Origin of the sequence: Prevotella melaninogenica, from assembly GCF_018128065.1 — a bacterium.
GTDB lineage: Bacteria > Bacteroidota > Bacteroidia > Bacteroidales > Bacteroidaceae > Prevotella.
Genome location: NZ_CP072360.1, coordinates 1,751,957 through 1,809,627 on the forward strand (window position 1 = coordinate 1,751,957; position 57,671 = coordinate 1,809,627).

41 protein-coding genes and 3 pseudogenes (1 of these 44 cut by a window edge) are annotated in these 57,671 nt (G+C 41.3%); 7 read left to right on the plus strand and 37 right to left on the minus strand.

Annotation, left to right across the window (positions count from 1 at the left end; translation table 11 throughout):
- Positions 1 to 151: 151 nt before the first annotated feature.
- The 9 genes from cls to J5A56_RS12895 form a co-directional block, all read right to left on the minus strand.
- Entirely contained in the window at positions 152 to 1,573 is a 1,422-nt protein-coding gene (gene cls, locus J5A56_RS12865; RefSeq protein WP_021672682.1) for a cardiolipin synthase, read from the minus strand.
- 17 nt (positions 1,574 to 1,590) lie between these two features.
- Positions 1,591 to 2,166 carry a hypothetical protein gene (locus J5A56_RS13700; protein ID WP_249112125.1) on the minus strand — a complete coding sequence of 192 codons (576 nt, stop codon included), beginning with the start codon at positions 2,164 to 2,166 and terminating at the stop codon, positions 1,591 to 1,593.
- A complete protein-coding gene (locus tag J5A56_RS13705; protein ID WP_249112127.1) occupies positions 2,067 to 2,843 on the minus strand; it encodes a hypothetical protein in 777 nt (258 codons plus the stop codon). Before J5A56_RS13705 ends, J5A56_RS13700 begins: the two co-directional genes overlap by 100 nt.
- Positions 2,825 to 3,259: a hypothetical protein gene (locus J5A56_RS13710; protein ID WP_249112129.1), complete on the minus strand. Its 435-nt coding sequence runs from the start codon at positions 3,257 to 3,259 to the stop codon at positions 2,825 to 2,827. The genes J5A56_RS13705 and J5A56_RS13710 overlap by 19 nt, the downstream gene beginning before the upstream one ends.
- A gap of 5 nt (positions 3,260 to 3,264) precedes the next feature.
- Positions 3,265 to 5,199 (minus strand): DNA primase, encoded by a 1,935-nt coding sequence (gene dnaG, locus J5A56_RS12875; RefSeq protein ID WP_021672680.1) that lies wholly within the window; start codon positions 5,197 to 5,199, stop codon positions 3,265 to 3,267.
- Between the two features lie 403 nt (positions 5,200 to 5,602).
- Positions 5,603 to 6,808, minus strand: a complete 1,206-nt coding sequence (locus J5A56_RS12880) for a mechanosensitive ion channel family protein (RefSeq protein ID WP_021672678.1) — start codon at positions 6,806 to 6,808, stop codon at positions 5,603 to 5,605.
- An 88-nt stretch (positions 6,809 to 6,896) separates the two neighbouring features.
- Positions 6,897 to 8,225: a D-alanyl-D-alanine carboxypeptidase/D-alanyl-D-alanine endopeptidase gene (gene dacB, locus J5A56_RS12885; protein WP_021672677.1), complete on the minus strand. Its 1,329-nt coding sequence runs from the start codon at positions 8,223 to 8,225 to the stop codon at positions 6,897 to 6,899.
- Positions 8,222 to 8,629 (minus strand): hypothetical protein, encoded by a 408-nt coding sequence (locus J5A56_RS12890; RefSeq protein WP_036920238.1) that lies wholly within the window; start codon positions 8,627 to 8,629, stop codon positions 8,222 to 8,224. The genes dacB and J5A56_RS12890 overlap by 4 nt, the downstream gene beginning before the upstream one ends.
- A 142-nt stretch (positions 8,630 to 8,771) precedes the next feature.
- Positions 8,772 to 9,671 (minus strand): diaminopimelate dehydrogenase, encoded by a 900-nt coding sequence (locus tag J5A56_RS12895; RefSeq protein WP_021672675.1) that lies wholly within the window; start codon positions 9,669 to 9,671, stop codon positions 8,772 to 8,774.
- 454 nt (positions 9,672 to 10,125) lie between these two features.
- Between J5A56_RS12895 and ruvA the strand changes: the two genes are divergently transcribed.
- Together ruvA and sprA are read left to right on the plus strand one after the other, a co-directional pair.
- A complete protein-coding gene (gene ruvA / locus J5A56_RS12900) occupies positions 10,126 to 10,743 on the plus strand; it encodes a Holliday junction branch migration protein RuvA (protein WP_021672674.1) in 618 nt (205 codons plus the stop codon).
- Between the two features lie 165 nt (positions 10,744 to 10,908).
- Positions 10,909 to 18,471, plus strand: coding sequence for a cell surface protein SprA (sprA, locus tag J5A56_RS12905; RefSeq protein WP_036920254.1), 7,563 nt, complete (start codon positions 10,909 to 10,911; stop codon positions 18,469 to 18,471).
- Positions 18,472 to 18,648: 177 nt separating this feature from the next.
- Here the strand turns inward: sprA and cysK are convergent, their stop codons facing one another.
- Positions 18,649 to 19,620, minus strand: a complete 972-nt coding sequence (gene cysK / locus J5A56_RS12910; protein WP_211815605.1) for a cysteine synthase A — start codon at positions 19,618 to 19,620, stop codon at positions 18,649 to 18,651.
- A gap of 173 nt (positions 19,621 to 19,793) precedes the next feature.
- Between cysK and J5A56_RS12915 the strand changes: the two genes are divergently transcribed.
- The 3 genes from J5A56_RS12915 (at position 19,794) to J5A56_RS12925 (ending at position 23,076) form a co-directional block, all read left to right on the plus strand.
- Positions 19,794 to 20,612 (plus strand): AAA family ATPase, encoded by an 819-nt coding sequence (locus tag J5A56_RS12915; protein ID WP_021672670.1) that lies wholly within the window; start codon positions 19,794 to 19,796, stop codon positions 20,610 to 20,612.
- A 19-nt stretch (positions 20,613 to 20,631) separates the two neighbouring features.
- A complete protein-coding gene (locus J5A56_RS12920; protein ID WP_021672669.1) occupies positions 20,632 to 21,645 on the plus strand; it encodes a DUF4435 domain-containing protein in 1,014 nt (337 codons plus the stop codon).
- A 129-nt stretch (positions 21,646 to 21,774) separates the two neighbouring features.
- On the plus strand, positions 21,775 to 23,076 hold the full coding sequence (locus J5A56_RS12925) for an alpha-L-fucosidase (protein ID WP_021672668.1): 1,302 nt from the start codon (positions 21,775 to 21,777) through the stop codon (positions 23,074 to 23,076).
- Positions 23,077 to 23,480: 404 nt separating this feature from the next.
- Here the strand turns inward: J5A56_RS12925 and J5A56_RS13960 are convergent, their stop codons facing one another.
- From J5A56_RS13960 to J5A56_RS13800, 27 genes and pseudogenes are all read right to left on the minus strand, one after another.
- Positions 23,481 to 23,768, minus strand: a complete 288-nt coding sequence (locus J5A56_RS13960; RefSeq protein ID WP_432757723.1) for an AAA family ATPase — start codon at positions 23,766 to 23,768, stop codon at positions 23,481 to 23,483.
- 2 nt (positions 23,769 to 23,770) lie between these two features.
- Positions 23,771 to 25,492, minus strand: coding sequence for an AAA family ATPase (locus tag J5A56_RS12935; protein ID WP_211815563.1), 1,722 nt, complete (start codon positions 25,490 to 25,492; stop codon positions 23,771 to 23,773).
- Between the two features lie 116 nt (positions 25,493 to 25,608).
- Positions 25,609 to 26,570 (minus strand): annotated as a pseudogene (locus J5A56_RS12940) (Fic/DOC family protein).
- Positions 26,571 to 26,580: 10 nt separating this feature from the next.
- Entirely contained in the window at positions 26,581 to 27,657 is a 1,077-nt protein-coding gene (locus J5A56_RS12945; RefSeq protein WP_036920252.1) for a Fic family protein, read from the minus strand.
- A gap of 72 nt (positions 27,658 to 27,729) precedes the next feature.
- Positions 27,730 to 28,194 carry a hypothetical protein gene (locus tag J5A56_RS13715; protein ID WP_249112130.1) on the minus strand — a complete coding sequence of 155 codons (465 nt, stop codon included), beginning with the start codon at positions 28,192 to 28,194 and terminating at the stop codon, positions 27,730 to 27,732.
- A 20-nt stretch (positions 28,195 to 28,214) separates the two neighbouring features.
- Complete coding sequence (locus J5A56_RS13720; protein WP_249112132.1) at positions 28,215 to 28,751, minus strand: hypothetical protein; 537 nt, start codon at positions 28,749 to 28,751, stop codon at positions 28,215 to 28,217.
- Positions 28,748 to 32,023, minus strand: a complete 3,276-nt coding sequence (locus J5A56_RS12950; protein WP_249112133.1) for an AAA family ATPase — start codon at positions 32,021 to 32,023, stop codon at positions 28,748 to 28,750. The genes J5A56_RS13720 and J5A56_RS12950 overlap by 4 nt, the downstream gene beginning before the upstream one ends.
- Positions 32,020 to 32,250, minus strand: coding sequence for a helix-turn-helix domain-containing protein (locus tag J5A56_RS12955; protein WP_018910543.1), 231 nt, complete (start codon positions 32,248 to 32,250; stop codon positions 32,020 to 32,022). The genes J5A56_RS12950 and J5A56_RS12955 overlap by 4 nt, the downstream gene beginning before the upstream one ends.
- A 99-nt stretch (positions 32,251 to 32,349) precedes the next feature.
- Positions 32,350 to 33,012: pseudogene (locus tag J5A56_RS12960) on the minus strand (hypothetical protein).
- Between the two features lie 2 nt (positions 33,013 to 33,014).
- Positions 33,015 to 33,935 (minus strand): relaxase/mobilization nuclease domain-containing protein, encoded by a 921-nt coding sequence (locus J5A56_RS12965; protein ID WP_211815564.1) that lies wholly within the window; start codon positions 33,933 to 33,935, stop codon positions 33,015 to 33,017.
- Positions 33,932 to 34,285: a plasmid mobilization protein gene (locus tag J5A56_RS12970; protein WP_211815565.1), complete on the minus strand. Its 354-nt coding sequence runs from the start codon at positions 34,283 to 34,285 to the stop codon at positions 33,932 to 33,934. The genes J5A56_RS12965 and J5A56_RS12970 overlap by 4 nt, the downstream gene beginning before the upstream one ends.
- A 143-nt stretch (positions 34,286 to 34,428) precedes the next feature.
- Positions 34,429 to 35,016 (minus strand): annotated as a pseudogene (locus J5A56_RS12975) (toprim domain-containing protein); the annotation flags it as partial.
- Positions 35,017 to 35,294: 278 nt separating this feature from the next.
- Positions 35,295 to 36,974 (minus strand): IS66 family transposase, encoded by a 1,680-nt coding sequence (gene tnpC / locus J5A56_RS12980; RefSeq protein ID WP_249112090.1) that lies wholly within the window; start codon positions 36,972 to 36,974, stop codon positions 35,295 to 35,297.
- A gap of 63 nt (positions 36,975 to 37,037) precedes the next feature.
- Positions 37,038 to 37,382 carry an IS66 family insertion sequence element accessory protein TnpB gene (gene tnpB, locus J5A56_RS12985; protein ID WP_211807225.1) on the minus strand — a complete coding sequence of 115 codons (345 nt, stop codon included), beginning with the start codon at positions 37,380 to 37,382 and terminating at the stop codon, positions 37,038 to 37,040.
- Between the two features lie 208 nt (positions 37,383 to 37,590).
- Positions 37,591 to 38,337 carry an ion transporter gene (locus J5A56_RS12990; protein ID WP_036918637.1) on the minus strand — a complete coding sequence of 249 codons (747 nt, stop codon included), beginning with the start codon at positions 38,335 to 38,337 and terminating at the stop codon, positions 37,591 to 37,593.
- Between the two features lie 215 nt (positions 38,338 to 38,552).
- Positions 38,553 to 39,011: a DUF6078 family protein gene (locus J5A56_RS12995; protein WP_036918633.1), complete on the minus strand. Its 459-nt coding sequence runs from the start codon at positions 39,009 to 39,011 to the stop codon at positions 38,553 to 38,555.
- A gap of 78 nt (positions 39,012 to 39,089) precedes the next feature.
- Positions 39,090 to 39,548: a hypothetical protein gene (locus J5A56_RS13000; RefSeq protein WP_021670724.1), complete on the minus strand. Its 459-nt coding sequence runs from the start codon at positions 39,546 to 39,548 to the stop codon at positions 39,090 to 39,092.
- Positions 39,549 to 39,568: 20 nt separating this feature from the next.
- On the minus strand, positions 39,569 to 41,473 hold the full coding sequence (gene dnaK / locus J5A56_RS13005; protein ID WP_021670723.1) for a molecular chaperone DnaK: 1,905 nt from the start codon (positions 41,471 to 41,473) through the stop codon (positions 39,569 to 39,571).
- A gap of 239 nt (positions 41,474 to 41,712) precedes the next feature.
- The gene (locus J5A56_RS13010) at positions 41,713 to 42,330 is read right to left on the minus strand and encodes a DUF4840 domain-containing protein (protein WP_021670722.1); all 618 of its coding nucleotides are present in this window, start codon (positions 42,328 to 42,330) and stop codon (positions 41,713 to 41,715) included.
- A gap of 735 nt (positions 42,331 to 43,065) precedes the next feature.
- Positions 43,066 to 44,523 carry a TrkH family potassium uptake protein gene (locus J5A56_RS13015; protein WP_021671328.1) on the minus strand — a complete coding sequence of 486 codons (1,458 nt, stop codon included), beginning with the start codon at positions 44,521 to 44,523 and terminating at the stop codon, positions 43,066 to 43,068.
- 2 nt (positions 44,524 to 44,525) lie between these two features.
- On the minus strand, positions 44,526 to 45,866 hold the full coding sequence (gene trkA / locus J5A56_RS13020) for a Trk system potassium transporter TrkA (RefSeq protein ID WP_021671327.1): 1,341 nt from the start codon (positions 45,864 to 45,866) through the stop codon (positions 44,526 to 44,528).
- A gap of 71 nt (positions 45,867 to 45,937) precedes the next feature.
- Positions 45,938 to 47,860, minus strand: coding sequence for a 1-deoxy-D-xylulose-5-phosphate synthase (gene dxs, locus J5A56_RS13025; protein ID WP_021671326.1), 1,923 nt, complete (start codon positions 47,858 to 47,860; stop codon positions 45,938 to 45,940).
- A 336-nt stretch (positions 47,861 to 48,196) separates the two neighbouring features.
- Entirely contained in the window at positions 48,197 to 49,279 is a 1,083-nt protein-coding gene (locus J5A56_RS13030; protein WP_021671325.1) for an OmpA family protein, read from the minus strand.
- Between the two features lie 326 nt (positions 49,280 to 49,605).
- Positions 49,606 to 51,027 (minus strand): MATE family efflux transporter, encoded by a 1,422-nt coding sequence (locus tag J5A56_RS13035; protein WP_021671324.1) that lies wholly within the window; start codon positions 51,025 to 51,027, stop codon positions 49,606 to 49,608.
- Positions 51,028 to 51,263: 236 nt separating this feature from the next.
- Entirely contained in the window at positions 51,264 to 51,959 is a 696-nt protein-coding gene (locus J5A56_RS13040; RefSeq protein WP_021671323.1) for an FKBP-type peptidyl-prolyl cis-trans isomerase, read from the minus strand.
- A 112-nt stretch (positions 51,960 to 52,071) separates the two neighbouring features.
- A complete protein-coding gene (locus J5A56_RS13045; protein WP_021671322.1) occupies positions 52,072 to 53,619 on the minus strand; it encodes a glycine--tRNA ligase in 1,548 nt (515 codons plus the stop codon).
- Positions 53,620 to 53,787: 168 nt separating this feature from the next.
- On the minus strand, positions 53,788 to 53,913 hold the full coding sequence (locus J5A56_RS13800; RefSeq protein WP_021671321.1) for a hypothetical protein: 126 nt from the start codon (positions 53,911 to 53,913) through the stop codon (positions 53,788 to 53,790).
- Between the two features lie 198 nt (positions 53,914 to 54,111).
- On the opposite strand from J5A56_RS13800, the gene J5A56_RS13050 reads away from it, so the two are divergent.
- Together J5A56_RS13050 and J5A56_RS13055 are read left to right on the plus strand one after the other, a co-directional pair.
- Complete coding sequence (locus tag J5A56_RS13050; RefSeq protein WP_021671320.1) at positions 54,112 to 56,826, plus strand: DNA gyrase/topoisomerase IV subunit A; 2,715 nt, start codon at positions 54,112 to 54,114, stop codon at positions 56,824 to 56,826.
- A gap of 145 nt (positions 56,827 to 56,971) precedes the next feature.
- Positions 56,972 to 57,671, plus strand: partial view of an IS1182 family transposase gene (locus J5A56_RS13055; protein ID WP_021671872.1) — the start only. It continues 962 nt past the right edge of the window; 700 of the gene's 1,662 nt are visible here — the first part of the coding sequence; it begins with the start codon at positions 56,972 to 56,974; its stop codon lies beyond the right edge, outside the window.

The following is a 57,671-nucleotide window of genomic DNA, read 5'->3' on the forward strand; positions in this document are numbered from 1 at the left end:
GAGAACAAGAGACAGGGTATGAGAAAGACAGAGTAACAAAAGGACAAAAGACAGGGTATAAGAAAGACAAAGTAACAGGAAAACAAGAGAGGGGAATAAAGACACTGTTTCTAAAAAAGGAGAATTATAAGGCATAAACTCTTTCCCTCTTTTACAACAGTGGACTCAAGAGTCTTATTATTGACTCCCACAATCGCTGTAGGAAGGAACGGTGTGTAAGGTTTCGTACATTTTCTAAGGAGACACACGCTTCTTGGTCTTTTAAGAAAATATCCTTTACTTCTAATGCTATTTTCTTGTCATAGAAGAAAGCATTTGCTTCAAAGTCATTCTCAAAGCTACGGAAGTCAACATTAGTAGAACCAATCGTTGCTATACTATCATCGGCAACAAGAAGTTTTGAATGATTAAAACCAGCCTTATATAAATAAACTTTTACTCCCGCTTTTACCGTTGCTAAGACATAAGTGCGTGAAGCCCATTCCACAATCTTTGTGTCTGTCTCGTAAGGTATCATCAGTCTTACATCAACTCCCGACAAAGCAGCTGTACGCATAGCAAAGAGAATTGGGTCAGTAGGAAGGAAGTAAGGCGTTTCCATATAGACATATCGCTTTGCACTGGTAAGTACTCTTACGTATCCTTGCTCAATCTCTGGCCATAAACTTGTTGGACTACTGGTGACAATCTGAATAAGACTATCATTCTCCGCAACCTTGCTGGCAGGATAATAAACGTGGTCGGTTATCAACTCACGACTCACAAAGAACCAATCTACAAGAAAGGCACGTTGCAATCCATATACCGCTGCACCAGTTATCTTAACATGTGTATCACGCCAAGCAAGTTTCTTTATTCCCTTTATATAACGCTTGGCAACATTCATACCACCAATAAAACCTACCTCACCATCAATAACACATATCTTTCTATGATTACGATAGTTCACCTTACTGGTAAAGACTGGGAAGCGTACAGGCATAAAGGGATATACCTCTATTCCCTCAGCACGCATACGTTCAAAGAAACGATTCTTTGTTTTCCAAGAACCTACATCATCATAGATAACACGGACCTCAACTCCCTGTCGTGCCTTGTCTATCAACGTATCAGCTACAATTTGTCCCAAGGGGTCGCTGGCTATGATGAAAGTATCTAAATGGATGTGGTGTTCAGCCTTACCAATCTCCATCAGTAGAGATGGGAAGAACTCATATCCTGAAGTATAAATCTCTGTTTCGTTGTTCTTAAAAGGTAAGGCCCAGTTCTGATTCATAAAGAGTTTGATGAGTTCGCGATACTCAATAGGCAGATGGAGTCGCTTCTGTTCAACAAACTCCAACATGGAATGCTTTGTCAGCTGATCCATACTATACTGCCATATCTTACGCTCTTTCCGTGTGGTCTGACCAAAGAAGAAATAAAGAATAATGCCTAACATTGGGATAAACGTTAGCACCAACATCCACGCCATTGTCTTGGCTGGCTGTCGGTTATCCATCAATACGCGCACCATTACAATAATGATGACAACAACGTAGATTGCTAAGAATGCCCAATGAACATAAATCATCTATATTCTTCTTTTCATTAACTCTTTGAAATGTCTGCTCTGCTGATTCTTTCTTTTTCTCGCAACTGCTGTATATATGCCAATTCATCTAAGGCAAAGTCACCACTTTCTGGGTCATCAATCATCTGACGAAGTATTTCTTCCGCCTCATCAAGCCTCCGCAACTCTATCAAAACATAAGCTTTTCGTCGATAAAGGAAGTGCAAAAAAGGACGTAACGACTGCTCAACCTCACCTTCCTCATCATCAGAAATAGAAGTGTGCAAATCCTCCAGAATACCGTCAATGGTCATCAGCGAACGATAGTCACCCAAATAAATCATACAGTTCACATACTCCTCAGCATAGAGCGCACGATTAAGCCCGATTACAAACGTGAGGTAATAATAAGCTCGGTCATACTGGCGCAACTCGTTATAGCAGAAACCCAACATATAACATACCTCAAAGAAGAGGCTTCGTTCAGTCTTACTCTGTTTCTGTAAATATGAATTCAACAGCTGGTAAGCATTCTCCAAATAAGCAACAGCCTCATAGTAACGCTTCTGACGATAGAGTGTTCGACTACGATAAACAAAACGAGCTGCATCCATATTTCTACATTGGCTATCATCCGCTGCTCTTCCGTAAGCTGATTCTCCTCACCATTAGTCAGTTTACTCTTAGCTTCCTTCCACATATAGACGAACTCATCCTGCAACTGCTTTGTTGAACGAAGGTCGTATGCCAACAAGACTGAATGCGATTGCACCTGCACTTCCCTCGTATGAAGCGGTCTACCAGTACCAGACGGCAATGGCAACAATGTCGAAACAACCTGATAATAAAGCACATCATCACAACCATCAGCCTGCTGAATACTAAAAGTCATACGGCGACGTGTCGTAGGATGAGCTGGGAGGAAGAACACAAGATCAAGCATTGCCTTCTGTCGAACGAATGAACCATTTGCAATCAATGTATCAGAGAGATTGTAGGTAGCAATAGACTCACGGTCATTGATGACCATAACGGCATCTGTGATAACTGTCAACTCTGAGAAGACAACATCCACATAACCGAAGACCTTATCCATCCACTGCCTTAAGGTAGCAGCTTCTTTATCATTCTGTCGCCACTCAGCCCCCTTCTTCTGATGTCTTAGTTCCTGTTCACGAAGTAGGAAGATGTCACGTTCAACTTCTTTTGAAGCCCATTCCAAGTCAGTTGTAGACGAATTCTTAGCATCATTCTTTATGTCTGTCAGATTCCTTATAAAGAATTCTGCCATGCAAACATATCAACCATTGCCGAAGAAAGAATATCTTGGGCACGGTCTTCATCTAATAGAAGAGCCGTCAAGATATGCAAGTCTATGACATTTGTTTCCTCATTGATAGTATAGCTGAAGCGAGGTCCATCAGAGTTAAGGTTGAAATGGTTGCACACATGGCGCACAATATTTATATCTTTCATCTCAGCCTCAGCAAAGAAGAGAAACGACAACTCTACCTGTGGATGCTTACTGAAGATACGAATACCAAAATGTCCACTCTGAAATCCAAAGCGAACGATTGCAGCATCTTTCTCTTCTCGCCACTCTCCTATACAGTTGAGTTCCTTCAATGCCTTTGAAACTATCCTTTTATTCTCACCCATATCAAGGCTTGAGAGCCTAAGTGGAGGATTGAATAACTTTCTTATCAAATTCATCATACCAGAATATTAGTACCAGTTTTCTTTGCCAATTCATTACGAAGATTCTGTATCTTCATAATTTCTCCCATTATCTGTTGCATCTCTCCTGAATCTTTTGTTTGAAGAAGTTGCACATTTAATTCCTTCAAACGAGACGATACGTAGTCCAAACGAAAGTCAGCGACAAGGTGTAGAACACGATCACGCAAAGTCTGTTCCGTTTCTTTCACCTGCAGGCTTTCTGCAAGTTGGAAACGATCTACACTCAATCTCACTGCTACGGACGCAATGTTGATATCCACATGCTGTGTGAAATACTCCTCTGCCTTAAAGCCTTCTTCACCACAATGCTCTACAGCTTCCTGCAGTATCTTCTTATATAACTCATTAGAAAAGCCGAGATTATCACTTCCAAGGTCGTAAGCAATGTATTGTGCTACGGTAAGATTATATACCTGTCCGCTATTCTCGTCTTTCACATCACGGAAGATAATCTTCTCGCCATCTTTGACAACAGCTTGAATAAGCATCTGTTCTACCTTAGATACAGTTTGAGTAGATGCCATTGCTTGTGCCTCCTCCCGTTGTTCCTCAATGACAGCAGCCCGATGTTGCTGTTGTTCACGTGTCTGCTGCTCCCGATTGGAATAGATATTACGATTCATCTGTTCCATCAGCGTACGTTCCGATATGCCTGTACGGTTGGCACACTCTCGGATATAGGTATCACGGAGTATCGGGTCTTTGATAACAGAAATACTTTGCACTATTGAAGCAACTGCCTCTGAACGCTTGATAGGGTCAGTGACACCGTTCAAGAGTACATTAATCTTAAAGACAATGAAGTCTGTCTGATTGTCTTCAATATACTTTCTGAAATCTTCTGCATTGTAACTACGCGCGAACTCATCTGGATCTTTACCATCAGGAAGCAACAGTACCTTCACATTCATACCTTCTGCCAACAGCATATCCGTTCCTCGAAGAGCCGCATGCTGACCAGCCGCATCACCATCATAGAGCAAAACGATATTGGAAGTGAAACGATGCAGCAGTCTAATCTGATGTACTGAAAGTGCCGTACCACTATTGGCCACGACATTCTCAATACCACACTGATGCATAGAGACAACGTCTGTGTATCCCTCCACCATATAAACAAGGTCGTGCTTGGCAATTGCTTTCTTTGCTTGGAAGATACCATAGAGTTCTCGTTCCTTATGATAGATAACACTATCGGAGGAGTTGACATACTTCTGACTTACGCCCTTCGTCCGCTCATCCAACAATCGGCCACCAAAGGCTGTCACCTTACCGCTCACGCCAATCCACGGAAACATCACACGCCCATTGAAGCGATCAATGAGTTCTCCGTTTTCACGTTCAAAGCAAAGACCTGTCTTGACAAGAAACTCTCTCTGAAAACCAGCCTTTAATGCTGCATCAGCAAAGGCATGACGGTTCGACAAACAAAAACCTAAGTGGAACTTACGAATGATATCGTCTCGAAAGCCACGACTGCGGAAGTACTGCATACCGATAGCCATACCATCAACATCGTTGTGCAAGATGTCACTAAAGTACTTTGCAGCCCACTCATTAACCAAGAACATTGATTCTCGTTCATTCTCCTGCTGCTTCTCTTCATTCGTCAGCTCGCGTTCATGCACCTCAATATGATACTTATTCGCAAGCCACTTCAAGGCTTCAGGATAAGTCATCTGTTCATGCTCCATGATAAACTTCACCACATTTCCCGCTGCGCCACATGAAAAGCATTTGTAAACACCTTTCACCGGACTGACGGAGAACGATGGTGTACGATCATCATGGAAAGGGCACAAGCCTTTGTAGCTTGTTCCCGCCTTGCGTAAAGAAACGAAATCGCTAATTACCTCAACGATATTCGACGCATTCATAATCCTGTCTACGGTCGGTCTGTCAATCATTATGCTACAAAGATAACATAAACCGATGATATGACAAAGCAAGAACAAGAAAAAGATAGGTACATCCTGCAAGAAAACCTTGCTACAAATAGTTACTACTTATAGCAAAGTTATTCCAAGACCCACACACATCAAATGTGTCTTCAACCTGTAAAAATGTTTCTCGTCCTTATATCTACATGCAAACAAAAGGAAAGAACTCCCATTCGTGAACTATTTTTCTTTTGAAAAGAATGGCTTAGTAAGCAATATTAGACTATAAAGAGAGTGATTACTACCCGATACGTCTCTATTCTAACTCTTAATAGCATCGACAACAGTTCCTTCTTATAATGTGCTAAGCCTCCACACCATATGTGTTGACCATCCGCACCATTGGTGTTAAGGCTCTGCACACTGCCAGTTACTGCATAGGCATCTGTTCATAGACCTTCAATCCGAACTCATTGGCGTAGGCATAGACATGCTCGAGGATATCTGCCATGGCATGCTCGTAAGGAATCCAGTCTTTCTGACGAAGGAAGAAGTAAAGTTCCATAGGTACACCCGCCTGTGTCGCCTCAAGCTGGCGAACAAGTAACGACATCTTCTCATTGACATCCTCACGCTTTGCAAGATAGTTCTCCAGATAACGACGGAAGAGGGCGGAAGTAATTACTTCTCCCTTTAGGTCGTCAGCCGTTGCCAGACCTTTATTAATAAGCTGCTGCTTGAGCGTATCGTCAGCCACACGGATACTGCGCACATCAAGATAAATCATCCTCTTAACCCGCTGTCCGTCAACATCCTGTACGCCTTTCCAGTTTTGAAGCATTCCACTGACCAATGTTAGGGGTGGCACGGTGGTGATAGTATTGTCAGACTGGCGCACTTTTACCGTTGTCAGCGTGATATCGATTACCGTTCCATCAACAAAACCACCTGGCAGCGTGATATGATCGCCAATGTGAATCATGTCATTACTATTCAGACGAATTCCTGCAACAAGTCCGTCAATAGTGTCCTTAAAAACCAACATCAAGATAGCTGATGTAGCACCTAATCCTGCCAACAACGTCATCGGACTACGATTAATAAGGATTCCAACCACCACAATCACAGCAATAAAGATAGCAAGAATCTTCAACACACCACAGAAAGACTTAAGATAAAGGCTCGTCGAATCACCGGGTTTCGTGTTAAGATAGCGAAGACGGTCGATGAGTTTCGTCACAAGACGCGTCGTTGCTACGGTGAGATAGACGGCAGTTACTCGTATCAAAGCCACCTGAGCCATAGGGTACTGATAGAAGACAAGCGGCATCAACTGCCATATCACCAAGGCAGGGACAATGTGGCAGGCTGTGCGCAGCACTTGATGGTCAAGGACAACATCGTCCCATCGAGCTTGCGTGCGCTTTACCAGACGAAGTACAAGGGGGACGAATAAGTATTTACAGATTCGTTCGGCAATGAAAGCCAACAAGATTGCTACTAAAGTCAATAAGACATGACGCAATACAGGAACGGTATGACCATGTACACCGATTGACTCAATGATGTTCTCGACAAAGATTCTTATCTCTTCAAGGACATCTTTAAGGAGATGATGGGGAAGGTTTGGTATCATAATTCTTTAAAAAGAGGGATTGGGCTAATAAGGCTAATTGGGCTAATAAGGCTAATAGGGCTAATTGGACTAATTAGCCTAATAAGCCCTATTGACACAACGCCACACAAATCTTGTTTTGGAGATTACGCATAGGTCCATTGCTGAGTCCACCATTATTAATAATAGAGAAACAGAGCAGATGACCGTTGGAAGCAGTGAGATAACCCGCCAACGAACTAACACCCTTTACCGTACCCGTCTTTGCACGTACGTTGCCTGCTGCAGCCGTACCACGCATTCTTTTCTTCAATGTTCCGTCTACGCTCGCTATCGGCAGTGCCTCAAGATAGGCATCATAGATATCAGAACGCTGATAAGCATAACGCAACAGCTTTACTTCAAGTTCGGTACTCACATAATTGTATAAAGACAAGCCAGAACCATCAGCAACATTATAATCACGTGGATTCAGTCCGAGACGGCCGAAGAGTGCATTCTCATATTGTCGTGCCATCTTCGCACTTGCCCATCGTGTGCCACCATTAGCAGCCAATTGATAGAACATAGACTCAGCATAGAGGTTGTCACTCTGCTTCATCATACGATGGAGCACCTGACGGATAGAATGTGTGCACGTCGTTAACAACTGTGCATCAGTTGGTAGCTGACGTTCGCCAGTAGAACCATTCAGCGTCACACCCATCTCCTCCAACTGACGAGAGAAACGATAGATAAAGTCATCTTTCCTATCAATCAACAGAGGAGAGAGGTTCGGGTTCTTATCATCCCAACACCAACCCTCGCCCAAACGGTTACGATCCTTAAAAGAGAGGTCGGCATAGATATTCCCTTCTATTCCTTTGATACCTTGATCACGTACTGCACGTGCCAACACTATCATATCTGAAGAAGAGAACATCGGGTCCATTCCGCCCACGCAATAGAGGTCGCCACGTAAGACTTGTGTAGAGTCGTCAATCTCACCCATATAGTAGATGCGCGTCTTAAAGTCATAATCAGCCCCGAGCTTATCCAATGTTGCGATAGCCGTAAAACACTTCATCGTAGAAGCAGGGCGCAGATGAAGCCGTTCGCGAAACTGATAGACAGGGACATCATCCGTCAAATCCCATACCATCAGACTTGTTTGTACGGTCTCTAAAAGCGGACTTCGGAGTATTCCATCTAATCGAGCAGTGATATTCTCCTTCCAACTAAGGCGACTATCAGTAGCGAAAGCAGGAATAATGCTATCGGTATCTTCCTCTTCTTCGTTGTCATCATTGGCAACAGAGGCTACCTTTGTCTGAACAACTGTAACCGCTTTCGGATGTAAGATGTTAGCAACCTCCGTACTATCTAAATATACCTGTGCCTGTGTAGGAAGACTCAATATGACACCGAAGACCAGTGCCGATAAGTATTTTAATCTCATACTTCGTTATCTTTCTTTTCTATTCGCTTTTTCAATGCTGACAGGAAACTATCGACATTATCAGGTTGTACGCTGACAACACTACCATTCATCATTTCTATCAATGCATAATATCCCAACCGAAAAGCAAACGAACGCTTCTCAACAGTCTTCACATCACTGATAAGGACACGCTTTGTCTGTCCTACACGCCCTGTCTTCACCTCCAAAACACCATCATCAGTCAACACGTATTTAGTATGAATGGCACGATCAATAGCTCTGACAGTCACAATAATAAGTAAAAAACCGAGTATCACCATCAGCGTGTTCGTGCGATTCCACAGACAAAAGAAAGCACCAAGGGCAAAAACCACGATGGCACCCATGTCATTTACTGTTACTTTATGTTGGAAAGTTCTCATATTAGTTGCAAAAGTACAAAAAAAAGCCATTGCACATCTATATATTACACGAAAAGATAATGGCAACCAGCGAGTGGTTGCCATTATTAGGGGGGAGGTTATTGGGCTAATTAGGCTAATAGGGTTAATTAGGCTAATAGCCTTACACCAACTTCGCAATAATATCCTCGCGGCTACCTGGAAGCATATCAATGACTGGGATCTCAGGCATTGTATAGCAACCTGGAGCAAGGCGCATACTTGCACGTGCCACGTTAACAAGTACCTGTGCTGTGAGCGCAGGGTTATTGATAGACATATCGAAAGAGAAGTGCTGGTTGTGGGTCTTACCACTCACACCCTTACGTGTCATGTGAACGCCATGACCAACATCGTTCAAAGCAGCTACGCTTGGTACAGCAAACACGTGCAACTCGTCGTGTGCAAAGTAGTCATCAGCCTTGAGTTCCTTCTTTACATCCTCAAGGTCAGCACCCTCTTCCAACTCAACGTAGACCATACGACGGTGGATCCCCTCACCGAGAGGAATAGTCATTGACAATGCTTCCTTAACGCCCTTCTTGCTGCGAGCCACAACAGAGTGACCCATTGAACGACCCGGACCAAAGTTGGTATAAGAAAGACCCTCTGGTGCGAGGCTCTCCATCAAGATACGAACGATTGAGTCAGAACCCGGATCCCAACCAGCAGCAATAACACTAACGGTGTTAGTACGCTTATTATTCTCCATTTGCTTGGTGCGATAGTCAAGGATTGAACCGTGAATATCGAAAGAGTCTACTGTATTGATACCCATAGCTGTAATCTTCTCTGCAAACTCTGGGCAGCTACGCGTTGGTGCAGCAAGAATAGCTACATCAACATCCTTCAACTTTGTTATATCATCAACAACCTCGTATGGGGTCAGTTCCAATGGTTTATCCTTGTCACCCTGACGGCGAACAATACCTACAATCTCAAAATCCGGTGCTGCTTCAAGTGCCTGAACACTATAAGCGCCAATGTTACCATAGCCCACAACGGCTGCTCTAATCTTTTTCATATAACTTTAACTTTATATCGTTTAATACTCGTTATCTATTGCAAAAGTAACGTTTTCATTGCAGAAAGTATCGCTTTAGGGAGCATTTTTAACATAATTATGTAGTAGCCACAACCACAGCTGGTCCCTCCCCCTTACCCCTCCCCCAAAGGGAGGGGCGTAATCAGCGAGATACCCCTTTTGGTTAGTACACGAGTTTACAGATAGACAAGTTTATGTGTAAACAAGTTATTCTATTTGGGAGTTGACTCTTTTCTTGCAAGCAATCTACAAGCATATAGTACATTTCACTCCCCTCCCTTTGGGGGAGGGGTAAGGGGGAGGGGCCAGTTGTTGGGTCGTTTGGTTGTTTTGCTGCTTTTTATACATTATACGCAATAAACTTTTATTCGTTACGTTATTAATTCTGTATATACAAAACGCCTTGCCGCAACAAGGATTATTTTATTAGATTATGATTGAATACATCAGGGGCGAACTGGCTGACCTGACACCTGCTTTGGCTGTTGTCGAGGCACATGGCGTAGGCTATGCACTGAATATTTCGCTTAATACTTATAGTGCCATACAGGGTAAGAAAGACATAAAACTCTATGTGCACGAGGCTATTATGACAGGTGGACGCGATGATAACTATACGCTCTATGGCTTTGCCAATAAGCAGGAACGTTCGCTCTATCGATTATTGATTACCGTTTCGGGGGTCGGTGCGAATACCGCTCGTATGATTCTCTCATCGCTGACACCTGCAGAGCTATGCAATGTCATTGCCAATGGTGACGAGAAGATGCTGAAGACGGTGAAAGGAATCGGACTCCGTACAGCACAGCGCATTATCGTTGACCTGAAGGACAAGATTATGCAGAGTGGTATTGCAGACGAATTGCATGTTAGCAGTCAGCCTAATACACCAGCTGTCAACACTGCTATCAAAGATGAAGCAGTCAGTGCATTGACCATGCTTGGCTTCTCTCCTGCCCCATCAGCTAAGGTTGTTGTAAGTATTCTCACAGAACAGCCAGACCTGCCAGTAGAGCAGGTTGTGAAGATGGCGTTGAAGATGATTAAGTAAAAAGCCTCACCCCCATCCCCTCTCCGAATGGAGAGGGGCGTGATTACCGCCTACAACTGCACTTTGCTGTATGTTAAGGCTTATCATCGGTTATAACAATCCACCGACTCCAACACATCCCCTCCTTTGGAGGGGCTTGGGGAGGTATCCAATCAACCATTCTTCTTGAAAAGAAAGCATTACATATCTATCCTTATCATCATATTTCTTGGCAGTATCGGACTGTTAAGCTGGGGACGCTCAGCACTTAGTTTTGCACCTCTTGCGAAACTGGTCTACACGGTAGCACCACCAGATACGGTTAAGAAAGCGAAACCTATTGAAGTGGAGATTGACGAGGAAACTATCCCTGACTCTCTGCTACATCCTCGTTGGAAGGTGCAACGCACAACACCTGTTACCTACGACGACCTCAGAGAGAACTCTACCGACCTTATCCGACCTGAGAATATGCGACAGACTGTGGAGTATAACGATTCTCTCGATCGCTATATCATTGGTTATAAGATTGGCAAAACCTACGTGATGGCGCCTATTATGATGACACCAGAGGAGTATAGGAAATGGACAGAGAAGCGTAGCTTTGCTGATTACTATCGCTCAAAGAATCAAGAGATACTGAAGGAGAAAGGTAAGGATAAGTTTGATTTCACTGATATGCAGTTCTCACTGGGTCCTGCTGAAAAGATCTTCGGTCCCGGTGGTGTACGTATCAAGACACAGGGTTCGGCTGAACTGAAATTCGGTGCAAACATCAAGAACATTGACAACCCATCACTTCCTATCCGTAATCGTAAGACAACGGCAATGGATTTTGATGAGAAAATCAACGTCAATGTGAATGGTAAGGTGGGTGACAAGGTGAACATGAACCTTAACTACAACACCGATGCAACCTTCGACTTTGATGCACAGAACTTCAAACTAAGATATGAAGGTAAGGAAGATGAGATTATCAAACTCGTTGAGGGTGGTAATGTGACTTTTCCTTCTAACAACTCTCTCGTACAAGGAGCATCAGCACTCTTCGGTATACGTACTGACATGCAGTTTGGTAAACTGAAATTACAGACCGTATTATCACAGAAAAAGAGTTCTAACAAGAGCGTTAGCTCACGCGGTGGCAAACAGCTTACACCATTTGAAATTGATGCTGCCGACTATGAAGAGAACCGCCACTTCTTCCTTTCACAATACTTCCGTGACAACTATGATGTGGCTATGAAGTCACTGCCTAACCTCAAGACAGGTGTTACGATTAATCGTGTGGAAGTATGGGTGACGAATAAGACTGGTACGACCAGCAACACACGTAACATCGTGGCGTTGACCGACCTTGGCGAAAACAAGAAGATTAGCCGTACCGACTTGTGGGGAACGGGTACAGGAGCAGTCCCTACGAACAATGCCAATACAGAATACAGCACAATCACACAGACCTATCCTGCTGCTCGTGACATTGACCAAGTGACAGGTATCCTTGATGGTGCAGGACTTGTTGGTGGTAACGACTATGAGAAATTGGCTAATGCTCGACTGCTCAATAGTTCTGAATATACTGTCAACAATGCTTTGGGTTATATCTCATTGAAGAGTGGATTACAGACTGATCAAGTTTTAGCGATTGCCTATGAATACACCTACGGTGGTGTAACCTATCAAGTAGGTGAGTTTGCCAGCGACCGTACCAATATCAACGAGGCACTCTTCGTCAAATCATTGAAGAACACCAGCAATAATCCTAAGCAGGGAAACTGGGACTTGATGATGAAGAACGTCTATTACCTTGCTTCAAACATTGAGCGCGATAAGTTCCGCCTTGACGTGAAATACCAGAGCGATACAACTGGTGTTTACATTTCGTATATCCCTGAACCACAGGTAAAGACCCAAACACTCATCAAACTTCTCAATGCTGACCGATTGGATAATAATAACAATCCACATTCCAATGGTTATTTTGACTACGTGGAGGGTTATACCATCAGCAACGGACGTGTATTCTTTCCGATGGCCGAGCCTTTCGGTAACGGACTTCGCAAAGCCTTGATGGATAAAAGAGTTACGGCTGCCATTGCAGACAAGTATGTCTTCGAGCAACTCTACGACTCGACAAAGACTATCGCAAAGCAGATTGCCGAAAAGGATAAGTTCGTCCTTGTTGGTCAGTATCGTGGCTCGGCAGCAAATGTAATTTCCCTTGGTGCCTACAATGTTCCACAAGGATCGGTGGTAGTAACAGCGGGAGGTGTAACCTTGAATGAGGGTTCTGACTATAGCGTTGATTACAGTGCCGGCGAGGTGACTATCCTTAACCAGAGCATCATTGATGCAGGTACGGCTATCAACGTATCGTTGGAAAGCCAGAGTGCTTACCAACAGGAACGCAAGACGATGATAGGTGTAAACTGGGAATACGACTTCTCGAAGGATTTTCAGATTGGTGGTACATTCATGCACCTGTCTGAACAGCCATTGACAACAAAGGTGAATATGGGTTCTGAACCCCTCAACAACACCATTTGGGGACTGAACATCAACTGGAAGAAAGAGAGGCAGTGGCTTACAAATATGCTCAATAAGATTCCTTTCCTACACGTTACACAGCCTTCTTATATCACCTTCTCTGCTGAGTTTGCACAGTTATTGGCTGGCCAGAGCAAGGGAACACAGGACAACGCTTCTTATCTCGATGACTTTGAGGGAGCAAAGACAACCATCGACGTAAGTCAGCCTACCTCTTGGATTATCTCCAGTGTACCATCAGACTTCCCTGAGTATTCAGATAAAACAACCCTTCGTAGTGGCTTCAACCGAAGTCTTTTGGCATGGTACACTATCGACCCACTCTTCACTCGTCGCAGTAGTTCACTGACACCGGGACACATTAAGAGTGACCTTGAGCAGCTCTCTAACCATTATGTACGTGAGATTCCAGTTACTGAATTGTTCCCAAATCGTGATAGAAACTATAGCGGTTCTATCTCTACATTAAATATTCTGAACCTTGCCTACTATCCTTCTGAGCGTGGACCGTATAACTTCAATCCGAATATTGACGTTAACGGACACCTCACGAATCCTACTGGAACATGGGGAGGTATGATGCGTAAGTTGGACACTAACGACTTCCAAACTGCTAACATCGAATATATAGAGTTCTGGATGCTCGACCCATTCATCTACTCTAACCAACTACCGAATGCCAATCAGTATGGTGGTGATTTCTATATCAACCTTGGTGAGGTGTCAGAGGACGTTCTGAAAGACGGTAAGAAATTCTATGAGAGTGGTATGCCAGTAGATGGTAGCTCGTCATGGACAACAACACAATGGGGTAAAATCCCAACACAAAGTACGATTACATACGCCTTCGCAACTTCAAAGGGTAGTCGCGCAAAGCAGGATGTCGGCTTTAACGGTCTGACAGATGAAGAAGAACAACAGTTTGCTTCTTATCAGAACTTCCTTACAGCAGCTCGTGCCAATACTAATCAAGCTGTTTTTGACTCGATATGGGCAGACCCTGCCAATGATGACTACCACTACTTCCGTGGCTCTGATTGGGATGCAAAGAAGGCTTCTATCCTTGAACGATATAAGCGCATCAACAACCCACAGGGTAACTCACCAGACAATGACAACAACAACGAGCGTTACGATACCTCGTATAAAACAACGCCTGATGTAGAGGATATCAATCAGGACTACACGCTGAACGAATATGAGAAATACTACCAGTATCATATTAGTATTCGTCCACAAGACCTTGTCGTAGGTCAGAACTTCATTGTTGATAAGCGTGTAGCCTCAGCCCCACTGCGTAAGGGTGGCTCTGAACCTGTCACATGGTATCAGTTCCGTATTCCATTGGAAGAGTTCCAGAAGCGTGTGGGTAGCATCAGTGGCTTTACCAGCATCCGCTTCATGCGTATGTTCCTCACTGGTTTCGCAAAACCTATCGTACTCCGCTTTGGAACCTTCGACCTTGTAAGTGGTAAGTGGCGTCAGTATCAGCAGAACCTTACCAACTCTGCAAGTAATTCGGGTACAATGTCAGTGAGTGCTGTGAGCCTTGAAGAGAATAATGACAAGGTTCCTGTGAACTATGTATTGCCTCCAGGTATTCGTCGTGGACAAGACCCTAACCAGCCACAATTGGTTGAGGAGAACGAACAGGCACTCTCAATGGTTGTAAACAATCTTGGAACAGGTGAGTCAAAGGCTGTCTATAAGAATACAACTCTCGACCTTCGCCAGTACAAACGTTTGCAGATGTTCGTACACGCCAACGCCTTTGAGCAAAACACTACTAATCTTACGGATAACCAGTTGGCTGTGTTCATCCGCTTGGGTTCTGATTACAAGAACAACTACTACGAGTATGAAATTCCTTTGAAGCTGTCAGCTCCAGGCCATTATGACATGTACACTGGTCAGGAACGTCGTATCGTATGGCCAGAGGAGAACATGCTCGACATACCATTGAAGTTCCTCACCTCCGTGAAGAAGCAACGTAATCAGGCACGTGGTGCAGGAACAGCAAGCTATAATCGCGCTTTCTCTGTTTATGATACGGACCGTCCTGCTAACAAAGTTACTGTGATGGGTAACCCTACATTGGGTGAAGTAAAGACGATGATTATCGGTGTTCGCAACCTTTCCAGCAGTCAGAAGAGTGGTGAGGTATGGGTGAATGAGCTACGCTTACAGGAGTTTAATAACGAAGGTGGATGGGCAGCAAGAGGTCAGCTCAACCTGCAACTCTCCGATTTCGGTACTGTGGATGTTAATGCCAGCCATAGCACTGATGGCTTTGGTGGTTTGGAGCAGGGTGTTAACGAGCGACAGCAGGAGTCTAAAACAGATGTTTCTGTTACCACAAGCCTTGAGTTAGGAAAGTTCTTCCCTGATAAGGCAAAGGTTTCTGCACCGTTATATTACAGCGTTACCAAGAGTGAAAATCGTCCTAAGTACAATCCACTCGACACGGATATGGAATTAAAGGATGCCCTTGACGGTACTGCTAATCGTCAGGAGCGTGACTCTATCGAGTCGATTGCCGTTACGAAACGACTGACAACAAACTTCTCTTTGTCTAATGTGCGTGTCGGTATTCAGACAAAGAATCACCCTATGCCATACGACCCTGCTAACTTCTCATTCTCTTATAGCCATTCTCACTCTCACACATCAGGCGAGACAACGGTTTATGAGAATGAAGACAACTGGCGTGGTGCGCTGAACTATAACTGGACACCAGTCTATAAGCCTTGGGAACCTTTCAAGAAACTTATCAAGAGTAGATCGAAATGGTTTGAAATCCTCAAGCGTTTTGGCTTGAACTGGTTACCACAGAACGTTACCTTCAACACCGAAATGGTACGTAACTATTACGAGCTACAGGAGCGTGATATGGAGTCGACTGAGAATAGTCTGCTCCCACTCACCTTCAGCGAACAGTTCCTTTGGAACCGTGACTTTACTCTGCGTTGGGACTTGACACGCAACCTCCACATGAACTTCCAAAGTGCAACACATGCCGAAATAGAAGAACCTTACACACCTATCAATAAAGACCTCTATGCCGACCGCTATCAGGCATGGAAAGACTCAGTGTGGACAAGTATCAAGCACTTCGGTACACCACTCGACTACCAGCAGAACTTTACGCTTTCTTATCAGCTTCCGCTCAATCTCCTACCTATTTTCGACTGGGTGAACGCTGATGCAAACTATAACGCATCCTATACTTGGGTGCGTGGAACAAAGCTTGATGATGGTACCTCCCTTGGTAACACCATCACAAGTAATCGTGCTTTGAACATCAACAGCACCTTTAACTTTGAACGACTTTATAATCATATTCCTTTCCTCAAGAAGACCAATGAACGGTTTAACCGTGCTCGTCCGACTCGCCCTAAACTAACAGCAGAACAGAAGAAAACTGAGAGGGAAAAGAAAGAAAAAGAAAGAAAGGAGAAAGGGCAAGATGACGACAAGAAGAAAGCACTGCCTAAGAACCAGAAGAGCTTTGAAAAGGAAATCGTTATCAATGCCGATTCTGCTATCCTTGTCCCACATGGCAAGAATACAAAACGCCTTATCGTTTCGGCTAAGGACGAAAGAGGAAAGGCACTCAAAATTAAGTATCGTAAGATAGGTGATACACAGTTGAAAGTCTTCAACCGTACAGACTCTGCCATCCGCATGAAACTTACCGTAACGCCTAAGGAACCACTCGATAATAAGGGTTGGTATAAGACGGCACAATGTGTGGCACGTGCGCTGATGATGGTACGTTCGGCAAGTATTTCTTATCGTGACCAATATGCAATGGCACTGCCTGGCTTTATGCCAACGGTGGGTGATGCCTTTGGACAGACACGTGGAACAGGTGCTTTATCGCCTGGTCTTGACTTCGCATTCGGTCTTATTGATGATGACTATATCGGTAAGGCACGTGATAACAACTGGTTGCTTATGAACGATAGCGTGGCTACACCTGCTGTAACGAATCGCACAGAAGACTTACAGATTCGCATGACACTTGAACCATTCAAGGACTTTAAGATTGACCTTACTGCCAGTCGAATGCAAACAACCTCACGGAGCATCCAATATATGTACACGGGTACGCCTACAACACAGAGCGGTTCGCTCACCATGACAACCCTCTCGTTAGGTACAGCCTTCGAAAGTCAGGGAAATGCAAATAACGGCTACCATAGCCCAACGTTCAATCGTTTCGTGCAGTCACTCGATACCTATCGTAATCGTGTGGAGGCACAATATAACAATGCGACTTACCCTGCTTCCTTTGGTGGCGGACATTTCAGTCCGGCAGTAGGTACTGTTAATAAGTATAGTGCTGACGTTATGGTTCCTGCTTTCCTCAATGCTTACACCAGCATGAGCGGAAACGGGCTCAATATCTTCCCTACACTGCGCAGTATGTTGCCTAACTGGTCTATCCGTTATAGTGGTCTCTCTCGTTTGCCATTCTTTGAACAGTTCTTCAAGAGTGTCAATATCAATCATGCTTACCGCAGCATCTTTGCTATCGGCTCTTATCAGAGTTATAGCACATGGCAAGAATACATGAACGGACTCGGTTTCATTGCTGATGCTACTACAGGTGCTCCAATCCCAAGTTCGATGTATAACATCTCACAGGTGAGTATCAACGAGGCTTTCTCACCACTCCTCGGTGTTGACCTTACCTTACAGAACAACCTCACTGCACGCTTAGAATATCGCCAAACACGTGTTCTGTCGCTCTCTATGACGAGCGTACAGTTGAATGAAGCCTCATCAAAAGACTGGGTCATCGGTATCGGTTACAGAATCAACGACTTCAACCTCTTTAATAGTGGTACACGACGTGTGGTTAAGGGTAAAAAGAAGAAAACAACAGAAACCTCACAGCAGGACAATAGTTCTTCTCGTCAGAATAACGGATTGAACCGTGACCTCAACTTACGTCTTGACATGAGCTACCGCCAGCAAGCATCGCTCACACGTGATATTGCTTCACTCACATCGGCAGCTTCAAGCGGTAATACTGCGTTCAAGTTCTCTTTCTTAAGCGATTATACCTTGAGCCGTTTGGTTACAGCCAGCCTCTACTACGACTTACAGATCAATACTCCGCTCCTCTCGTCAGGCAGTTATCCAACAACTACCCACGACTTCGGTGTGAGCCTTAGACTTAGTCTGACAAGGTAAACGCATGTTGAAAAGTAAAAAGGTAAAAAGTAAAACGTTAATGCTCATAGTCCAAACCTCAAACGTCAAAACTCAAAGTTCAAAGTTCAAAGTTCAAAGTTCAAAGAAAAAAACAGACTGCCTTGTCTTGAAGGCAAAAGCAGTCTGTTGGGAAAGTATTTTAGAATTTGGAAAAGACTAAAGAGGATACTCGTCAAAGGCGTAAAGAACTGTTGAAAGATAACGCTCACCTGTATCAGGCAGCAACGTCACAATCGTTTTACCTACATTCTCTGGGCGCTTAGCAATCTCTGCAGCAGCAAAGGCAGCTGCTCCCGAAGATATTCCGACTAACAAGCCCTCCTGTCGTGCCAACTGACGACCAGTAAGGATTGCTTGATCATTCTCTACTTGGAACACTTCGTCAACATACTTATTATTATATGTGTTTGGTATGAAGCCTGCACCAATACCTTGAATCTTATGCGCTCCACTCTCTCCACCGCTCAAGACAGGCGATGAACTTGGCTCAACTGCAATAACCTTTACATTTGGATTCTGTTCCTTGAGATAACGACCAATACCGCTAACCGTACCACCAGTACCCACACCAGCCACAAAGATATCCACCTTACCATCTGTATCACGCCATATCTCTGGACCAGTAGTAAGATAATGGCGTTCTGGATTAGCCTGATTCTCGAACTGCTGAAGGATAACACTACCCGGAATCGTATCACGCAACTCCTCTGCTGCCTTGATAGCACCTTTCATACCATCCTTGCCATTTGTCAGTTTCACCGTGGCACCGTATGCCTTCACAAGATTACGACGCTCCACACTCATGGTCTCAGGCATAGTAAGAATAAGTTTATATCCCTTCACTGCTGATACCAATGCCAAACCAACGCCAGTGTTTCCACTGGTTGGTTCAATAATAGTATCTCCGGGCTTTAAGAACCCCTTAGCCTCAGCATCCTCTATCATAGCCAATGCTATACGATCCTTCACACTGCCACCGGGATTGAAATACTCTATCTTTGCGAGAACAGGTGTGTCAACTCCTTTCTCAGCAGAGAATTTATTAAGTGCTAACAGTGGCGTATTGCCTATAAGTTCTGTGAGTTTTTTACTATCTTTGCCATATTCTTTGGAGTTATGTTTCTTAATAATTCTTTGTTTACGGATGCAAAGGTACGGACATTTACTGATATGTGAAATACACTCTTTATGTTATTTAGCATACCACAAATATGGTATTTACATTAAAATAAGACTTTCCTATTGCCATTCACACAAAAAACCTTATATTTGCATTACTATTGTCATAAAAATCTACGATTATGCAGAAATACGCAGATTACATAGAAGAGATTGAGATTGACTCGCTTTGGAGTGGAAAGAAACACATCCGATGGACATTAGACCGACAGGTGAATATCCTGAGTGGTATTAATGGTGTTGGTAAGAGTACTATTCTTAATAAGGTGGTACGGAGTCTGTCGCAGGGAGGTGAGTTCCCCAGCCATTCGCTGAAAGGTGTCCGTCTAAAGGTAAGTCCTAATGATGCACGATGGATACGCTATGACATCATCCGTTCGTTCGACCGACCACTGATGAACTCGGATAGTATCAGCAAGATAAACATCGACCTTGTTACGGAACTTGACTGGCAGCTCTTCCAGCTTCAGCGCAAATATCTTGACTATCAGGTGAACATCGGCAACCGTATTATCGAGACATTACAAAGTGGTGAAGCAGATGCTACAGAGAAAGCACAACAGATATCACAACCTAAGAAACGTTTCCAAGATATATTGGACGACCTCTTTACCGAAACAGGTAAGAAGATTATCCGCTCTGAGAACGAGATAAAATTCTCTTCATTAGGTGAAGTCCTCGCCCCTTATCAGTTGTCAAGTGGCGAGAAGCAGATTTTGGTTATCCTACTAACCGTATTGGTTGAGGATAATGAGAGCTATGTTCTCTTCATGGATGAGCCAGAAGTGAGTCTGCACGTAGAATGGCAGAAACGATTGATTGACCTTATCTTAGAACTAAATCCGAATGTTCAGATTATCCTCACGACACACAGTCCGGCTGTCATTATGAACGGATGGATTGACCGTGTGACGGAAGTAACGGACATAACCGACAACTGATTGTCATAAGGAGGGAGCGATGGGAAGAAGACTGAGCGAAAACCTGTCATCGGCATATATTGATGCTGCGAACCGACTGAATGGTAAGCGAGCACGGAGAAAGATTATCGCATACGTAGAGGCGTATGATGATATCTTCTTTTGGCGCACTGTTTTAAGTGGGTTTGAGAATGAAGAACGTTATTTTGAAGTGATGTTACCTTCGCGATTGAACCTTAGCAAGGGAAAGCGGTCGGTATTGATGAACCTCGTTTCACAGAATATTGGTGAGAATATGATTGCTTGCGTTGATGCAGATTACGACTATCTATTACAAGGAGTTACCCAACTTTCCGATGAGGTGAACAACAATCCATATGTTTTCCATACCTATGCTTACGCTATTGAAAATCTACAATGCTACGCACCGAGTCTGCATGATGTGACGGTGGCTGTAACACTCAACGACCATTCAATCTTTAATTTCGAAGAGTTTCTGAAACTATACAGCGAGAGCATACACCCGCTCTTTGTCTGGAGTATCTGGCATTATCGAAAAGGCTATCATCGAAAGTTTACTATCTCTGACTTTAATCGAGTTGTGGAGATTGGTAATTTCTCTCTGCAAGGGGCAATAGAAAGTATTCAACGGCTACGCCATAAGGTGCAGATGCGTGTACGACAACTGCAAAAGGAGAATCCGAACGCAAAGGATAGCTATCTAAAACTAAAAGACGAACTGCGTTCCTTAGGTGTTACACCTTCAACAACCTACTTATATATACAAGGTCATCATCTCTTTGATAATATCATCGTACCAGTCTTGAAACGAGTATGCGACCTTCTTGTGCGTGAACGTGAAGACGAGATTAATCGCAATGCAGTACACGATACGCAACGTCGCAACGAACTATCAAGTTATGGCCATAGTACGGAGGCGATTATCCCTATGCTCCGTCGTAATGTTGGTTATACCAACGCTGAACCATTCCTAAGATTGAAAGAAGATATCAATACATTTTTGAATCCACTGACACAACAACCAACAAACTAAGTCCTTCTGTTTTCTTCATAACATTACCCTACCCCATACTTGTGTCTATACTTTCTTTACTAAGTGGGGCATTATCTGCTGTAGTTTTATTATCTTTGTACTCAGAAATCTAAACAACAAAATTCTCACATGAAGAAGACTCTACTTTTGATCCTAACACTGCTGACAAGTTATGTCGGTATGGCACAAGAGACTTACCAGCCAACGGCAGAGAATCTCAAAGCACGCGAACAGTTTCAAGACGATAAGTTCGGTATCTTCCTACATTGGGGACTCTACTCAATGATGGGTACAACCGAATGGATTATGACCAACAGGGATATCAACTACAAGGAATACCCTAAGTTAGCTAAAACCTTCTATCCTTCAGAGTTCGATGCTGATGCGTGGATTAAGGCTATCAAGGCTGCTGGTGCAAAGTATATCACGATTACCACTCGCCACCATGATGGGTTCTCCCTCTTTAAGACTGCTACCAGTACTTATAACTCTGTTGACGGTTCACCTTTCAAGCGTGATATTATCAAAGAATTGGCTGATGCCTGCAAACGACACGACATAAAGCTGCACCTTTATTATTCACACCTCGACTGGGGACGTGAGGACTATCCTGTGGGTAGAACGGGAACTGGAACGGGTCGACCAAAAGAGAAGGCTAACTGGCCAAGCTATTACAAGTTTATGAACACGCAGTTGACAGAATTGCTCACAAACTATGGAAAGGTGGGTGCAATCTGGTTTGATGGTTGGTGGGATCATGACAGTGATGCCAAGCCTTTCGATTGGCAGTTGGAGGAGCAGTATGCTTTGATTCATAAGCTACAGCCACAATGCCTCATTGCTAACAATCATCACCATACTCCTTTCGCTGGTGAGGATATTCAGATCTTTGAACGTGACCTACCGGGTGAGAACAAGGCTGGACTGTCTGGACAGAGCATCAGCCGGCTGCCATTGGAGTCATGCCAGACTATCAACGAGCATTGGGGGTACAACATCACTGACACCCTCTACAAATCACCAAAGGAGCTGATTCAGATGCTTGTTCGTGCTGCTGGTAAGAATGCCAACCTCCTGCTCAACATCGGTCCAGAACCAGGTGGTGCTCTCCCTGCTCTTGCCCTCGACCGCCTTCAGGCTATCGGTGAATGGCTGAACAAATATGGTGAAACCATCTATAGCACTCGTGGCGGCATCGTTACTCCACACGAATGGGGAGTAAGTACACAGCGTGGCAACAAACTCTACATCCACATCCTAAACTGTATGGACTCCAGTCTCTTCATCCCTACTGGTAACCACAAAATCAAGTCCGCCACCGTCTTTGGCACCAACAAGCGTGTCAACTTCACAAAGACAGGCAACGGCATCACCCTCAACTTCGACACCGTCCCCACTGACATTGATTATATCGTTGAGTTGACGTTGTAAGATAGGCTTTCATAAGCTAACATCTTTAAAAAACAACCTGCAGTAACCGTTTGGTTACTGTGGGTTTTCTTTATATGTATGAATAGCTTTCTTCCTCAAAAGTATTTGCTATTGATTATCAATAACTTATATTTACACGATACAAATAAGATTCCTCAATTTAAGTAATATCGATTAGAAACCATCTTAAATGTTACTTCTTAACTTTTATTTCATCATTTTCTTATAATGCGTTTCATATCCTTCTATTTCAAATAATAGCCTAAATGCTTCTAGAAAATTATCATAATTAAATTCCTTAAAGTCATATATATTCTGTCCAAGAGAATGAGATTCTCTATTTATATATCGATTAAAAGCTTGAAATCTAATATCTTTTAATTTTTCTGAATTGAATGTATTATTTAGATCTCTCTTCTCAACGAAATTAAAAAATACTCAATAATATTTCTCATGCAATTTGCAATAAGAGCAGGTGCAGAATCTCTATTCTTGATGATAGACCAATATGCCTGATAGTCACTTTGAATTTCTTCGTAGCTCATCGATTTTATATGGCTTCCTTGACGATCTTTATATAACCTTATTAAAGTTTGGGAAGCATGTCTCTTCTCTCTATTCATTTCCGTCATTTCATAGAAGAAGTAAAGGCTATGTGTTAATATAAACACCTGTTCGCAACGGGTTCTAATATCTAATCCCCCATCATTGTTCCTTTGAAAAGTTGGATAAAATCTTCTTTAATAAGTCTTCCTACATTAAAGACATGGATATGAGAAAGACTAGAAACAGGATCATCTATTACAATAATCCGTTTTTTTATAGCGTCATTAGCTAATTTACGACCTTTACATTGTTCGGTAAAATAAAGAAAGCTTATTATCATTTTTTCTCCTTCACTTAGGGATTTAAAAATCTCCTCTTCTGTTTGATCTCCTCTCGTTATGCGATATAATCCTTCTTCTTCGTGTTTGATAATCTTAAAATCGGTAATTCCTAAGTCTAGCAAAAGAGCATTTATATTCTCTATTGCTTCATCAATATTGATTACATTTTTCTGCTCAGAAGTAATTATTCCCTTTTGCTCCTGTATTTGAGTAGTATATTCTTTATACTCATGTTCGATTTCATTAATCGCTTGTTTATGAGAATTCAAAGTGGTGGTGTACAAAGAAACAGTCTGATCATATTTGAATCTTTGTATCTCCCAGAAAGTATCCTTGATATGGTCTATCTCTTGTTGCTTATTCTGTAATTTTGTATTATATTCTTCTATAATCTTATTTGCATTAGATATGATCTCATTTAGCCTGTCTAATAGTTCTTGATGAGATTCAATTACAACTTTTGTTCCAGGAGATTTACATTTTTCTTCCATCCTCAAAAGGTTATTTCTAATCACATTCATAAATTTATTAAATGCAATTTCATAGTCTTTCTTAAAACGATTGAGGATAGAAATGTTATCAAAAGTATCAATCTTCTGAGTGTTTTCAACCTCTTCCTTATACTTATCTTTTAAATCTGTTAGATTTTGTAATATGTCATTGTATGTTTTATCAAAGTAACCTTTTAGGTCTTCTATAATCTTACTTGTTATTCCTTGTTGGCAAAAGGGGCATTGATTTGTATTTAAATTTAAATATGATAATCCATCTTTCACCCAATCTGCATTAGCTAAGTTATCAATTAACTCAGATACTTTGCTTCCCTTATTTCCTGTAATAACTTCTCCAAATATTGTATATTTCTCTATTGGTTCACCATTGAAAACCATTAAAGGAATTCTTGGAATTTCTACAGCATCTTGTTTATTTAAATTGTTTACTTCATTCTTTAGTTCTTCAATGGTCTTTGTCGGTTCTATCGTAGGCTTTTTCATATTCAATAGATGATTAAATAGATTCTCTTTGCTACTTTGAACCCCTTGAAGACAATATTGTAGAACTCTATCTCCTCCAGAATATTGTCTTTTGATTTCCCAGATTTTATTTTGAAACCCTTCTACTTTTTTGTTCCATTGTTCGTCTTCTTTTTTTCTTTTCTCTTCAGCTTCCTTTTGCTGTTTATATAGTTGTTCTAAAAATTTATTTGCAGAATCAATCTTAGTTTTAGCCTCTTTATTTTCTTTGGATAAGGTAAAGATACCTTTAATATTGTTCTCAGTGTAAAAGGTTTCTTCAATAAATTGCTTATTGTATACAAGAATTTCCTCTATCTGCATATCTAAATTAGGATTTATAGAGCAATCACTAAAATTAGAACATTCTGGAAACGAATGTAAATAGGAAGCAATAGTACTTTTACCAGTTCCATTTAGACCGTATATAAGAACTACATTCTTATTGTTTGTGTCCAATATAGTTTCGCCTTTATAGCATGATTTTTCTTTCTTTAATTTTATACTTTTTATCATAATGGGAATATCAATATTTATAATCTAAAATAGTTTTACATACTTGATAAAGAATTTTTACTCCAAAAAGTTTGTATGTTTCTAGTAATATGAAAGGATAATCATTGATATAGAATTTAATCATTTTGTTCGTAACAATATGAATAATCTATACATTTCATAAACATTTCTCGGTCATCAATCTTAGCGGTTAATGCGGGCTTTACTAATGCCTTGATGTGTGTATTGTCTGACACGCTCTCACGCATAGCTGCCAAATAGTCGTTTTTGTTTATTTGGCTCCAATCTACACATCGTTTGAGAGAACGTTTCAGCATGAGGTCTAGCCAAATGCGAGTGCTGCGACCATTACCCTCCATAAAAGGATGGGCTACGTTGCATAAATTCGGCTGCACTCGACCATTTGTGAACGAGTTCACATGGTGCTCATTGGCACGAATTTTCATTTCCACATATTATTTGTCCATAATCTCATCAAAAGTTGTTTCTGGCATTCGTTCTATTGTTTGCAGCGTTGCAGGGAAGTGCATATAATTAGCGAAAGTAAAACCTCCTTTGGATATATTCTTAGTTCGGATTTGTCCAGCAAAGTCATACAGTCCTCCAAAGAGATAAGCGTGTATTTGTTGCAGACACTTTACACTTCTCGGTTCTGCCGTTTGCAAGATGCCACTTTCAAAAAGCTGATAAGCCTTTTTCTTGCTCTGTCCGTCAATAGTGTTATCACTATAGAGGAACCTGTCAAGAAAGCTTGTTGCCTTGGTATTGTTGATATGCTTTGCCAAAAGGGTTACACCCTCTGCATCAAACGTATCTGTCTTATAAGACTTCCCGTCAGAGGCTTTTAGCTTCAGTTGGTTAGTAGCACTAACCAACTGACTGTTTTCTTTTCTTAGTTTGGTTTTGAGATACTTCCAATAATTCCTCGTCTTTTGGTAATCATCTTGCTCGTTAATCGCAGCAATGATGTCCAGCACAGAGAACCACCACTTACTGTGTTCGTCGTCCCACACCGCCCTCACTTCACGGTCGTTGAAAAAACGAATAGATTTTTATGTTGTTCTTTACGCGCTTCCATAAATGGGAATTTAGTTGTTCGTTTTATTATTTTTTATCTCCCAATAGCCATTGCGCTTACCATTTTTGCGTTCAATAATGCCACGTTCTGACAAACGCGTTGTCATACGTTTTACGGTTCGCTCAGACTTACCTATATGCACAGCAATTTCCTTTTGCGTTGCTTGTGGTTTCTCCTTGACAAACTTTATAAGTGCTACTTCTTCCAAAGTGTAATCCAAAGTGTCATTATGGCTCTTTGGAACTTCCAAACTGGCACTTTGAACCAGATGCTTTGGTGCTTCTATATGTAGAAGTCTGTTCTTTAGTTCATTCTGCTCACCTAAAATCAAATTGCGAAAGAATGCTTCAAGGTATTGTGTTGTAGCAAAGACGCCTTTAGGCATATTGTTATAGTTGGCTCGAACCAGTGCGTTACGAAAATACCACGAATAGTTAGCAAAGGTTTCGTTACTGATGTCGAAACCAAATATACGCAGATACTTAATGGTAAAAACTGCCGTTGTACGAGTATTGCCCTCCCCGAACGGATGAATTTGCCAAAGGTCAGAAACAAATTTTGAGATATGGCTCACAGCTTCTGCTATATCATGATGCTTATAATCGTATTCTTTTTCACGGGCAAAGTCGTAATCCAGCGTTTCACGGATACTATCAGCACCAGCATATAGTACCGTTTCTCCATTCAACACCCATTCCTTTTTCGTAATGTTATAATCTCTTATCTTTCCTGCATGCTCATAGATGCCTTCAAACAAACGACGATGAATTGAAATATATTCCAATGGCGAGAACGTAAAGCTCTGTTCAGATAGCAATTCGGTAATACGAGCCGAAACTTTATCAGCCTCTTCCGTTCTATTCCCGCCCCCCTTACGAGCTGACTTTGACTCATAATAGCTATTGACGAGCTGCTTCACCTCCTCAATCGTGATGTCACCCTCAATATGCTGGCGAGCAGTTTCACGCAAATAATCAGAAGTCTTCAAGCCATCAACAGCCTGCAAGCCAATAGCCGTCTGCCACGCATAACCTTTTTCACGTTTATGCGGCTCGCTTTGTCGTATATATTTTTCAAAATCGGTCATGTCAAATTTCATACATTTATTTTTTACCATGAATGTAATATTTCATCATTAACAACAACTATGGTAGGTAAATTATACACCTAACTTTTCTATTGCATCATTTATAATATAAGAATTCGCAATGACATATTCATCAAACAAGTTCATCATTTTGTTCATCGCGTCCAAATTTTCCTCTTCTTTCATTTGCTTATATATGCCTAATAAAAGTTTCACAATTTTCTCTCTAAGGTAAAAATCATCAGAATGCAAGAAGTCATGCGCTTTTATATACAGGTAACAATCTAATGGTAGCATACTAGCACATTTTTCTAGGTATTTAATCTGAGAAAAACGTTCCCGATGCGTTTTATTGTTCCAATTCTTTGTAATCTCCTTAAATAGATTAAAATCTTCTACAGATAGGTTATCTATATGATATTCATATGATTTTACAATCTCTTCTCTATTATCCGCAATGTGACATAGCACAATATCATTTGCTGTTTCCCTATAACAAGGTTCAGAAATATTTTTTAAGGAAAGTCTTACCATCATCGCTATTACTTTCTCATTATTCAACAATAAAATTTATTTAGATTTTGCCTGCATGTATTCCTTATGTCTTTATGATATAATCCATAAAAGAATATCTGAGCCAAAATAACATGGCATCTATTATCTTTCATAAGATTAGAAATGTATGCACGCACGGAATCTGTCTTAAAATAATAATGAGACTGTATTACATCTGCTCTTACCATTAGCCCATAGGCTCCACTACCAGATAAATATACAGAGAATAATTTATCAGTTAGCACTTCATCATAATATTCCTTGTAGTATATGTAGTATAAAACCTCTAAGCGCAATTCTATTGCTAAGTCCTTATATAATAGGTTTAAAAGATGATAGATCTGGGCACGACGGGTGGATAACGCACAAATAGATATAAGGATATTCAATGCATGACCTTGAAAACTATTGATAGCAACACCCAATTTGTGTTGTACAATATCTGCTAAGCTTCTACAGTGCAAATTTTCTTGCTCATCTTTTAAAAGTAATGGTTGTTTTATTGCTTGTATAAGTATCGGTATCAAATCATCTATCACACAATTTTCTTCCTTTGTATAGTTCGTGGCAAGTTGTTCAAAAGTATATGCATTATTTTTATATAGTCTATATTCATATATCTTTGGAAGAACGGGACTAACTCTTTTTTCTCAGCCCCACCTAAAAATAATCCTAATAATCCTGCTTCTTTGTACATGGATTTGATGTTTGGATTGTCATGTAAAGAGATGATAAATTTCTTATACTTTTCTGGAGAATTCTCTACACATTTAGTAAATGCTTCTGCATGTGCTCTTAGACTAATTGGCGAAAAATTTCCTTTGCGGAAAGCCTTGTGCTCATCTAATTTATCAAAAGAGGATAGCCAATTCTCGGGAGAGAAATGATTATAAACTTCTTGCGTTGTTATACCTCCACAAATGGATGCAGCTGTTACATGGTGGTTAGGTTTCTCATTTACATATATACCATTGAAACGCCGACAAAGTTCTTGCTTACATCGCTTAGCTTCTTTTGTCAATGTAGATTCTAAAACGGTACAACATAGCAACTGCCACTTATTCCAACCAAGATAAGGTAGCACAAGTTCAGTGTATCTTCTATCATAGTTATGTATATAGTCTCCTCTTGACCGATATTTCAAAATAGTCTCTTGATACTTTACTTGTTCTTCATGTGATATTGACAGGTACAATTTAGATAGAGCTTCTAAGAAATAATACCTAACGTCACCAAATTCGATGAACTTATCTAATTCTTCATTATTTGAAATTAAATTCTTGATATATGTGTCAAATAGAGTTGGTTTTGCTGCAATTACCTTGAAAGATAAAATAAATGCAGATTCATCTTCAAGGGACAATAATTTTTGCACCATAGAGGTGCCAAAATCTTGTTCCCCAATATATTGTGTAAGGAGATTTCCTAACCATTCAAAAAACTTTTCTGCATAGTCAGACATATAGTTACTAAAAATCTCATTTATCGAATACCACTGATAGCTTTGCTTTCTTGTCTTGGAAACTATCTGCAAAAAGCAGTCGTATGTTATCATTAAAAACTCTTTTGGGTACTCCTTATAGAGCCTATTACATATCTGTTCAAACAACTCGTAATCGTAATGCGACTTATGCTTATTGTTATTAACAAAGTAGTTAATGAGAAGTTCCTTCGTCTCTTCCAAAGCAAAATTCAGATTGGTATCAATTGCATCTATGACACAACTTGCCAAATCGAAATTGGGTTTTACTTTTAAGTTAATGTAACTTTCTCTTACTTTCTTATTGGAATAATCATTATGATTTCGTAATATCCACATCGTTATATTCTCTTTAGTAGGACTGTCCTTTATTGTATCTACCATGTCATAAACGTCGTCGGGAAATTTCGAGGCATAATTCGAAAACAAAATTCGCAGAGGATCAAAATAATCGTTTTCGGTGGTAAGGTCAGCCACTAAAGGTTGTATCAAGTCCTTTATTGTCGGGAACCAAAAAGGATTTGCTGTTGTCGAAAGGAAATAAATAAATAATTGATGGTTGAGTTTGGGCAACTTCTTAATGATATCAATCTCGAACTTATATACAGCATCACTATATGAGAGTATAGAAAGAGCCAGTTGTTTCAGATGCAAACGAATATCATTAGAAAATATTATTGTATAAATATCCTTCTTATACAATGAATCAGAATGTCCCCTTTCAAAATCTAAGAAAATTTTAATTGAGGAACGTACTTCTAACCCTTGAAATTGACTTTTCAATTCAGTAATAAGAGACTTGTTCTTTGATGCATAATACCTTGCAAGTACATAATCGTAAAAACTTTGATGAAAGAACGAGATTCTTTTATTGTCATATTTTACGATGCACTCGCTTGCTAAATACCTTGTCGCATTATTGTTTCCAGCCGTTATTAACCATGTTGGAGTTAAAGTTTCCGCTCCTTGAACAGACTTTGCAATTTCAAACATGACATCTTCCAAATTACTACAAGACGTATGTTTGCTTGCATAATTTATCAATGACAACCACAAGCCATCATATAACTCCATATAGTTTTGATAATTGTATTCTCTAACATTGCCAGAGCCATATAACCTACAAAAGACATCTAGATATTGGGCAGTTTTTAGTATCGTAATTGTTTGGGATGTTAATTTACAATAAAGACCAGAATCTAATCTGTTAATAACATACTCAACATCCTTATCATCCAATCTATTCACCTCAATAGCAGTGCTATGCTCTTTTAATTGACTTAATGATGGGTCATATTCTAAATCATACTTCCTACAAGACACTATTATTCTTATGTCTTTGCTATACTCCTTTTCCCATGCAGCAATTACATTCAAGAGTATATTTAGCTTATCTCTATCGTTAGATAAATATTGGGATAATGCATCTATTTGGTCTATAATAAAAACAACTCTCTTATGCTCAGATACTAATAAATCCAGTGAAGCGTGTAATCTCTCCAAAGAAAAATCAGAAGTTTCATTTTCTGTAATGTTGTAATAATCTGCCTTAATCGTCAGACACTTAATTCCTGATGCAGTAAGTTTATCCAGTAAATCCTTAATGATAACAGTTTTCCCGACTCCTGCATTTCCAACCAGAAGTTTTAATTGACAATCTTTAGATGTCAAATCGCCTTGTATCCAATCAAATAATTGATCTGTTTCTTTTCTAGCTATATGAGATTCTTTTAATCCATAAAATGTAGTTGTTATTCTTTCAAAAGATTTCAGGTTTACATCTAAAAAATCTAATAGTTTTGACTTCTCATCTTTTAATGATAACATTTGCTCATGGTATAATGTTTCCCATAAATCAATGACCGAGTCAACATTATTTTCTGTAAGATTTTCGTTGTCTTTAAAATAATACCTGTAAGTCTGTTGAATATTTTCCGAGTTAGCAATTTGACTCTCAACAAAAACTCTGTCAATATACTTCCAATAAACGATATCGTTGTTAGTATCACAAGTGATAAACAAAACAACTTCTCCTTTCATTCTATGGGCATACGCAAGAAGCGATCTCGGGATGTCATAACAGACGCCCTTCTCCCTGATAGCGTTGTTATTATAATGCTTTATCTGCACAGTAACTTTTGCGACAATTGTATCATTGCCATCCAAAATGCTAATATACCCATCTGTATTTGCTTCTGTTCCACCTTCTTTAATGTTAGAAGTGTCAACCCTTTTATCTTCTAAGATTTTCCGTAGTAGCCGAACAGATTTTTCATCCAAACGTTTTGAAGCCCAAGATGATTTATTGGGCTGTAAATTCAGATCTTTCATTTAAGTTGCTCTTTACTCAATTCCTTATCTACAAACACTATTAAATCCTTTGGATTAACCTGCAAAATCTCTGCTATCTGAAATAGCAATTCTAGGCTTGGCTGTCGACGATTGCAAACATATGAGTTGACAATAGTAAAACTCTTGCCGAGCTTTTCAGCAAGCCATGTTTGCTTAATCCCTTTCTCGATAAGCACCTCTTTAATTCTATTAGTTGGACTTTCCATAAATATCATCTGATTGTTTGCAAATATAGTAAATTTTCTTGTATAAAATACTCAATAAGAGGGGAATTTTCCCTCTTATTGAAGTTTATGTGTTCAACACTATTTGTTTTTCTTATTTTGCAGGTTATTCTGCATCAAACTATCTGCCTTTTGCTTCAATTCCATGTCGTAATCATCGGCTTTTTCCTTGATTAGTTTGATAATCTTTTCATTGCGATGAATGTCAAACATATCGTTAAGCCATAGGATTTCCTTAGGGCTACAACCTCTCCATACTCTAATGATACGAAATTTCAAGGTATCGTCTTTGTTTTGCTGTTTGCTTTGCCACAAGAAGTAATTGCCGACCAAAGAAACAAAACAAAGGACAGATACTGCTACCATATAAGTAAAGACTTTCGACAACTTGATGTCAAAGCTGTGTCTATGAATATGCTCTTGTTACTTTGGATGCTCTTTCTTCTCCTGCCATTCGTGCAACATGGTCAAGACACTTGCCACCAATTTGTCCATGGATTTAGCCTCCTCGTCCTTGATACGCACTTGCACACCAATATACTTGTTAATCACTTCTTTTGTTCGCTGTTCATACTGATTGAGCAATTCCTGTTCTTTCTGCTCATCACTTTGTGCTAGTGTAGATTGAACAGGGAGGGAAACAGAACCGTTCTCCTTTTCTTTCAGTTCCTTTAGTTCCCTGTAAATTGTTTCCAGCTTGTTCTTGATTTCCTCAAAGAGGACAAATGTATTATTATCTGCCATAGTTATAAATGTATTTTACGTTTTTTCTTTTTCTTCTTTTTGTCGAGTGTGTTGTAAACCTCCGCAGGGACAGTACCATGAGTTTGAAACAAATCCAATCCTCCTTCTATGAGGTTGTTGGTAATTTCGCTCGTAACACTTGCAACATTGGATATGAGGTTTATCATTCCTTGTGTCTGCTGTTCGTGTTCCCTGTTATTCTGTTGCAGGGCAAAGTCTATTTTAGAATAGCTGAAATTCCTATCCACTTTAGAACCATTGAAATGATAACCGTTCTTTTCAAAGATGATCCCCTGTACTTCCTGTGAGTTACCTTTGTACTTGAAACGGACACCAATATCCTGCTTTTTCAAATGAGCAAGTAAGGCTTTCCAATCCCTGCACCGAGCTATTTCTGCTTTCAATGCCTGATAGATTTCATATTTGGTCTTGTCGGGTTCTTTCAAGCGATGTTCCTTGACTTTTTCCTTGCCATCCGCGAAATATAAACCGTGTTTCGCGGTCAGTTCCTTACAAATCTTCTCACTTTTGAATCTGTCGTTACGGTCAGAAATGGTCTTCCCATTGTTATCTATGCGATTAAAAGCGATATGAACGTGTGGATGCTCCTTATCGAAATGGCGACGGATAATGTACTGCGTATCTTTTATTCCCATCTTCTCCATGTATTCACGAGCGATCTGCCCCATCCATTCATTGCTGAGCTTGGAAGAATCCTGTGCCGAGAAACTCAGGGAGATATGCCCCACAACCTTGCTTACTCGTGGATTCAGTTCTGTCTGGTCGATGAAACTTTGGGCAATATGACTAATACAATCTGTTCTCACACCCGAACTATCTATGAGTTCCGTTCCTTTCTTCAGGTCAAGGATGTAATTGATGACACCCTTGAAGCCCGAACCTTTTATTATCTTTGCAATCATCTTCGTATCAGGTTTAGGATTTCGTCAATCTTACCAATAATGGTTTTATGGAAAGGAGCAATGACATGAGATCCTTCCGCATTGGCGCGATGCGCCAATTGGTTGAGATTGTTTGCCATACCACACAGTTTACGGATGAAGTCTGCTTGCTCTACGGTCAGCCGTTCAATGACGTATCCTTTTGCAAGAACTTTCCTTACAAACTCACTCATGGTTACTCCTGCGCTTTTGGCTTTGCCTTTGAGCGTATAGTAATCCTGCGTATTCAGTTTCACCATGATACGGTATTTCTTCTTTTCGGCTGCGCCCTTCGTTGGGCGACCACCTTTTTTATATTCTGTTTTTATCATACTTGTTTCTTTAATTTGATTTGATGGAGACCAACGGGATAATCCTCTGCAACGACTGTCAGGAGGTGGAGCAAGTGGTTTTGGTATGCCCAAAACATAAACTTGCTCCCCGAAAAACAGATTACGCAAAGCAAATCCTACAATCATAGCTTAATCCCTTTGGTCTTCTTATTTTCTGCTTTCTCTGAATGTTTGAATGCAGCACTTAAATACTCATTTAGGTCTTTATATTTTTGAAAAATAGGCGAGCGGTCTTGAATAGAAAAACCATCTCTTTTAAGTTGTTCAAAAGTCCGCTTTCCTCCATCATCATTATCTAAATATGAACAGATGAGCTTATACTTTGAAAGAAAAAATCTTGACTTTTTGATATTATTAATCGAGTTAAGTATCAGTGCAGCTTTCTTCTCTTCATCTGGACTCATCGTAAGCAGACTAAGATAATCCATAAAACCTTCAAACAGATTGATTTGTTCTGAAGGACTGGGAACATACGACACATCGGAAGGAGGCAAACACCCTTTGAAGTATGGATTGCGCAATGCATACCCATAAGAATTGTTTGGAAAGTCTATTGCGTAAAAACTCCTATCACCAATTCTATAATGGATTTCCCTACAATATTTTTTCGCAATGTTCAGATTGATTCCTCTATGTGTGAAATATTCTATGAGATTCGGATGACATAAGTTGGTAGAGCCGACAACCTCTATACGTGATTGGCTTGGAGAATCAGATTCTTCAATTCATTTTCATCTCTCTTATTGAGTGCCTTTAGCTGGTCTTCAATATTGATAAAAAGGTATTCCGCAATCAGTGTTTGTACATCTCTTCCTTGTACAACCAGCCATGTCACAAAGTAGTGTTTCCATTTATCAGGTTTTGTACCATAATACTTGTTGTTGATTTTTACGATGCAAATGAAAAAAGTGTGTAAGCATCCAAAATTCGCCGTCTTGTCACTTCACAAAAAAACCTTATATGACTGGCTTCATATAAGGGTTCTATGCTATTTATAGTTTATGGGTAGCAGTTTAATCAATTCCTCATCCTCCATGTCCAGCAAGGGTTTTGCTAATACCTGCCTTAACCACACATTAGGTTCTATCTTTGCTTCCCTACAACATGCCATGAACGTATAGAAGATGGCATTGTTTTCGGCTCCTTCGTTGTTGCCACAGAACAGATAGTTTTTCCTTCCCAATGTAATGGGTCTGATGGCTTGCTCCATAAGATTGTTGTCTATATTGAAACGCCCATCTTGTACGTATCGGCTGATGCGTATCCATACGGCGAAAGCATAACGCAGAGCTTTCTCCATAGCTTCGCCAGGGAGATACTCCTTGTGTACCTCCTTCATATATGCTTCAAGAGCCTTTAATATAGGATATGCTTTGGATTTTCTTTCAGCCTGAATCTCTTCGTAGCTGGCGTTACTGTGTTTTAAGTTTGCTTCTAACTCGTAGAGTACAGCGATCATCTTAACGATATGGGCGGCATTCTTATCATTTGTCGATAAATGCTCGAACTTTCGCCGGACATGTGCCATACATCCCAAGAGCTCTATGCCTTGAACGTTTTCAAATCTGCTGTAAGCTTCATACCCATCGGATTGTATAGCACCATGATAGCCTTTGAAGAGTTCGTCGGGTACGGCTCCCGATCGTGAACCTTCCTTCCAATGAAAGAAGACCCCTCGGCAGTGCAGCGCATCTCTTACTCCCCACAGATAACCCTTGCGAGTCTTACCCTTACGGTCGGCAACTTGTACGCTTGTCTCATCAACTTGCAAGTAGGGACTCTGTAAAATCAACTTTGCTTGGAGTTTATATAGAGGATATAAAGCGTTAGCTGTGCTGTGAACCCAGCTGTTTATGGTAGAGGTTGGGATGTTGATGCCATACTCTTTCCATCTGGTGCTTTGTCTATACTCTGGCAAATGATAGACAAACTTTCCTGTGATAATCTCAGCCAGCAGAGAGGCATCGGCAAAACAATCCACAGCTTGCTTCTGTAAAGGAGCTTCCAGTATGTCAATCTTTGCATCCGTGGGTTTTGCATCTTTCAAACGGCAGACGATGCGGTCTTCAACCTTAACATAAAAGCTTGAGGGACGTAAGCACAAGTGTTCTGTCTTATCGTGACCGATGATAACCATACGGTTTTCATCATAACCGTCTGGATAAATCTCAGTAACCACACGCTCTATATCATTAGGAACATAAGAGGCATATGGCTTGCCTTTTCTCGTAGAACGAGCGTTACAGCTTGCTTCCCTGCGCTGCTTAGCTTGCTTCTCTACTTCCTTGATGATAGTTGGTATTTCCCCCGAAAGTTGTTTACCTTCTTTTGCCCAATCTTTATCAAAGAACGAACCTGCCCAGCCGTTGGGACTCTCAGGTAAACGCTTTTCGCTACGTCTACCGAATACCATACGCTCAAGTTCAAGAATACGTTGAGATTTTCTTGCTAACTCTGCATCCTTTTGCTTAAGTTCTGCATCCTTTTGCTTAATCTCAACATCCTTAACCTTGATCTCTGCGTCCTTTTGCTTAAGTTCAACATTCTTGCTCTTAAGTTCTACATCCTTACTTTTAAGCTCCATGTCTTTCTGCTCAAGGAGATTTATAAAATCTTCTCGAGTTAAAAAATGATAGTTAGACGCAGTCTTATTGTTGGATGTATTCATCAGAAAACCAGTTATTTATATGATACAAAGGTACGAAAAATATCTGGATTTTGCAAGAAATTTCTAAGGTTTATTGTAACGTTTCCTTCGATAACAATGAGGATTTATACCTTCTATATAAAGGACCAATTCATCCCATCGAAGTTCATAAAATCCCTTGGTTTGCTGCATGATTTTACCACTTAAACAACCCTGTGCCATCTGCTTGTGGTATACGACAAAACCACATCGTTCCCAATGAAGCAGCTTGATACGATTGCGAGAACGATTATAGAACACATAAACACAACCATCAGATGGGTTAAAATCATTACCACGGACGAATTGACATAATCGAAGCATCCCCTGGCGCATATCCACAGGAGAACAACAAACCCGATAAACATTTGTTTCATTCAGTGCAAACATCTTTTTTGTGCAAAGGTAGCAACAATGCTGCATCCACAAAAGACGGCTAATTTTGGATGCTTACAAAAGTGTTTCCTCTGTGTCCTAAGACACTGAAGAAACACTATAAAAACACAATAGCTTTGTGTACTATTCTATTATTTGACTATCTGAAAGGCTTTATATGATAGGCATAGTCCCATTCTTCTCAACGTCACGAAGATGGCTTTTATACTTCTGAATGCCTGCCCCTCCCCTTTCGCAATTCATCGAGATAACAGGCGGTTATAACGCCAGAAGGCAGCGCAATAACGGCTATACCGAACAGAGACGAAAGCATACTTACGAAACGACCGACATCGGTGACAGGACACATATCGCCATAACCTACCGTGGTAAGTGTCACGGTTGCCCAATACAAGGCATCAAAGAAAGAACGGAAGGTAGGCTGACCTGTATATGGGTTTATGTGGGGTTCGACATTGAACAGTATGAGTGCCGTCACGAAGATATAGAGCAGAGCCAAGACCAAGACAGAAGACAGGACCTGACGCTCCTTATAGAGAATGGACATGAACAACCGCACCTTGCTTGATATTCCAAACATCTTCAAGACTCTTGTCAGCCTCAATAGGCGTGTGAAACGGAAGAGCTTGAATGCAGGATTAAGTAGCGTAACGGCAGGCAGGATAGACAGTAGGTCAATGATTGCCATAAAAGAAAACGGATAGGTGAGAAACGCTATCTTATGATTGTTGCTTCTCAAATCAGCCGTACCCCAGCGAAGCAGGTAATCAATGATGAACACAAGCGTTGAAGCTATTTCCGTAAACCAAAACACTTTGTGCGACTCCATGAACATCAACGGGAGAAGGCTTACGAGAATGGTCAGAACCATGAACCAGTCATAAGCCGTACACATCCAGTCAGAACGTGACTTCCTGTCTATTATGTTTGCTATCTTCTGTCTATTCATATTACTAAATGATTTCTTGTGAATCAACGGCATTGGATAAGTTCATTTAAAGAATTGGACAAGCTAATCCAATCAATTGGACTGACTAATCCAACTCATTGGACACGTCTGTCCAACTCACTGGACTAACGTGTCCAATTTTATAAGTTATATACCTTTCTATAAGAACCTAATGAAGAACTGTCAGAGAATGTCAAGCAAATGTGTGCAGATATCTAATTGTATCTTGCCAGCCGCATCACAGCAGCGTATTGTTCTTCATAGCGATCAAACTCGATGGCACTACCGTCATATCCCATTTCTGCAAAGGAAAGGCAAACCATCTCTTGCTCTTCCTCGGTGATAGCGCGTCGTTGCTGCTTCACCTTGTAATAAACTTCAGAGCCGAAGCAGGACATAACGTTGAGCTTTACACCACGAAGGTCACTTGCTCGCACGTTGTCATAAATTCGAGAGATGCCCCACGCAAAACGCTCCTTGCGCTTCTGTTCATAATACGGATATGGCTGTGCACCTGTTACCACTTTCGGGTTCAACATCATATACCGTTCCCGACCACCCGACTCAATCATCGTGTAGGCTGTATGCCGCAAACACTGGCTGGCTTTCTCGCAGTGAGTACCAGCACAATGTTCGTAATCGTAGGATAAATAGTTGTATTCTTCAAGGGTCATAGGGTTATTGCTTATAACTAACAAGTCGCAACAATCTTAAAGAGATAGTTGCGACTTATTTGCTTTGTTTCTGTGATTTTACTTCGTATTAAGTTTCATAGCACATTGTTTATTATTATTAGAGAGAGCCCATATAAGCACACCTATACCAAAGCAAGCACCTAAACCAGCACAAACACTATGAATAACATTTTGGGGAGTGTTATCATCAGCATGCTTATCAAGCTGACCATGCGCTTTTTTTAGCTCTTCATTCCAATACTTCTCTTCTTCCAGAGAATTAGCATTAAGAAGTTTAGCTCTATAGACATCTAAAGTTTTTCCATATTGAGACTGGGATTCCTTTGACATCTCTTGCCAATTCTGGACAATAGAAGAAACCTCTTTCGCAAGTACATTAAAGAAATTTAAAAAAAGTTCTACATCTTCTTTTGTTAAGATAATCCCATCCGCTTTATTCCCAATATCTTCAAAAGAAGTAAAGCTATTTATAAAAGATTTCTCATTACCTTCTAACTTATCAATGCTTGGGTTCATGTTACTTAATTTTATAAGTTTTACTTCACTTCCTCAAAGTCAGCATCCTGGATGGTGTCATCCTGCTTTGGCTGCTCCTGCTGACCAGCATCGGCGCCTGGCTGAGGACCTGCCTGTGCACCTGCTTGGCTGTACATCTGCTGTGATGCTGCCTGCATAACGGTGTTGAGGTTGTTGATAGCTGTGTCGATGGCTGCAACGTCAGCTGACTTGTGAGCATCACGAAGCTGCTGGAGAGCAGACTCGATGCCTGACTTCTGGTCGGCTGGGATCTTGTCACCGTTGTCCTTCAAGAAGTTCTCGGTGGTGAAGATCATTGAGTCAGCCTGATTCAACTTGTCAATCTTCTCACGCTCTTTCTTGTCGTTCTCGGCGTTCTGCTCAGCCTCAGCCTTCATACGGTTGATTTCGTCCTCGCTCAAGCCGCTTGAAGCCTCGATGCGAATGCTCTGCTCCTTACCTGTTGCTTTGTCCTTAGCTGATACGTTGAGGATACCGTTAGCATCAATGTCAAATGTTACCTCAATCTGTGGAACACCACGGCGAGCTGGAGCAATACCAGTCAAGTTGAACTGACCGATAGACTTATTCTGTGCTGCCATTGGACGCTCACCCTGCAGAACGTGGATAGTAACCTCTGTCTGGTTATCAGCTGCAGTTGAGAATACCTCGCTCTTCTTGCAAGGGATAGTAGAGTTAGCATCGATGAGCTTTGTCATCACACCACCCATCGTCTCAATACCGAGGGTCAATGGAGTTACGTCAAGCAATACGATGTCACCCACACCGCTCTCCTTATTAAGGATAGCACCCTGGATAGCTGCACCAACAGCAACCACCTCATCAGGGTTGACACCCTTTGAAGGCTCCTTACCGAAGTAGTTCTTAACCAATGTCTGCACTGCAGGGATACGGCTTGAACCACCTACGAGGATAACCTCATCGATATCTGAAGTCTGCAACTTAGCGTCACGGATAGCATTCTGGCAAGGAACGAGACAAGCCTGAATAAGGTTGTGTGCCAACTGCTCAAACTGTGAACGAGTCAAAGTCTTTACCAAGTGCTTTGGAACACCGCCCTCAGCAGTGATGTATGGCAAGTTAATCTCTGTGGAAGAAGAGCTTGACAACTCAATCTTAGCCTTCTCAGCAGCCTCCTTCAAACGCTGCATTGCCATTGGGTCCTTTCTCAAGTCGATACCCTCCTCAGCCTTGAAGCCATCAGCGAGCCAGTCGATGATTACCTGATCGAAGTCGTCACCACCAAGGTGAGTGTCACCATTCGTAGAAAGAACCTCGAATACACCGCCACCGAACTCAAGGATAGAGATATCGAATGTACCACCACCAAGGTCGAATACGGCAATCTTCATATCTTTGTTAGCCTTGTCAACACCATAAGCAAGTGCTGCAGCAGTAGGCTCATTCACGATACGCTGTACGTTAAGTCCAGCAATCTGACCAGCTTCCTTGGTAGCTTGACGCTGTGAATCAGAGAAGTAAGCAGGTACAGTGATAACTGCATCAGTTACTTCTTGACCGAGGTAATCCTCAGCTGTCTTCTTCATCTTCTGCAGAATCATTGCAGAAATCTCCTGTGGAGTATATTTACGGTCGTCAATCTGAACTCGTGGATAACCACCCTCATTAACAACCTTGAATGGAACACGCTCAGCCTCTTTCTGACACTGTGCGTAAGTCTCACCCATGAAACGCTTAATAGAGTAAATGGTCTTCTCTGGGTTTGTGATAGCCTGACGCTTAGCAGGATCACCCACCTTACGCTCGCCGCCCTCAACGAAGCCAACGATAGAAGGTGTAGTACGCTTACCCTCGCTGTTAGCGATTACCACTGGCTCATTACCTTCAAATACAGCAACACAAGAGTTTGTTGTTCCTAAGTCAATTCCAATAATCTTTCCCATAATTGTATAGTATATTTTTTATTATTAATTCATATTCTGTTCTTGACGCTTGTCTTTCGCAGGGTATCAGCCTATTGGCTCTGTTTCCTGCACTTTAGCTATTGCCGACAACGTCATTTGCCAATTATTAGACAAATGATGTGCCAACAGAGATAGACTGACAGAATGGCAGAAAGAAAAAGTCCGAGAATCTCTTAAAAGAAATTCCCAGACTTTCGTTTATCCTATTTTATATAGAGTTATGCTCTTGGATCAGACCTAAAATCAAAAATCTCGCTATCTTTAAATAAAGCCTTGTCAATAGTATTATCTATCAGCACACCAGCTTCAATAAGTCGGAAACCTGTTATTTTCTTAGCACTATTATATCCACCATAAGTATATGCTGGATTAAACCAGAATCCGATTGCAACATCATGTGTCTTACCTCCATAAGTCAGTTTACCTAAATCTAATCGATAAGGAGCAACATAAAAAAGAATAGGCTTCACCTCAAACACACTTATAACACACTTGATATCCTGATTATGTAAAGCCTCAACCGCCTTTTTTAAATCAGAATCAGTGATTCTATTTGCCAGTATTTTACTTGGAATACCTTTTAAAACAAGCGTTGTATCATCCTTTATTTCCCAGTTTATGCGTACGGAGTCTTTCTTACTAATCACACTGTTGGCAGAATTGTAATTATAGGTAAACAATTTACCTTGATAGATTCCCTGAATCATGCTCAAAGCAGCTTTGCGTTCTGCAGGTGTTGGCAATTTACGCCCTCCATCATTATCACCCAGGCAAGAAGATAATGACAATGTTGCAATAAATACAACAGCTAAAAGTAATAAATTCTTTTTTTTCATTATAGTTAGTTTTGGTTTAATGTTTTGTACCTAAAAATCCATGATTTGGAAATTATCATAACACTTGTTTAAGCTTATCGGTTACAAAAATACAAATTATCTATTGATTTCTAACACAATTACTGTTAAAAGACCTCATAAAGAGTGATAATGAAAGAAAGTTAGTTTTCATTTGACAAATTGCTTGCATGAGTAATAAGAATTAAAATGGTTCTATAACGAATCGTGTGGGTAAATAGTTTTTTCCTTGCCAGCGTTCCTATGTTTAATGGCTTTATGGCTGAACAGATGAAGACGAATTAATCTACAAAGTATAAAGGAGTTTGAGCTAAACAAGCCTCTACACACCTCCTACGTATTCTTAGTATTACAACATTTTGCTCACAATTCATCCCCTGTCATCCTTATATCATGGTGAATTTTACCCTCCGCACATGTGGTGTTAACCCTCCGCACCATATGTGCTAAGCACCTGCACCACATGTGCAGAGTAACAGCACCACAGCAAATGATGGTAAACATTCACGAATATTGTATGAAATAAGACCTTAAAACATCCTTTTCCATTGGCTAAAGTGTTAAAGAGTAAAACTAAACTGAACAAATAACTTCTTTTTATGAATACAACAGATATTATTCTAATCGGGGCAAACAACCCACACGATTCGTTATAGAGCCATTAAAAAAGCCACTTGCTGTTTTTATACAACAAATGGCAGTAAGCGTTATAATGTCTTAGTTTTCTTTCCAGAAAGCAGGAGAGAAAAGAACCAAGACGGTGAACAATTCCAAACGACCAACAAGCATAAGGAAAGAACAAATCCACTTTGCCAAGTCTGGTAGCTGTGCCCATGACATAGTAGGACCAATTTCCATACCCAAAGTAGGGCCAACATTACCTAAAGAACTCAACGTAATCGTGATAGCATTCGTGTTATCAATACCAACCGCAATCATCATGAAGGCACAGAAGAGTGTCAAAATAAGATAAAGTCCGATGAAACCTAAAAGTGTTACACGCTTTGACTGTGGTATATTCAATCCATCTATCTTCATTGGCAAAACTGCATTAGGATGCAATATCTGACGGAACTCATTGCGCACCACCTTTAATAACATTACACCACGAATACTCTTGATACCACCACTGGTAGAACCAGAACAACCTCCAAAAAACATACAAGCAGCCAAGACAACCCATGTGACATGAGGCCATTTGGCAGCATCGTCGCTAAAAAGTCCTGTTGTTGTTATGAAGGAAACTACCTGAAAAAGAGAACTACGAAAAGCATGCTCTATCTCATAATGATTGCGGTAAACAAGTTCAAAGGAGATAAAAATAGTAAACGAGAGTACCATTATGGTATAGAAACGGAACTCGCTATTTTTCAATAGTTTCTTAATATCTAACCCTACAGCCGAGGCATACAACAAAGTAAAGTTGACACCAGACAGAAAACAGAACAAAGCACAGACGTACTCTTCTGCAGGAGAATGAAATGTTGTGATAGAACCGCTCTCCGTTGAGAAACCACCCGTCGCTGTACTGGTCATTGAATAGTTGAAAGCATCAAACCATCCCATACCACACAGCTTATAAGAGAATATACAAGCAATCGTCAAAACCAAATAAACGACCCAAATCCACTTGGCACTTGTACTCAATCGCGGATGAAGTTTACTCTTTATAGGACCAGTAGCTTCAGCCGCAAACACCTTTACCGAACCTCCCACCATAGAAGGGAGGATGGCTATAGTGAAGAACACGATACCTAACCCACCTATCCACTGAGTCAACGAACGCCAGAAGAGGAGTCCTTTGGGTAGATGTTCAGGATAATCTATAATTGTAGCACCAGTCGTTGTAAAACCAGACATTGCCTCAAAGAATGCATCTGTAAAACTCCCTATATAGCCACTAAGCATAAACGGAAGAGTCCCAAAGATTGTAAAAAGAATCCAAGATACCGTTACGACGAAATAAGCATCACGACGTCCCAAGAGGTTATCAGCATGGAGTCCCAACAATCGGAAGACGATACCAGCACCTGCCGTTATTAGAATACTCCACACGAAAGGCATGATATCAAGACCATTATATAACAATGACACGAACAGACAAAGAAGCATCAATACACCCTCTATCCACAACAGCGACCCAAGAATCTTGGAAATAAGCTTCAGATTAAGCATGGTTAAATAAATAATTTCTCCACCTTTTTCATATCAACATTATAACAGAAGACCACAACAGAGTCGCCTGCTTCAATCTGTGTATTACCAGAAACAAGCATGCCCTCTCCGTTTCTTACGAGTCCACCAATAGTCACTCCCTTTGGGAGATTTAGCTCTCTTACAACCTTTCGAGTAATCTTTGCATCAGGAACTGGTACAAACTCTGCCACATCTGCATTGATTGACATAAGGAACTTCACATTCGCTACATTTGCATCAAGCATCATCTGATAGATATGACTGGCTGCAAGTGCCTTCTTATTGATAATTGTACCAATGTCAAGTCCATCTGCCGTACCCACATAATCAAAGTTCTCTACGGATGCTACCGTCTTACGAACACCAAGTCGTTTAGCTGTCAGACAAGCCAAGATATTTGTTTCCGCATTAGAGGTTAATGCCACGAAGGCTTGTGTATGACGGATTCCCTCTTCCTGCAAGAGACCAATATCACGACCATCACCATTAATTACCAGCCTATCCTCACTGAATATGTCGTTCAGAACCTCACAACGAGCGGGATTAAGTTCAATAATCTTCGCATTCATATATTCTGGTAACATCTTTACAGCACGTGCAGCGGTCTTACCACCGCCCATAAAGATAACATTCTGTACATCGACATACTGCTCCTTGCCAACAATCCTACGGATATATGGGATATACTGCTTTGTAGTCATGAAATAAACCAAGTCGTATAACTGCAAGGTATCATTACCACCAGGAATAATCGTTTCATCATTTCGCTTAATGGCTACTACATGATAAGGATCGTCTGGTCCACTAATATCTTTCAGTGGCTGATTAAGAATCTCACAAGTCTCACGTAACTTAATACCCAACATTACCAATGCCCCATCATGCACATCCCAACGTTGGCGTACCCATGACATCTTCAAGCCATTGATAATGTCCTTTGCAGCCAATATCTCAGGGTAGATGATATCATCCACACCCATCTTACGAAACAGTTCTTTGTTAGACTCTTCAATATACTCCGAATTGTCCACACGTGCGACAGTCTTCTTTGCACCCAGCTGATGTGCCATAACACAAGCCGCAATATTAGCCGATTCGTTTGGAGTAACAGCAATAAAAAGGTCCGTGTGTTCCACGCCAGCATCTTTCAACCCCTTGATATTTGTGGCTGAACATTCCATAGTTAACAAGTCATACTCACTGCTGATTTTCTCCAGGTTTTCTGGATTCTCATCCATGAGTATGATATCTTGCATATTACGAGAAAGCAGTTTCGCCAAGAAAGTTCCAATAGCGTACGCCCCAGATATGATAATTTTCATTTCTTCTTCTTTTTCAATTAAAACAACGATGGAAATGGGTGATGGTAAATGATAGATGATAAAAAGATAAACTATTCATTAGCCACCATCAACTGTCGTTTGATACTTTCAATATCTATTCCACAGATTTCACGTAATTGCTGTACCGTTCCTTGTTCTACAAAATGGTCTGGCATACCCATGCGAGTTATCTGTGGTGTATAACCATGATCGCTCATCCACTCTGTCACAGCTGAACCCAAGCCGCCATTACGCACACCATCTTCTATCGTTATGATACGTGAAAAACGGCTGGCTACTTCCTCAAGAAGCTTATCATCCAATGGTTTCAAGAAGCGCATATCATAGTGCGCGACCGACGGACAATGACCTTCTGCGTTGTGTGGCTCTGCACCCTCTATCAGTTTAATAGCCTTCTCAACCTCATTGCCAATAGGTCCGATACTCAAAACAGCAACATCCCAGCCATCATGTAGACGACGTCCTGTACCCACCTCTATCTCTTTGAGTGGGCATTCCCAATCTGTCAAGACACCATTACCACGTGGATAACGAATAACAAAGGTACCCTTATCAGGCAACTGTGCCGTATACATCAATCTACGAAGTTCACGTTCGTCCATCGGTGAGGCTATTGTAAGATTTGGAATGGGTCGTAAGAAAGCCATATCAAATGCACCATGATGCGTTGCACCATCTTCACCCACAAGACCAGCACGGTCCAAACAAAGAACTACGGGAAGGTTAAGAATAGCTGCATCATGAATAATACTATCGTATGCACGCTGTGAGAAAGCACTATAAATATTACAGAAAGGTTGCAAACCATCCTTAGCCATACCAGCAGAGAATGTAACAGCATGTGCCTCTGCAATACCTACGTCAAAGGTGCGCTCAGGCATAGCATTCATCATTATATTCAAAGAACAACCTGTTGGCATAGCAGGTGTTACTCCAACAATACGAGGATTCTTCTTTGCAAGCTCCAACAGAGTTTTTCCAAATACATCTTGAAACTTTGGTGGCTCATTGGTGCGGTCCTGCACAATACGTTTACCCGTCTCTGGGTCAAACATACCAGGTGCATGCCAAACCGTTGCACTCTTCTCAGCAGGTTCATATCCCTTACCTTTCTTCGTATGCAAATGAAGGAGCTTTGGTCCTTTCATATTTTTCAACTGACGAAGAATACGGACTAACTCACCGACATTATTACCATCAAAAGGTCCGAAGTAACGAATATTCATACCCTCGAACATATTTTGTTGATGCGATAAAGCCGACTTAAGTGCATTATTAAAACGTAACAAGCCCTTACGACGTTCATCATTCAGCAAGCCTTTATCGTGCAACCATTGTGATGCTTTGAAACGCAAACGATTGTAAGTCTCATTGGTATCTAACTTTAACAAGTACTGTTCCATACCCCCCACAGCCCTATCAATAGACATATCATTGTCATTAAGAATGATAAGCAAGTCATTAGGCTGACTGGAAACGTTGTTCAGACCTTCAAAGGCTAAACCACCACTCATAGCGCCATCGCCTATAATGGCAACAACATGCCGTTGCTGCTTAGTAAGGTTAGCAGCAACCGCCATACCTAAAGCTGCGGAGATAGAATTGGAAGCATGCCCACAAGTAAAGGTATCATACTCGCTCTCTAAAGGAGAGGGGAATGGCATCAGACCATCCAGTTTTCGATTGTTACAAAAGTTCTCACGGCGTCCCGTCAGAATCTTATGACCGTATGCTTGATGACCGACATCCCACACGATACGGTCTTCTGGAGTATTAAAAACATAGTGGCATGCCACCGTTATCTCAGTCGCACCTAAGCTGGAGCCAAGATGACCTGGATTAACAGCAACCTCTTCTATAATATCCTTTCGCAACTGCTGACATAGTCTTGGTAATTCATCCAAAGAGAGTTTACGCAAGTCGGCAGGTGACTGTATTTTATTTAAAAGGTCGAAACTATTTTCCTTTGACATTATCGAATAACATGAAAACAATGCAAAGGTACGCTAAATAGATTAAAGGGCAAAATAAAACAGAGAGGTATTCTATTATTTAAGGTCGAATTAGTAAATGAGGCTCTAAATTAGACTATACAATAATTCTTTCCTAACACAAACAAAACAAAGTTTTAGCTGACAAGCACCCAATCAACAAATGAATGGATACTGTGTGATGAAATAAAAGACAACGCCTGACAAATAAGAACAAACAAATTAGAACATAAAAAACAGGAACGAACCTTAAAGATTCATTCCTGTTTATTATTTCAGTCAACCAACCTTATGAAGGTTAGCTAATTGATAGCTTAATTACTTAACGTAAACAACAGCCAAACGGTTAGAAGTTACGCCCTGTACACCCTGACCCTTAGCTTCATCAACGATGACACCACGGCTCTGGAGATACTTAGCAACAACGTCTGCACGGTTCTGAGAGAGGCGATCGTTGAGTGCCTTTGGACCCTCTGGAGAAGCTGTACCTACGATCTGTACGTGACGGCCTGCCTTAACATCATCAAGAGCCTTCTTAGCCTCGTTTGTGAGGAAGTACTTACCCTGAGCGAATGTTACGAATACCAAGTTGTCAATGCAGAGAGTCTGAGTTGTCTGTGCAGGAACCTCCTTAACAACCTCCTTAACAACTTCCTTAACAATCTCCTTAGGCTTAGCATTAAGCTGATCGCGGAGAGAGTTAATCTCATCGTTCAACTCACCAACATTCCATACCTTGAAGTTATGAGTACCATTAGAAGTCTTGAACTTGTAGTTAAGACCTACGAAGAGACCAAGCTGAGCAGCCTGCTTACCGAACTGAATAGCATCGCCAGGACCGTGTGTAAGATTCCAGAGGATAGCTGGCTCTACATAAAGCTGCCAAGCTCTCTTCTCACCGAGGTTGTAAGCGAAAGTAAGACCAGTCTTAGCTGTCAACTCTGTATCATCACCAGTGTTAGAAGTCTGAATGATGTGCTTGTCACCGTAAGTGATCCAGTAACCGATACCTGCCTCAGCACCTACCTCGAAACGACGATCTGGGTTGTACTCACAGAAGAGGTTTGTGAAGTTTACTGTACCGTTCAAACCGAGGTTAAGACCACGAACAACAGTATGGCTGTTAGAGAAACCTAAAGAACCAGTCTGCCAACGGTTGTCACCAAAGAATGCGAGACCCTCGAGGTTTGCACCATAAACTGGACTGAACTGCTTACCGAGCTTAAGACCAGCTGCAGCGTTAAGAGGAGTGAAATGACTAAGATTAAGAGGACCCATAACACCACCCTCTACACCGAGGTAAACATTGTCAAATGCCTTAGCCTTCTCGTAAGCTACCTGAGCCTGTGTACTTGTGATACCCATAGCGAGCATCGAAAGTGCAATCAAAAACTTTTTCATAAATGCTTAATATTAATTCTGTTAATTTTAGCGACTTAATTGTATTCGGTTTGCAAAGATAGCACTTTTTTTGAATAGACTACATTATTTCATAGAAAAAATTCTAATTATTTAGTAAAAAAGTGCTTTTTCAACATCTTTTTCACACTTTTGGACAATAAAACATGTCAAAAGCAGTTATTCAAAACTTTATTATTCTCTCAGAAAATGGTGTTTAGACAATAAATAAAAGAAACTTTTTCTTACCTTATATAATATAACAACTTGGTATAGTTATACTCTTTTACATTATTATATATAACATATCTTTATAACATAACAACGTATTATGTTTCTCTAAGACGCCTAAAAAGATAGAAGATAAACATCATTCCACGAAGAGACAGTTCAACAGCCATTGCAAACCACACACCACAAAGACCATAATGTGACGCAAGCGCATAAGCTAATGTTAGACGAATAAGCCACATACTGCCTAAGTTTATCAACGAAGGCCTCAGCGTATCACCAGCTCCAATACAGACACTATAAGCAACAATGGCTGCAGCAAAGAATGGTTCGGCAAAGGCTTCTATACGGAGAATAGATGTTCCTAAAACCTGAATTTCAGCTACAGGAGAGAGCAAACCTATCATTTCTGGCGCGAAGATATACATAACAACACCCATAAACGCCATTACAACCATACCAAGAGATACTGTCATCCACGCAAAACTACGATGAAGATCACGCCTATCAGCACCCACACTCTGCCCCACCAACGTTGTAGCAGCCTCACTAATACCATGCCCCGGCATATAACAAAGACTCTCTGCGGTGATAGCAAACGAATGAGCTGCAATAGCGATGTTACCCAAAGGAGCTACAATCATTGTTGAAACAAGTTGCGCACCATTCATCAGAAGATATTGTAATGCCATCGGAGCGCCAATCTTCATGGCATTCCATATATACTGCCAACGCCACACAAAACGTTCAACATCCAGTTTCCATGCCAGAATAGGGCTTTGAAAGATTGCATAATAAGCCAACGGAAGTGCAACACAAACAAAAGACAGAAGACTTCCGAGAGCCGCTCCAGCCACCCCTTCACCCAAACCCGGCATCGTTATCTCCATACCAAAGAGAGTAATTGTACGTGTAGGGAAGATAAAGAAATAGTTAAAAATCACATCCAGCACACACATCAATATCGCCATAAAACTTGGACGGCGCATATCACCTGACACCTTCAGCATAGCTGCTGACATATACTCGATTAGGTGGAAAGGGATTATGAGAGAGAAGATAAGGAAATAAACAGTTGCATCATGCTGTATATCAGCACCGCCACCCAGCCACACAGGAAGACGAGAACCGATAAGAAAAGTTATAAGCAGCAAAAACAGTGCAAAGCAAAGACCAAAAATATAGCCGTGACGCATAACTGCACGTGCCTTTGCAAAGTCATTAGCGCCAATAAAGTGGGCAACCTGAACAGAAAAACCCATCGTTACCGCACTCACCAAAGAGAAGAAAAGCCATGTCGCGGGCTCAACAAGTCCAATAGCTGCTGATGGTTCTGCACCGAGCGAACCCACCATTCCCGCATCGATATAAAACATCAAAACCGTTGTTACCTGCGCCAATATAGATGGGATACTGAGTTGGATAATGAGATTAAACTTCTCATTCCTGCTCATTACCTCACCACTACGAATCTTGGCAAGAAGACTTTCTGCTACGGATTTACTGAAAGATATACGCACGAGAATATGATAATATGTGAATAATAAAAACCTGAATAATAATCAACATGAACTTAATAAGGTAAGCCAACAGAAGCGCCCAGCAAAGAGTATCCCAAATACTAAAAGCAAAATAGGGACTTCGCTCCCGTCTGTCCGCTATTATTTCTAAGCCGAACACACGGGAACTTGTGTCCCTACATATAAGAATAAAGGTCTTACAGACCTTTCGAAAAGGCTATGACGTTCTACCTTAATTATGAATCCTTCAACTTTGTTCCCGGATGAGAGAAGTCTACAAGGCGCAAGTCAAAGATAAGAGTTGAATAAGCTGGTACCGCACCCGAAGCGCTCGCACCATAACCCAACTGATAAGGTATGTATACAGTCCAATGATCGCCACGATGCATTGACATCAAAGCAGTTGTAAAACCATCTACAAGACTTATCGGTTTCCCCTTAGAATCATAACTAAGACCTATGTAACTATGATTCGGACGAGATATTGCAGCATTAAAAGTATCGCTTGACCATGACTTATCAAAGATAAGTCCAGCCGTGTAAGTTGTAGATGGAATCAAACGCCCCATGTAATGCATAGATACAGAATCAGAATACAACGGACTCGTTGTGCCTGTCCCTGCTTGTTCCACATGTGCTATAATATAATTCTCTGGACTATAAGTCAACGCAGAACCTGATGTCTGCTTCTGGTTTTGGAAAGTATAATTAAGAATTATCTTCCATGAAGTATCACCACTCTTGATTTTCTCCTGAGTAGCTGTATAGAGTTTATTCCAATAAGTTTCGTTCTTTGACTGCCAATCAGCATACTCCTCTACAGTGTTATCTTTCTCAGTACATGAAGTAAAGAGACCTGCCGAAAGCATCATTCCACCCAAGCAGAAGGCACCTGCTGCACGGCGAATAAGGGTTTTTATATTCTTTGTCATAGTCTTTTATTTGAGAGGAAAGGGATAGCAGAGTAGGATTACATAGACGTTATAGCTTATCTTGATACGTTATAAGCACCTACAAAAGCCAACTCCGCTATCCTTCCTTTTATTAATCAATATCAATCTTCTTCAATAATGCTGTGATAGATACGCGATCCTCAATAATCTCACGCAGCTTCTCTACTGGCACACGCTCCTGCTTCATTGAATCACGATAACGCAATGTTACTGTATTATCAGTCAGAGTATCGCCATCAACAGTTACACAGAAAGGAGTACCAATAGCATCTTGACGACGGTAACGCTTACCGATAGAATCCTTAGCCTCCATATGTGTGTTGAAATGGAACTTCAGTTGGTTAACAATCTCTTGAGCCTTCTCTGGAAGTCCATCTTTGTTTACCAATGGTAAAACAGCACACTTAACTGGTGCTAAAGGCTCAGGGAGTTTCAAGACAATACGGCTTGATCCGTTCTCCAAAGGTTCCTCTGTATAACTATGACACATCACTGATAAGAACATACGATCTACTCCGATAGATGTCTCAACATCGTAAGGAACATAGTTCTCTTTGCGCTCTGGATCGAAATATTTTATCTGTCTTCCCGAGTACTTCTCGTGTTGTGAAAGGTCAAAGTTGGTACGTGAGTGAATACCTTCAACCTCCTTGAAGCCGAATGGCATACGGAATTCAATGTCAGTAGCCGCATTTGCATAATGAGCTAACTTCTCGTGATCATGGAAACGATAGTTATCGTCGCCCATACCTAAAGCCTCATGCCATGCCAAACGGTGCTTCTTCCAATATTCAAACCACTTCATCTCTGTTCCAGGCTGGCAGAAGAACTGCATCTCCATCTGTTCGAACTCACGCATACGGAACACAAACTGACGTGCAACAATCTCGTTACGGAATGCCTTACCAATCTGACAGATACCGAAAGGCAACTTCATACGACCAGTCTTCTGTACGTTGAGGAAGTTTACGAAGATACCCTGCGCTGTCTCTGGGCGCAGATAAATCTTGTTAGTAGCTTCAGCAGATGCACCCATCTCGGTAGAGAACATAAGATTAAACTGACGAACGTCTGTCCAATTGGTTGTACCACTGATTGGGTCAACGATTCCTTCATCAAGAATAATCTGCTTCAAAGCCTCAAGGTCTGGTCCTTGCATAGCCTCAGCATAGCGTGCATGAAGGTCGTCACGCTTCTTCTGATTTTCAAGAACACGTGGGTTGGTCTCACGGAACTTAGCCTCATCGAAAGCCTCACCAAACTTCTTAGCTGCCTTGGCTACTTCCTTCGCAATCTTCTCCTCGTATTTTCCTATCTGGTCCTCAATGAGATTATCAGCACGATAACGCTTCTTTGAGTCGCGATTATCAATCAATGGGTCGTTGAAAGCATCAACGTGACCGCTGGCTTTCCAAACAGTCGGGTGCATAAAGATAGAGGCATCGATACCAACAATATTGCTATGCAGCAATACCATTGACTGCCACCAATACTGCTTGATATTGTTTTTCAGCTCAACACCGTTCTGACCGTAGTCATAAACAGCTGCTAAACCATCATAAATATCACTACTTGGGAAGACGAAGCCATACTCTTTGCAGTGGCTCACAATCTTCTTGAAAACATCCTCTTGTGCCATAATAATCTATTTATACCTTAATTTTTGACGCAAAGTTACGCTTTTTTAGCCGAAAAAGAACAGGTTTACTACGAAACTTTCGCCTAAATCGATTATTCATGAGCCAGTCTTTTGATTTGACTGACGTTATGCTATCTCGTAAACAATGCCTTACAATATAGTATTATGCTAACAATCATGAACTTTTCTTGCATTTTTAACAGGCATATTGATGCCCAACACGAATGGTGTTAAGCCTCCACACCAATCGTGCTGACGCTCCGCACCATTGGTGCGGAGGCTTAGGTCAATCATTGAGAGGGGTTATCTATTCAGATGATAACAACCCATTTGGATTGAAAAAAGGCTATGATGCGAGTGAAACAAGAGTAGGCAACAAACAGAAAACCAAATCCAACACTTGAATAAGCTATAATTTGCCTATTTACTTTTTTTTTCGTACATTTGCAGTCTTATGAAGCTTGCTTCTTTAAGTGATAAAACAAGAACTATATGGATGACGAAATAAAAGACTTGGACGGACAGACTCCTGAGGAAGAGACTCGGGAAAAGGATTCTCATTCTGATTACAAACCTGCTGATAGGTTTGATGCCGCTGCCGTGCATCACCTCTCTGGCATGTACAAAAACTGGTTCTTGGATTACGCCAGCTACGTAATCCTTGAGCGTGCTGTTCCTCATATTGAGGACGGTTTGAAGCCTGTACAACGCCGTATTCTCCATTCCATGAAACGAATGGACGATGGACGATACAACAAGGTTGCAAATATCGTTGGTCATACGATGCAGTTCCACCCTCATGGTGATGCCTCTATCGGTGACGCTTTGGTACAAATGGGACAGAAAGACCTACTCATCGACATGCAGGGTAACTGGGGAAACATTCTCACTGGTGACCGTGCTGCTGCGCCACGATACATTGAGGCACGCCTATCAAAGTTTGCCTTAGAGACTGTATTCAATCCGAAGACAACAGAATGGCAACTTTCTTATGACGGCAGAAACAAAGAGCCGATTACGCTTCCAGTGAAGTTCCCGCTGCTTTTGGCACAGGGTGCTGAAGGTATCGCTGTAGGCTTGTCATCCAAGATTCTACCACATAACCTCAACGATATCTGTGATGCAGCTATCAGCTATCTGCGTGGTGAGGAATTTAACCTCTATCCAGACTTCCCAACAGGCGGTAGCATTGATGTATCGAAGTATAATGATGGTCAGCGTGGTGGTGTTCTGAAGGTGCGTGCAAAGGTTGAGAAACTCGATAATAAAACCCTCGTCATCCGTGAGGTCCCTTTTACAAAGACCGCTAACACGCTTCAAGAGTCTATTACGAAGGCTGTTGAAAAAGGCAAACTAAAGATTCGAAGAGTAGAGGACATGACTGCTTCGGAGGTGGAGATTCAACTTCATCTTACACCGGGTACGTCAAGTGACAAGACTATTGATGCCCTCTATGCTTTCACTGATTGCGAGATAAACATTTCGCCAAACTGTTGTGTCATCCGAGACAACAAACCAGAGTTCTTGACGATATCAGATGTATTGCGCAATTCTGCCGAACATACGAAAGCTTTATTGAAATTAGAGTTGGAGATTCGCAAGCATGAATTAGAGGAACAGTTGTTCTACAACTCACTTGAACGTATCTTCATCGAGGACCGTATCTATAAGGAGCGTAAGTTCGAAACAGCTAAGGATATTGATGAAGTTGTGAGCTTCGTCGACTCCAAACTCGAACCATATAAGAAGACCTTTATCCGTGAGGTGACACGTGAGGACATCATCCGCCTTTTGGAAATCAAGATGCAACGTATTTTGAAGTTCAATAAGGATAAGGCTGACGAATTGATTCAGAAGATTAAGGCAGAGATTGCCGAGATTGACAAGGACCTTAGCGAGATGGTTCGCGTCACTATCGAGTGGTTCACACACCTGAAAGAGAAATACGGAAGCGACCATCCACGCCGTACAGAGATTAAGAGCTTCGATACGATTGTTGCTGCTAAGGTGGTAGATGCCAACGAGAAATTATATATTGACCGTCAGGAAGGTTTCATTGGTACAGGTTTGAAGAAGGCTGAGTTCGTTCAGAACTGCTCAGATCTTGATGATGTGATTATCTTCTATCGTGATGGAAAGTACAAGGTCATCCGAATTACCGACAAGGTGTTTGTGGGTAAGGGAGTTCTTCACGTACAAGTGTTTAAGAAGAACGACAAGCGTACGATTTATAACGTCGTTTATCGTGACGGAAAGACGGGACCTTACTATATCAAACGCTTCAACGTGACTTCTATCACACGTGATAAGGAATACGACGTAACCCTCGGTACGCCTGGTTCAAGGATTAACTACTTCACAGCCAACCCTAATGGTGAGGCGGAATTGATAAAGATAACCCTCGACCCGAACCCTGACAAGAAGAAGCAAAACATCTTCATGGAGCGTAACTTTGCCGACATCCTCATCAAGGGACGTGCTGCAAAGGGTAATCTGCTGACCAAAGAGAGCATTCACCGCATCTCACTGAAGAGCCACGGACACTCTACTTTGGGCGGACGTAAGGTTTGGTTCGACCCAGATGTCAATCGTATCAACTACGAAGACCACGGTCGTTTCCTTGGAGAATTCTCCGACCAAGACAGTATTCTCGTAATACTTAAGAATGGAGAGTTCTATACCACCAACTTCGATGCATCTAACCATTATGAGGACAACATCCTCCGTATAGAGAAATTTGATGCTGACAAGCCTTGGACAGCTGTTATCTTCGATGCCGATAATCAAGGTTATCCTTATTTGAAGCGATTCCAGATGGAAGCAAGTAAGCGTCATCAGAACTTCATCGGAGATAACCCAGAGTCAAGGATGGTACTGCTGACTGACGTTGCCTTCCCTCGCATACAGCTGACATACGGTGGTGCAGATGCTTCACGTGGCACAGAGGAGATTGATGCTGAGCAGTTTGTTGGTGTGAAGGGATTCAAGGCAAAGGGTAAACGATTGACAACTTGGACAGTTGACAAGATTGAAGAGCTGGAGCCAACACGCTTCCCTGAAGAAGAGAAAGCTGACGAAGGTTCTGATGTAGGGGAAAACTCTGCAACTGTAACAAATGAGGAGAACCTCGACCCCGATGCAGGAAAATCTCAACAGCAGGTCATCGATGAGATTACTGGTCAGCTAAACCTCTTCGACAACGAATAAACAATACGATAAGTAACGAATTAAAAAAGAGGGTGTGTCAAAATGTACACATCCTCTTTTTTATGCACAAAGCCCCGACTTTCTCAAGCCAGGGCTTTGCTATTTCCTAAAGTTTTTGTACCTTTAGGCATAAAAAAATCTCATTATGACAAAAGTACACTTTCGTTCTTACATACACAAGAAAATGATTCTTTTTCCTCAAAGAATCGATAAGGATATCGCAGAAGATGACCCTGTTCGTCTTTTAGACGCCTTGGTTGATAACCTTATGCTGGATAAAGTCTACAGTCTTTATAAGCCCAGTGGTCGCAAGCCGTATCATCCACAAATGATGCTCAAGGTGATTCTTTATGCCTATATGAATAATATCTATTCCTGCCGTCGTATAGAGTCGCTTCTCAAGCGTGACATTCATTTCATCTATCTGGCAGGATATGAGCAGCCTGACTTTATTACCATCAATCGTTTTCGTAATCGTGTGAAAAAGGAAATCAACAATATCTTCACACAAGTCGTATTATTACTTGCAGACAAAGGTCTGATAAGCCTTGACGTTGAATATATTGACGGTACAAAGATAGAATCGAAAGCCAACAAGTATACCTTCGTTTGGAAAAGAACCGTGGAAAAGAACCGCACCAAGTTGCAGGAACAAATACGCACACTCTTGCTTCAGGTTGACGATGTCATTGCGCAGGATAATGCCGCTAAGAAAGAAGGTATTGAGTTCACTGCAGCTCTGCTTGATGAGATATCCGAAGAATTGAACAAGTCTTTGGAATCAATCCCTGAACCTAAGACAAAAGAAGAAAAGCAGGCTGTTAGAACCAAGAAAAAACAGCTTA

What these genes read in the sequence shown, in the direction of transcription:
- J5A56_RS13050 (WP_021671320.1), top strand. Translation starts at nt 54,112, where the DNA reads ATGGATGACGAAATAAAAGACTTGGACGGACAGACTCCTGAGGAAGAG.
- J5A56_RS12965 (WP_211815564.1), bottom strand. Translation starts at nt 33,935, where the DNA reads ATGATTGCAAAGATAATAAAAGGTTCGGGCTTCAAGGGTGTCATCAAT.
- J5A56_RS13040 (WP_021671323.1), bottom strand. Translation starts at nt 51,959, where the DNA reads ATGACAAAGAATATAAAAACCCTTATTCGCCGTGCAGCAGGTGCCTTC.
- dacB (WP_021672677.1), bottom strand. Translation starts at nt 8,225, where the DNA reads ATGAGATTAAAATACTTATCGGCACTGGTCTTCGGTGTCATATTGAGT.
- J5A56_RS12925 (WP_021672668.1), top strand. Translation starts at nt 21,775, where the DNA reads ATGAAGAAGACTCTACTTTTGATCCTAACACTGCTGACAAGTTATGTC.
- ruvA (WP_021672674.1), top strand. Translation starts at nt 10,126, where the DNA reads ATGATTGAATACATCAGGGGCGAACTGGCTGACCTGACACCTGCTTTG.
- J5A56_RS12920 (WP_021672669.1), top strand. Translation starts at nt 20,632, where the DNA reads ATGGGAAGAAGACTGAGCGAAAACCTGTCATCGGCATATATTGATGCT.
- trkA (WP_021671327.1), bottom strand. Translation starts at nt 45,866, where the DNA reads ATGAAAATTATCATATCTGGGGCGTACGCTATTGGAACTTTCTTGGCG.
- J5A56_RS12995 (WP_036918633.1), bottom strand. Translation starts at nt 39,011, where the DNA reads ATGACCCTTGAAGAATACAACTATTTATCCTACGATTACGAACATTGT.
- J5A56_RS12945 (WP_036920252.1), bottom strand. Translation starts at nt 27,657, where the DNA reads ATGACCGATTTTGAAAAATATATACGACAAAGCGAGCCGCATAAACGT.
- J5A56_RS13800 (WP_021671321.1), bottom strand. Translation starts at nt 53,913, where the DNA reads ATGATTGACCTAAGCCTCCGCACCAATGGTGCGGAGCGTCAGCACGAT.
- tnpB (WP_211807225.1), bottom strand. Translation starts at nt 37,382, where the DNA reads ATGTTTGCACTGAATGAAACAAATGTTTATCGGGTTTGTTGTTCTCCT.
- cls (WP_021672682.1), bottom strand. Translation starts at nt 1,573, where the DNA reads ATGATTTATGTTCATTGGGCATTCTTAGCAATCTACGTTGTTGTCATC.
- J5A56_RS12970 (WP_211815565.1), bottom strand. Translation starts at nt 34,285, where the DNA reads ATGATAAAAACAGAATATAAAAAAGGTGGTCGCCCAACGAAGGGCGCA.
- J5A56_RS12955 (WP_018910543.1), bottom strand. Translation starts at nt 32,250, where the DNA reads ATGGAAAGTCCAACTAATAGAATTAAAGAGGTGCTTATCGAGAAAGGG.
- J5A56_RS13010 (WP_021670722.1), bottom strand. Translation starts at nt 42,330, where the DNA reads ATGAAAAAAAAGAATTTATTACTTTTAGCTGTTGTATTTATTGCAACA.
- tnpC (WP_249112090.1), bottom strand. Translation starts at nt 36,974, where the DNA reads ATGAATACATCCAACAATAAGACTGCGTCTAACTATCATTTTTTAACT.
- J5A56_RS12950 (WP_249112133.1), bottom strand. Translation starts at nt 32,023, where the DNA reads ATGAAAGATCTGAATTTACAGCCCAATAAATCATCTTGGGCTTCAAAA.
- J5A56_RS12895 (WP_021672675.1), bottom strand. Translation starts at nt 9,671, where the DNA reads ATGAAAAAGATTAGAGCAGCCGTTGTGGGCTATGGTAACATTGGCGCT.
- J5A56_RS13015 (WP_021671328.1), bottom strand. Translation starts at nt 44,523, where the DNA reads ATGCTTAATCTGAAGCTTATTTCCAAGATTCTTGGGTCGCTGTTGTGG.
- J5A56_RS13030 (WP_021671325.1), bottom strand. Translation starts at nt 49,279, where the DNA reads ATGAAAAAGTTTTTGATTGCACTTTCGATGCTCGCTATGGGTATCACA.
- J5A56_RS13705 (WP_249112127.1), bottom strand. Translation starts at nt 2,843, where the DNA reads ATGGCAGAATTCTTTATAAGGAATCTGACAGACATAAAGAATGATGCT.
- J5A56_RS12915 (WP_021672670.1), top strand. Translation starts at nt 19,794, where the DNA reads ATGCAGAAATACGCAGATTACATAGAAGAGATTGAGATTGACTCGCTT.
- J5A56_RS13045 (WP_021671322.1), bottom strand. Translation starts at nt 53,619, where the DNA reads ATGGCACAAGAGGATGTTTTCAAGAAGATTGTGAGCCACTGCAAAGAG.
- dnaG (WP_021672680.1), bottom strand. Translation starts at nt 5,199, where the DNA reads ATGATTGACAGACCGACCGTAGACAGGATTATGAATGCGTCGAATATC.
- J5A56_RS13000 (WP_021670724.1), bottom strand. Translation starts at nt 39,548, where the DNA reads ATGAACCCAAGCATTGATAAGTTAGAAGGTAATGAGAAATCTTTTATA.
- dnaK (WP_021670723.1), bottom strand. Translation starts at nt 41,473, where the DNA reads ATGGGAAAGATTATTGGAATTGACTTAGGAACAACAAACTCTTGTGTT.
- J5A56_RS12890 (WP_036920238.1), bottom strand. Translation starts at nt 8,629, where the DNA reads ATGAGAACTTTCCAACATAAAGTAACAGTAAATGACATGGGTGCCATC.
- J5A56_RS12990 (WP_036918637.1), bottom strand. Translation starts at nt 38,337, where the DNA reads ATGAATAGACAGAAGATAGCAAACATAATAGACAGGAAGTCACGTTCT.
- dxs (WP_021671326.1), bottom strand. Translation starts at nt 47,860, where the DNA reads ATGTCAAAGGAAAATAGTTTCGACCTTTTAAATAAAATACAGTCACCT.
- J5A56_RS13700 (WP_249112125.1), bottom strand. Translation starts at nt 2,166, where the DNA reads ATGGATGCAGCTCGTTTTGTTTATCGTAGTCGAACACTCTATCGTCAG.
- J5A56_RS13715 (WP_249112130.1), bottom strand. Translation starts at nt 28,194, where the DNA reads ATGATGGTAAGACTTTCCTTAAAAAATATTTCTGAACCTTGTTATAGG.
- J5A56_RS12880 (WP_021672678.1), bottom strand. Translation starts at nt 6,808, where the DNA reads ATGATACCAAACCTTCCCCATCATCTCCTTAAAGATGTCCTTGAAGAG.
- J5A56_RS12935 (WP_211815563.1), bottom strand. Translation starts at nt 25,492, where the DNA reads ATGATAAAAAGTATAAAATTAAAGAAAGAAAAATCATGCTATAAAGGC.